52 protein-coding genes (2 of these 52 cut by a window edge) are annotated in these 56,859 nt (G+C 60.7%); 18 read left to right on the forward strand and 34 right to left on the reverse strand.

Annotation, left to right across the window (positions count from 1 at the left end):
* The 6 genes from RB216_RS01055 to RB216_RS01080 form a co-directional block, all read right to left on the reverse strand.
* Positions 1-118, reverse strand: the beginning of a protein-coding gene (locus tag RB216_RS01055; RefSeq protein WP_028615289.1) for an SfnB family sulfur acquisition oxidoreductase. It extends 1,124 nt beyond the left edge of the window; 118 of the gene's 1,242 nt are visible here — the first part of the coding sequence; it begins with the start codon at positions 116-118; its stop codon lies beyond the left edge, outside the window.
* Between the two features lie 187 nt (positions 119-305).
* Complete coding sequence (locus tag RB216_RS01060; protein ID WP_236317807.1) at positions 306-1,070, reverse strand: hypothetical protein; 765 nt, start codon at positions 1,068-1,070, stop codon at positions 306-308.
* A 372-nt stretch (positions 1,071-1,442) separates the two neighbouring features.
* On the reverse strand, positions 1,443-2,189 hold the full coding sequence (gene tcyN / locus RB216_RS01065; RefSeq protein WP_016974987.1) for an L-cystine ABC transporter ATP-binding protein TcyN: 747 nt from the start codon (positions 2,187-2,189) through the stop codon (positions 1,443-1,445).
* Between the two features lie 2 nt (positions 2,190-2,191).
* Positions 2,192-2,857, reverse strand: coding sequence for a cystine ABC transporter permease (gene tcyL, locus RB216_RS01070; RefSeq protein WP_010214112.1), 666 nt, complete (start codon positions 2,855-2,857; stop codon positions 2,192-2,194).
* Positions 2,857-3,651: a cystine ABC transporter substrate-binding protein gene (tcyJ, locus tag RB216_RS01075; RefSeq protein WP_308908211.1), complete on the reverse strand. Its 795-nt coding sequence runs from the start codon at positions 3,649-3,651 to the stop codon at positions 2,857-2,859. Before tcyJ ends, tcyL begins: the two co-directional genes overlap by 1 nt.
* Before the next feature lie 281 nt (positions 3,652-3,932).
* Positions 3,933-4,928 carry a D-cysteine desulfhydrase gene (locus tag RB216_RS01080; RefSeq protein ID WP_308908212.1) on the reverse strand — a complete coding sequence of 332 codons (996 nt, stop codon included), beginning with the start codon at positions 4,926-4,928 and terminating at the stop codon, positions 3,933-3,935.
* A gap of 164 nt (positions 4,929-5,092) precedes the next feature.
* Here RB216_RS01080 and epsC point away from each other — a divergent pair, with 164 nt between their 5' ends.
* From epsC to mgrA, 4 genes are all read left to right on the forward strand, one after another.
* Positions 5,093-6,019, forward strand: a complete 927-nt coding sequence (gene epsC / locus RB216_RS01085; RefSeq protein ID WP_028615293.1) for a serine O-acetyltransferase EpsC — start codon at positions 5,093-5,095, stop codon at positions 6,017-6,019.
* Between the two features lie 307 nt (positions 6,020-6,326).
* Positions 6,327-8,288, forward strand: a complete 1,962-nt coding sequence (gene betT / locus RB216_RS01090; RefSeq protein ID WP_162834914.1) for a choline transporter BetT — start codon at positions 6,327-6,329, stop codon at positions 8,286-8,288.
* Positions 8,289-8,580: 292 nt separating this feature from the next.
* The gene (locus RB216_RS01095) at positions 8,581-9,909 is read left to right on the forward strand and encodes an OprD family outer membrane porin (protein ID WP_028615295.1); all 1,329 of its coding nucleotides are present in this window, start codon (positions 8,581-8,583) and stop codon (positions 9,907-9,909) included.
* A gap of 108 nt (positions 9,910-10,017) precedes the next feature.
* The gene (mgrA, locus tag RB216_RS01100) at positions 10,018-11,055 is read left to right on the forward strand and encodes an L-glyceraldehyde 3-phosphate reductase (protein WP_068937742.1); all 1,038 of its coding nucleotides are present in this window, start codon (positions 10,018-10,020) and stop codon (positions 11,053-11,055) included.
* A 132-nt stretch (positions 11,056-11,187) separates the two neighbouring features.
* Here the strand turns inward: mgrA and tauD are convergent, their stop codons facing one another.
* From tauD to RB216_RS01135, 7 genes are all read right to left on the reverse strand, one after another.
* A complete protein-coding gene (tauD, locus tag RB216_RS01105; protein WP_308908213.1) occupies positions 11,188-12,024 on the reverse strand; it encodes a taurine dioxygenase in 837 nt (278 codons plus the stop codon).
* Positions 12,025-12,035: 11 nt separating this feature from the next.
* Positions 12,036-12,872, reverse strand: coding sequence for a taurine ABC transporter permease TauC (gene tauC / locus RB216_RS01110; RefSeq protein ID WP_028615298.1), 837 nt, complete (start codon positions 12,870-12,872; stop codon positions 12,036-12,038).
* A complete protein-coding gene (gene tauB / locus RB216_RS01115) occupies positions 12,869-13,648 on the reverse strand; it encodes a taurine ABC transporter ATP-binding subunit (protein WP_017254560.1) in 780 nt (259 codons plus the stop codon). The genes tauC and tauB overlap by 4 nt, the downstream gene beginning before the upstream one ends.
* A gap of 16 nt (positions 13,649-13,664) precedes the next feature.
* A complete protein-coding gene (tauA, locus tag RB216_RS01120) occupies positions 13,665-14,642 on the reverse strand; it encodes a taurine ABC transporter substrate-binding protein (protein ID WP_308908214.1) in 978 nt (325 codons plus the stop codon).
* A gap of 203 nt (positions 14,643-14,845) precedes the next feature.
* Positions 14,846-16,429 carry a glutamate--cysteine ligase gene (gene gshA / locus RB216_RS01125; RefSeq protein WP_068937744.1) on the reverse strand — a complete coding sequence of 528 codons (1,584 nt, stop codon included), beginning with the start codon at positions 16,427-16,429 and terminating at the stop codon, positions 14,846-14,848.
* A gap of 214 nt (positions 16,430-16,643) precedes the next feature.
* Positions 16,644-17,027 (reverse strand): PaaI family thioesterase, encoded by a 384-nt coding sequence (locus RB216_RS01130; RefSeq protein WP_016979039.1) that lies wholly within the window; start codon positions 17,025-17,027, stop codon positions 16,644-16,646.
* The gene (locus RB216_RS01135) at positions 17,027-19,351 is read right to left on the reverse strand and encodes a Tex family protein (protein ID WP_028615303.1); all 2,325 of its coding nucleotides are present in this window, start codon (positions 19,349-19,351) and stop codon (positions 17,027-17,029) included. The genes RB216_RS01130 and RB216_RS01135 overlap by 1 nt, the downstream gene beginning before the upstream one ends.
* Before the next feature lie 356 nt (positions 19,352-19,707).
* Here RB216_RS01135 and ompR point away from each other — a divergent pair, with 356 nt between their 5' ends.
* A complete protein-coding gene (gene ompR, locus RB216_RS01140) occupies positions 19,708-20,448 on the forward strand; it encodes an osmolarity response regulator transcription factor OmpR (RefSeq protein ID WP_016979041.1) in 741 nt (246 codons plus the stop codon).
* A gap of 117 nt (positions 20,449-20,565) precedes the next feature.
* Complete coding sequence (locus RB216_RS01145) at positions 20,566-21,879, forward strand: ATP-binding protein (protein ID WP_308908215.1); 1,314 nt, start codon at positions 20,566-20,568, stop codon at positions 21,877-21,879.
* Between the two features lie 48 nt (positions 21,880-21,927).
* On the opposite strand, the gene rimK is transcribed toward RB216_RS01145, so the two are convergent.
* Genes rimK through rimA form a run of 3 tightly spaced genes read right to left on the reverse strand, consistent with a single transcriptional unit; the run spans position 21,928 to position 24,105 of the window.
* Complete coding sequence (gene rimK / locus RB216_RS01150) at positions 21,928-22,833, reverse strand: 30S ribosomal protein S6--L-glutamate ligase (protein WP_010214091.1); 906 nt, start codon at positions 22,831-22,833, stop codon at positions 21,928-21,930.
* Entirely contained in the window at positions 22,830-23,312 is a 483-nt protein-coding gene (rimB, locus tag RB216_RS01155) for a retropepsin-like aspartic endopeptidase RimB (protein ID WP_016979043.1), read from the reverse strand. The genes rimK and rimB overlap by 4 nt, the downstream gene beginning before the upstream one ends.
* Before the next feature lie 13 nt (positions 23,313-23,325).
* Positions 23,326-24,105, reverse strand: a complete 780-nt coding sequence (rimA, locus tag RB216_RS01160) for a S6 modification regulatory phosphodiesterase RimA (protein WP_028615304.1) — start codon at positions 24,103-24,105, stop codon at positions 23,326-23,328.
* 116 nt (positions 24,106-24,221) lie between these two features.
* Here rimA and RB216_RS01165 point away from each other — a divergent pair, with 116 nt between their 5' ends.
* Positions 24,222-24,629 (forward strand): RNA-binding S4 domain-containing protein, encoded by a 408-nt coding sequence (locus RB216_RS01165; RefSeq protein WP_028615305.1) that lies wholly within the window; start codon positions 24,222-24,224, stop codon positions 24,627-24,629.
* Positions 24,630-24,745: 116 nt separating this feature from the next.
* On the opposite strand, the gene RB216_RS01170 is transcribed toward RB216_RS01165, so the two are convergent.
* A complete protein-coding gene (locus RB216_RS01170; RefSeq protein ID WP_308908216.1) occupies positions 24,746-25,549 on the reverse strand; it encodes a phosphatase PAP2 family protein in 804 nt (267 codons plus the stop codon).
* Between the two features lie 104 nt (positions 25,550-25,653).
* Between RB216_RS01170 and hslO the strand changes: the two genes are divergently transcribed.
* Both hslO and RB216_RS01180 read left to right on the forward strand, forming a co-directional pair.
* Positions 25,654-26,556, forward strand: a complete 903-nt coding sequence (gene hslO / locus RB216_RS01175; protein ID WP_236317624.1) for an Hsp33 family molecular chaperone HslO — start codon at positions 25,654-25,656, stop codon at positions 26,554-26,556.
* 179 nt (positions 26,557-26,735) lie between these two features.
* Positions 26,736-28,277: a phosphoenolpyruvate carboxykinase gene (locus tag RB216_RS01180; protein WP_016979047.1), complete on the forward strand. Its 1,542-nt coding sequence runs from the start codon at positions 26,736-26,738 to the stop codon at positions 28,275-28,277.
* A gap of 57 nt (positions 28,278-28,334) precedes the next feature.
* Here RB216_RS01180 and RB216_RS01185 read toward each other — a convergent pair whose 3' ends face one another.
* The 4 genes from RB216_RS01185 to RB216_RS01200 all read right to left on the reverse strand — a co-directional run bounded on the left by RB216_RS01185 (position 28,335) and on the right by RB216_RS01200 (position 30,973).
* Positions 28,335-29,198 carry an EamA family transporter gene (locus tag RB216_RS01185; RefSeq protein ID WP_240035908.1) on the reverse strand — a complete coding sequence of 288 codons (864 nt, stop codon included), beginning with the start codon at positions 29,196-29,198 and terminating at the stop codon, positions 28,335-28,337.
* 91 nt (positions 29,199-29,289) lie between these two features.
* Positions 29,290-29,937 (reverse strand): DUF1493 family protein, encoded by a 648-nt coding sequence (locus RB216_RS01190; protein WP_308908217.1) that lies wholly within the window; start codon positions 29,935-29,937, stop codon positions 29,290-29,292.
* 266 nt (positions 29,938-30,203) lie between these two features.
* Positions 30,204-30,803: a putative adenosine monophosphate-protein transferase Fic gene (locus RB216_RS01195; RefSeq protein ID WP_028615310.1), complete on the reverse strand. Its 600-nt coding sequence runs from the start codon at positions 30,801-30,803 to the stop codon at positions 30,204-30,206.
* A complete protein-coding gene (locus RB216_RS01200) occupies positions 30,803-30,973 on the reverse strand; it encodes a YhfG family protein (RefSeq protein WP_016979054.1) in 171 nt (56 codons plus the stop codon). Before RB216_RS01200 ends, RB216_RS01195 begins: the two co-directional genes overlap by 1 nt.
* Before the next feature lie 175 nt (positions 30,974-31,148).
* Between RB216_RS01200 and RB216_RS01205 the strand changes: the two genes are divergently transcribed.
* From RB216_RS01205 to RB216_RS01215, 3 genes are all read left to right on the forward strand, one after another.
* On the forward strand, positions 31,149-32,324 hold the full coding sequence (locus RB216_RS01205) for a tetratricopeptide repeat protein (protein WP_122685692.1): 1,176 nt from the start codon (positions 31,149-31,151) through the stop codon (positions 32,322-32,324).
* Positions 32,325-32,645: 321 nt separating this feature from the next.
* On the forward strand, positions 32,646-34,583 hold the full coding sequence (locus RB216_RS01210) for a RecQ family ATP-dependent DNA helicase (RefSeq protein ID WP_236317618.1): 1,938 nt from the start codon (positions 32,646-32,648) through the stop codon (positions 34,581-34,583).
* 22 nt (positions 34,584-34,605) lie between these two features.
* Entirely contained in the window at positions 34,606-35,037 is a 432-nt protein-coding gene (locus RB216_RS01215) for an acyl-CoA thioesterase (protein WP_028615313.1), read from the forward strand.
* Between the two features lie 25 nt (positions 35,038-35,062).
* Here the strand turns inward: RB216_RS01215 and RB216_RS01220 are convergent, their stop codons facing one another.
* From RB216_RS01220 to RB216_RS01235, 4 genes are all read right to left on the reverse strand, one after another.
* Positions 35,063-35,542, reverse strand: a complete 480-nt coding sequence (locus tag RB216_RS01220) for a glycine zipper domain-containing protein (protein ID WP_028615314.1) — start codon at positions 35,540-35,542, stop codon at positions 35,063-35,065.
* Positions 35,543-35,744: 202 nt separating this feature from the next.
* Positions 35,745-38,093 carry an FdhF/YdeP family oxidoreductase gene (locus tag RB216_RS01225; RefSeq protein ID WP_068937750.1) on the reverse strand — a complete coding sequence of 783 codons (2,349 nt, stop codon included), beginning with the start codon at positions 38,091-38,093 and terminating at the stop codon, positions 35,745-35,747.
* The gene (gene fdhD / locus RB216_RS01230) at positions 38,090-38,929 is read right to left on the reverse strand and encodes a formate dehydrogenase accessory sulfurtransferase FdhD (protein WP_028615316.1); all 840 of its coding nucleotides are present in this window, start codon (positions 38,927-38,929) and stop codon (positions 38,090-38,092) included. The genes RB216_RS01225 and fdhD overlap by 4 nt, the downstream gene beginning before the upstream one ends.
* A 97-nt stretch (positions 38,930-39,026) precedes the next feature.
* Complete coding sequence (locus RB216_RS01235; RefSeq protein WP_028615317.1) at positions 39,027-39,914, reverse strand: LysR family transcriptional regulator; 888 nt, start codon at positions 39,912-39,914, stop codon at positions 39,027-39,029.
* A 132-nt stretch (positions 39,915-40,046) separates the two neighbouring features.
* On the opposite strand from RB216_RS01235, the gene lysM reads away from it, so the two are divergent.
* Positions 40,047-40,487 (forward strand): peptidoglycan-binding protein LysM, encoded by a 441-nt coding sequence (gene lysM / locus RB216_RS01240; RefSeq protein WP_308908218.1) that lies wholly within the window; start codon positions 40,047-40,049, stop codon positions 40,485-40,487.
* Between the two features lie 108 nt (positions 40,488-40,595).
* On the opposite strand, the gene yrfG is transcribed toward lysM, so the two are convergent.
* On the reverse strand, positions 40,596-41,258 hold the full coding sequence (yrfG, locus tag RB216_RS01245) for a GMP/IMP nucleotidase (RefSeq protein ID WP_028615319.1): 663 nt from the start codon (positions 41,256-41,258) through the stop codon (positions 40,596-40,598).
* A gap of 87 nt (positions 41,259-41,345) precedes the next feature.
* Here yrfG and nudE point away from each other — a divergent pair, with 87 nt between their 5' ends.
* Complete coding sequence (gene nudE, locus RB216_RS01250; protein WP_028615320.1) at positions 41,346-41,912, forward strand: ADP compounds hydrolase NudE; 567 nt, start codon at positions 41,346-41,348, stop codon at positions 41,910-41,912.
* Positions 41,909-42,745, forward strand: a complete 837-nt coding sequence (gene cysQ, locus RB216_RS01255) for a 3'(2'),5'-bisphosphate nucleotidase CysQ (RefSeq protein ID WP_028615321.1) — start codon at positions 41,909-41,911, stop codon at positions 42,743-42,745. The genes nudE and cysQ overlap by 4 nt, the downstream gene beginning before the upstream one ends.
* 124 nt (positions 42,746-42,869) lie before the next feature.
* On the opposite strand, the gene RB216_RS01265 is transcribed toward cysQ, so the two are convergent.
* From RB216_RS01265 to rfbB, 7 genes are read right to left on the reverse strand one after another with little or no spacing between them, the layout of a single operon-like run.
* On the reverse strand, positions 42,870-43,325 hold the full coding sequence (locus RB216_RS01265; protein WP_068933750.1) for a YiiD C-terminal domain-containing protein: 456 nt from the start codon (positions 43,323-43,325) through the stop codon (positions 42,870-42,872).
* A gap of 26 nt (positions 43,326-43,351) precedes the next feature.
* Entirely contained in the window at positions 43,352-44,728 is a 1,377-nt protein-coding gene (locus RB216_RS01270; RefSeq protein ID WP_028615323.1) for a sigma-54-dependent transcriptional regulator, read from the reverse strand.
* Positions 44,725-46,533, reverse strand: a complete 1,809-nt coding sequence (locus RB216_RS01275; protein ID WP_028615324.1) for a sensor histidine kinase — start codon at positions 46,531-46,533, stop codon at positions 44,725-44,727. Before RB216_RS01275 ends, RB216_RS01270 begins: the two co-directional genes overlap by 4 nt.
* 45 nt (positions 46,534-46,578) lie before the next feature.
* Complete coding sequence (gene rfbD, locus RB216_RS01280) at positions 46,579-47,439, reverse strand: dTDP-4-dehydrorhamnose reductase (protein WP_308908219.1); 861 nt, start codon at positions 47,437-47,439, stop codon at positions 46,579-46,581.
* Complete coding sequence (gene rfbC / locus RB216_RS01285; RefSeq protein ID WP_236317609.1) at positions 47,436-47,981, reverse strand: dTDP-4-dehydrorhamnose 3,5-epimerase; 546 nt, start codon at positions 47,979-47,981, stop codon at positions 47,436-47,438. Before rfbC ends, rfbD begins: the two co-directional genes overlap by 4 nt.
* Positions 47,978-48,853 (reverse strand): glucose-1-phosphate thymidylyltransferase RfbA, encoded by an 876-nt coding sequence (gene rfbA, locus RB216_RS01290; protein ID WP_016979071.1) that lies wholly within the window; start codon positions 48,851-48,853, stop codon positions 47,978-47,980. Before rfbA ends, rfbC begins: the two co-directional genes overlap by 4 nt.
* Positions 48,850-49,932 carry a dTDP-glucose 4,6-dehydratase gene (gene rfbB, locus RB216_RS01295; RefSeq protein ID WP_308908220.1) on the reverse strand — a complete coding sequence of 361 codons (1,083 nt, stop codon included), beginning with the start codon at positions 49,930-49,932 and terminating at the stop codon, positions 48,850-48,852. The genes rfbA and rfbB overlap by 4 nt, the downstream gene beginning before the upstream one ends.
* Positions 49,933-50,083: 151 nt before the next feature.
* On the opposite strand from rfbB, the gene RB216_RS01300 reads away from it, so the two are divergent.
* The 3 genes from RB216_RS01300 (at position 50,084) to RB216_RS01310 (ending at position 54,660) form a co-directional block, all read left to right on the forward strand.
* On the forward strand, positions 50,084-52,984 hold the full coding sequence (locus tag RB216_RS01300) for an aminotransferase (RefSeq protein ID WP_308908221.1): 2,901 nt from the start codon (positions 50,084-50,086) through the stop codon (positions 52,982-52,984).
* Positions 52,985-53,106: 122 nt separating this feature from the next.
* Positions 53,107-54,213: an agmatine deiminase gene (aguA, locus tag RB216_RS01305; RefSeq protein ID WP_308908222.1), complete on the forward strand. Its 1,107-nt coding sequence runs from the start codon at positions 53,107-53,109 to the stop codon at positions 54,211-54,213.
* A gap of 234 nt (positions 54,214-54,447) precedes the next feature.
* Entirely contained in the window at positions 54,448-54,660 is a 213-nt protein-coding gene (locus RB216_RS01310) for a hypothetical protein (protein WP_028615330.1), read from the forward strand.
* 115 nt (positions 54,661-54,775) lie between these two features.
* Here RB216_RS01310 and RB216_RS01315 read toward each other — a convergent pair whose 3' ends face one another.
* Positions 54,776-56,859, reverse strand: the 3' portion of a protein-coding gene (locus tag RB216_RS01315) for a TonB-dependent receptor (RefSeq protein ID WP_308908223.1). The gene runs 4 nt beyond the window's last position; the window shows 2,084 of its 2,088 coding nt (coding positions 5-2,088); its start codon lies beyond the right edge, outside the window; its stop codon occupies positions 54,776-54,778.

Consider the following 56,859-nt stretch of genomic DNA (forward strand, 5'->3'; position numbering starts at 1 on the left):
GGGCGAGTTCATGGGCAGCCTTCAGCGCCTCTGCATCGTTGCGCAGCACGGCGGCTGGCAACAGCAGGGGGGCAATGTCCAGATCGCTCTGGGGGGGTGTTTGAGCCAAGTTAGACATCAGCGCCGCTCCTTGGCTGCACGTAATGCCCTGGCGTTGTGCACCGGGGTAATCCTGACCATACCGACCTCGCATTCAATGAAATAAAAACAGAAAAATCAGCGATGTCCGGTGGTCCGGTGCATATACCCTAAGCGTGTTAAATATTTAAATAAACTAACTTTTGGGAATATGCATAGAAGGTCTGTCACCCAGGTTCGCAGGGCGATCCCAGTGGACGCGGTTGATAGATCAGCGCCGCCCCGGCCTGGCGGGGCGGCGCCTCGGCGGCAATGCGTAATGTCCGGGCGGGCGCCCAGCGTGAGTTGTTGCCGACGCGATCCAGAATGCAGTACGTCACCTCCAACCGACAGTCGTCGCCGGCTTCGGTGATCATCGAGGAGGGCACCCATACCTGCACCGCCAGGCCGACCTCAAGGGCCTGGATCTTCGGCAGGTCCAGGCGCACATCGCCCCAGCGCAGGGTGATCGCATCGCCAGTGTCCATGTTCAGGTAGGGCGCGATGGTCAGCGGGATACCGCGCCGCACCTGGCTGGCGTTGACGCCGAAGCGGCGGATGGTGTCGGGCAACCCCACGGGGGCGAGGTTCTGGTTTTCGTCGCGGTACAGGGGCGAAGGCTGGCCGCCCGGGCAACAGGTCTTCACACGTACCCGCCTGACGGCAGAGCGGGCCGCGCAGTGGCCGACTTGCATCACCTGGTAATGCACCCGGGCCGGGCCATCCAGCACGAAACTCTCCGGCACCCGCAGGTGAGTGAACGCGCCGACCTTACAGGCGGTTATCCGACGCGAAGCGGCAAAACAGTTATTCCAGAACAGCTCAATCAAGTCGCCTTCGTCCATGCCGGGATAGGGGGCGATGTCGACCTGCAGGTGGGTGGCGGCCAGGGCATTGATGCCATCGCCGATGGCCTGGGGCAGTGTCGGGGCGGTGAGCAGGGGGTGTGTCATAAATAATCTCCTTGATGCAGCCAGCAGCAATCGCTCCGGACCCTTGGCGCAGGCAAGCGCGGTGGGCCGAACAGAACGATTCAGTGAGTAGCCGGGATAGGATCCAATCCTCTGGGCGCTAGATAAGAGGGTTGGGCACGGAGCGTCAATGGCGGCAAAGGGCTAAACAGCGGGTTTGGAGATATTCAGAAGGGTCTGACTGGTATGGGGATATTCGGGCGGATGCGGTGGGTGTGTTTTACCTGTTGGAGCAGCGATTCCCGTGTAGGAGCTGGCTTGCCAGCGAAGAACGTCAACGATTACGCGGTCATCAGATTTACCGCGTTGTCTTGTCGTTTTTCGCTGGCAAGCCAGCGCCTGCAGGAGGGGATGTCAGTGGGCGAGAAACTTGCTCAGGAACTGTTTGGTACGCTCTTCCTTGGGGTTGGCGAACAGTGCCTTGGCTTCGCCTTGCTCCACGATCACGCCCTTGTCGAAGAAGATCACCCGATTGGCTACGTCGCGGGCAAAGCTCATCTCGTGGGTGACGATCACCATGGTGCGGTTTTCTTCGGCGAGGCTGCGGATGGTTGCCAGCACTTCACCCACCAGTTCCGGGTCGAGGGCGGAGGTGGGTTCGTCGAACAGAATCACCTCCGGCTCCATGGCCAACGCACGGGCAATCGCCACGCGCTGTTGCTGGCCGCCCGACAGACGCCGGGGATATGCGTCCTCCTTGCCCGCCAGGCCGACCCTGGCCAGCAGCTTGCGGCCGAGGGCGTCAGCCGCTTCCCGTGGCATCTTCTTGACCACGGTGGGCCCTTCGATGACATTTTCCAGCGCAGTGCGGTGGGGGAACAGGTTGAAGCTCTGGAACACAAAGCCCACGTGCTGGCGCAGGCGCCGCACCAGGCTTGCCTGCTGGTTGATCGGCTTGCTGCTGTCGATCTCGATATCACCCACCTTGATACGACCGCTGGTGGGTTGTTCGAGGAAATTCAGGCAGCGCAGGAAGGTGGTCTTGCCGGAACCGCTGGGGCCGATGATGGCGATGACTTCGCCTTCCTTGACCTCCAGGTCGATGCCGTTGAGCACCACCTGGCCCTTGAATTGTTTGGTCAGTTTTTCAACCACGATCATGCTTAGGACTCCAGGTCATGCCGGTTGACCCGGTCTTCCAGGCGATTCTGCAAATGCGCCAGGATGCTCGCCAAAATCCAGTAGATCAGGGCAGCGGAGAGATACATGGTGAAGATTTCGAAGGTCCGCGCCGACACCAGTTGCGCCTGGCGAAACAGCTCGGGCACCTGAATAGTGGCGGCAAGCGCCGTGTCCTTGACCAGCGAAATGAAGCTGTTGCCCAGCGGCGGCAAGGCCGTGCGCATGGCCTGCGGCAGGATGGCCCGGCGCAGGGTCTGCGCACGGGTCATGCCGATACTGGCCGCAGCTTCCCATTGGCCGCGTTCGATGGAACCGATGGCGGCGCGCAGGATTTCACAGGCGTAGGCCGCCATGTTCAGCGAAAAACCGATCATGGCCGCCGGGATCGGATCCAGCTCGATGCCCACTTGCGGCAAGCCGTAGTAGATCAAAAACAGCTGTACCAGCAAGGGCGTGCCGCGAAAGAACGACACGTAGACTCGGGCGAGCCAGCTCACCAGCTTGAAGCGCGACAACCGCATCAAGGCCAGGCCGAAGCCCAGCAGCAAGCCAAAAAACATCCCGCCGAGGCTGAGGATTACCGTGTAATACGCGCCCTTGAGCAGAAAGGGCGCGGAGTCCAGCGCGAGTTGGAAACCTGCTTCCATTATTGAGTGACGTCAGCGTTGAAGTACTTCTGGGACAGCTTCTTCAAGGTGCCATCGGCGCGCAGTTTGTCGAGAGCCTTGTTCACCGCATCGAGCAGTTCTGGCTCGCCTTTGCGCAGGGCAATACCGGCTTCCTGACGGGAGAAAGCGTCGCCGGCGGCGGCGGTATCTGGCGCTTTCTTGGCGTATTCCAGGGCGGCCAGGCGGTCGATCAGGATGGCGTCGATGCGGCCGATGCGCAGGTCCTGGAACTTGGTCGGGTCGTCGTTGTAAGTCTTGATGATGGCTTTAGGTTGGTTGTCCTTGAGCCATTGTTCGTAGTTGGTGCCCAGGCCCACACCGACTTTCTTGCCGGCCAGGTCGTCGGCGGTCTTGATCACGTCAACGTTCTTCTTCAGGACCAGTGCCTGGATACCGGACACGGTGTAAGGCTTGGAGAAGTCATACTTTTTCTTGCGCTCTTCAGAGATGGTCACTTGGTTGACCACGGCGTCCAGACGCTTGGATTCCAGGGCGGCGAGGATGCCGTCCCATGGCGTCGCTTGCAGCTTGACCTTCACGCCCAGCTCCTTGGCCAGCGCTTCGGACAGCTCCACTTCGAAACCACTGAGCTTGCCGCTTTCATCGACGAAGCTGAACGGCGGGTAGGTGCCTTCCAGGCCGATCTTGATCTCGCCTGCTTTCTTGATGTTGTCCAGCTGTTCACCCGCGACCGCTTGGCCGATCAGGCCAGCCCCGAGTGCCAGGCCCAAAGTGCCCACCAGCAATGTGCGACGGAATACAGAAATAGTCATGAAGAGCCCCTGTGTTTTTTATGTTGAGCGAAGCAGGTGACGCAGTAGTCGTATCCTGCCCTAAAGCGCGTAGCGCGTCTTCGCCTACGGCGCGACTATAAAGCGGGTTTTTAAGACTTGAAAATAATATAAATTTGAATTGATATTCATATTTGGAATATGTGGCGGTTTCAATGTGGGAGCGGGCTTGCTCGCGAATGAGCAGTGTCATTCAGCATATGCGTTGACTGATACACCGCATTCGCGAGCAAGCCCGCCCCCACATTTTAATCCCTGTTCCTTCAGCTGAATGCGGCGCCATAAGCAAACAACGCTGGCGCCCCACCCGTATGCAGGAAAATGATCGGCCCGTCCTCAAAGCGCTGACGCCCGATGCCATCCAGCAAGCCGGCCATGGCCTTGCCAGTGTAGACCGGGTCCAGCAGCAGGCCTTCCTGGCTCGCCAACAGCTTGACCGCCGCCAGGGTGCCGGCGTTCGGTTCGCCATAGCGCGGGCCGAAGTATTCGTCCCACAGGATCACCTTGAAGCCTTCGGGAATATCCACACCCAGCAACTCGGCGGTACGCTCGGCCAGGCCCTCTACTTTCGGACGCTGGGCTTCTTCAGTGCGTGAGACGGTGACGCCAATCACGGGCAGGTCTGGCAATACCTCGCTCAAGGCCAACGCCAAGCCACTGTGCGTTCCCGCACTGCCGGAGGCCAAGACCACGGCGGCGAACTCGATGCCACTGTCTTCGATCTGCCCGGCCAGCTCCAGCCCGGCGCGGACATAGCCGAGGGCGCCGAGGGCATTGGAACCGCCAATAGGCACCAGGTACGGCTTCTTGCCGTTGCTGCGCAAGCGGTCGGCGAGGGCGTTGAGCTGGCCGTCGACGTTATCAAGGTTCTCCACCAACTCCACCTTGGCGTCGAACAGTTCCAGCAGCAGGCGGTTGCCGTTGCCCAGGTAATTGGGGTCTTCGGTGCCGGTGGGGTTTTCCAGCAGGGCGACGCAGCCCAGGCCGAGCTTGGCGGCCAGCGCGGCAGTCTGGCGTACGTGGTTGGACTGGATCGCGCCGGCGGTCACCAGCGTGTCGGCGCCTTGGGCGATGGCATCGGCGGCGAGGTATTCGAGTTTGCGCAGCTTGTTGCCGCCCATGGCGAGCGGCGTGGTGTCGTCGCGTTTGACGTAGATATCCCTGCCCAACCAGGCCGACAGCCGCTCGAGTTTTTCCAGGGCAGTGACGCCGCCCAGCAGTTCCAGGCGGTTAAAACGGTCGAGCTGTTGTTTGATCATGGCTACGCACGGTTGATGAGTATGAGGCGACTATAGGCAGGCACTTTTCATCGGGCAACCGCAATCGCTTATTCCGGATGGTTCTTAGTATCACACCATTGGTTCTTAAGGGCGACCAAGGTGCATACCGTAAAGTGATGGGCATTTCGTCAGGAGTGAATACCGTGAGTGAGCGTTCCAGTCATTGGCAATTACAGACCATCGTCGGCCAACTGCGCAGTGCCCGGGACCAGTGGCGAACGCGCAATGGCCGCTTGAGTGGCGAGCATGGCGGGCGCGAGCTGCCGTCCCGCGAGGCTGTGGCGCAGATTCTAGAGTCGTTGTGCGGCGCACTGTTCCCCATGCGCCTGGGGCCGGTGGACCTGCGTGAAGAGAGTGAAGACTTCTACGTCGGCCACACCCTCGACGTCGCCTTGAATGCCTTGCTCGGCCAGGCCCGCCTGGAGCTACGCTACGCCGCACGCCAAGGCGCTAAAGATGACAGCGAAGTCGACGCGCTCGCCATCCGCCTGATCCAGGATTTCGCCCTGGCCCTGCCGTCCCTGCGCAGCCTGTTGGACACCGACGTATTGGCGGCCTATCACGGCGACCCGGCCGCGCGCAGCGTGGATGAAGTGCTGTTGTGCTACCCCGGCATCCTGGCGGTGATTCATCATCGGCTGGCCCACCATCTGTACCGCGCCGGCCTGCCGCTGTTGGCGCGGATCAGCGCAGAGATCGCCCACTCGGCCACCGGTATCGATATCCACCCCGGCGCACAAATCGGCCCAAGTTTCTTTATCGACCATGGGACCGGTGTGGTGATCGGCGAAACCGCGATCATCGGTGAGCGCGTGCGCATCTACCAAGCCGTAACGTTGGGCGCCAAACGCTTCCCGGCGGACGAAGACGGGCAGTTGCAGAAAGGCCACCCTCGTCACCCGATCGTCGAGGATGACGTGGTGATCTACGCCGGGGCGACGATCCTGGGGCGCATCACCATCGGCCAGGGTTCGACCATCGGCGGTAATGTGTGGCTGACCCGAAGCGTGCCGGCGGGGGCGAATATCACCCAGGCCAATCTGCAGCATGATGATGGCACGCAAAAATAAGTCGAACACGGACCCACATGTTTGTGCGCGTTTCACGCCGAAATCGCTGAACGATTTGCCATCTCCATCCGTCATACCTTTCCTTGAGCTAGTGTAGGAATGACCTACCACTCAGCCCTGCGATTAGTCCCAAACCGCCTATCCATGTTTAACTTGAATGCTCGTTCAAGTTAAACCCGGTGGTTCGCTGCCCGCTCACAACAGGAGGCTTACCTTTGCTGAGTCCGTTATTGACAGCCACATCTCATACCCTCGGGGTGCATCGCTCATGAGTGCATCGTCCACCCCATCCAGCGGCCTGGTGCGCATGAATGCGCCGGTCTTCTACTTCGCCGCGACGTTTATCCTGCTGTTCGGCATCACTGTCATCGCTATCCCGCAACAGGCTGGTGCCTGGCTGCTGGCCGCGCAAAACTGGGCGGCCAATACGGTCGGCTGGTACTACATGCTGGCGATGACCCTGTATCTGGTCTTCGTGGTGGTCACCGCGTTATCGGGCTACGGCAAGATAAAACTCGGTGCCGACCACGACGAGCCCGAATTCAGTTACCTGTCCTGGGCCGGCATGCTGTTCGCCGCCGGGATTAGCATCACGCTGTTTTTCTTCTGCGTCTCCGAGCCGCTGACGCACCTGGTGCAGCCGCCTCAGGGCGCGCCGATGAACGCCGACGCCGCGCGCCAGGCCATGCAGATCCTGTTTCTGCACTGGGGCTTGCACGGTTGGGGTGTGTTCGCGTTTGTCGGCATGGCCCTGGCGTACTTCGCCTACCGGCATAACCTGCCGCTGGCACTGCGTTCGGCGCTGTACCCACTGATCGGCAAGCGCATCAACGGCCCTATCGGTTACGCGGTGGATGGCTTCGGCATCATTGCCACGGTGTTCGGCCTGGGCGCCGACATGGGCTTCGGCGTGTTGCACCTCAACTCCGGTCTCGACTATCTGTTCGGCATTGCCCATACCCAGTGGATCCAGGTGGGTTTGATCACGCTGATGATGGGCGCCGCGATCATCGTCGCCGTGGCCGGTGTCGATAAAGGCGTGCGCGTGATGTCCGACATCAACATGCTGCTGGCCTGTGCGCTGCTGCTGTTCGTGTTGTTCGCCGGGCCCACCCAGCACTTGCTCAATACCCTGATCCAGAACATTGGTGACTACCTGGGCGCCTTGCCGACCAAGAGTTTTGACGTATACGCCTACGACAAACCCAGCGACTGGCTCGGCGGTTGGACGGTGTTCTACTGGGCCTGGTGGATCGCATGGTCGCCGTTCGTGGGCCTGTTTATCGCGCGTATTTCCCGTGGCCGCACCATCCGTGAGTTCGTGTTCGGCGTGCTGCTGATCCCGCTGGGTTTCACCCTGGCGTGGATGTCGATCTTCGGCAACAGTGCCATCGACCAGGTGCTCAACCACGGTATGGCCGCGCTCGGTCAGTCGGCCATCGATAACCCGTCGATGAGCCTCTACCTGCTGCTGGAAACCTACCCATGGAGCAAAACCGTCATTGCGGTCACGGTGTTCATCAGCTTCGTGTTCTTCGTAACCTCCGCTGACTCGGGCACCGTGGTGCTGTCCACTCTCTCGTCCAAAGGCGGCAACGCTGATGAAGACGGGCCGAAATGGCTGCGGGTGTTCTGGGGTGCGATGACCGCGCTGGTCACCAGTGCCTTGCTGTTTGCCGGCAGCATCGACTCGCTCAAATCGGCGGTGGTGCTGACCTCGTTGCCGTTCTCGATGATCCTGCTGCTGATGATGTGGGGGCTGCACAAGGCGTTCTATCTGGAGTCGCAAAAGCAGATCGCCCAGCTGCACTCATTGGCGCCGATTTCGACGGCTCGCAAAGGACGTGGCGGCTGGCGCCAGCGTTTGAGCCAGGCCGTGCACTTCCCGTCGCGAGACGAGGTGTACCGTTTCCTCGACTCGACGGTGCGCCCGGCGATCGAAGAAGTGACGGCGGTGTTTGTCGAAAAGGGTTTGAATGTCGTGACGCAACCTGACCCCGCCAACGACAGCGTCAGCCTGGAAATCGGCCATGGCGAGGAGCGTCCCTTCATCTACCAGGTGCAGATGCGCGGCTACTTCACGCCGTCATTTGCCCGTGGCGGGATGGGCTCCAAGGAGCTCAACAACCGTCGCTACTACCGGGCTGAAGTGCACTTGGCCGAGGGCAGCCAGGACTACGACCTGGTGGGCTACACCAAGGAACAGATCATCAACGACATCCTCGACCAGTACGAGCGCCACCTGCAGTTCCTGCATCTGGTGCGTTGAGGTTCAGGCCCTGATCACCAGCTCCGACATCAGGAGCTGGTGTCGGTGCTTTATCCGCACAACCGACACCTGTCCCCAGGGTGCGAGTGTTCGTCGACTGGCTCGCCGAAATCTTAGAAAATGCCCGCTAATCCGCGTAGTAGAAGGGTTTCTTAAATTTAATTTCATCCGTCCGCGCCGCTGTTTGACGCGCAACTGTCATCTGGCCACTGCGTAATTGTGTGAAGCGTTTGACGCTTTCATTTCAGAACAGTGACGGAGACCGGTAACAATGAAGACGTTGATAAGCCCCATGGTGGGTGCCGCCATGGCGAGCTTTATGCTGTCCGCCCACGCCGATTTTATCGATGACAGCCACGCCGATGTGACCCTGCTCAACCGCTACCTCAACCAGCAGGGGCGGGATGTGGTGAACAGCAATGCCAAGGCCCACAGCATTCGTGATTGGGGCCAGGGGTTCGAGTTCAACTTCAAGTCCGGCTACACCGAAGGCCCAGTGGGTTTTGGCCTGGACCTGCAGGCGTTCTACGGGTTGAAACTGGACTCCGGTGGCGACCTCAACGACAAGGATCACCAGGGCCGCTACCCCGGCAGCATGTTCCCGCTGGACAACGGCAAATCCGCCGACCAGTTCGGTGTGTTGAGCCCGACGTTCAAGGTGCGTTTTGCCAAGGATGAGCTGCGCGTCGGCACGCTCTACGGCAACAACCCGATACTCGCCAACACCGACGGGCGTCTGTACCAGCAGACCAATACCGGTGTGCAACTGGTGTCCAAGGACCTCAGCGACTTCACCTTCACCGGCGGCGACATCTTCAAGACCAAGATCCGCAACGAAACCGGCGATCAGGGCATGATCACCGCCGGCGGCACCAAAGAGAGTGATCGCTTCGTGTTTGGCGGTGCGGATTACACCGGCATCCAGAACACCACGGTCAGCCTGTGGTATTCCAACCTTGAGGATTACTATCAGCAGTTCTTCCTCGGCGCCAAACGCCACGACGCGTTGTCCGTGGGCGCCATCGACACCGACGTGCGCGTGTTCCGCAGCCTCGGTGTGGGCGGCAACGCCGACGGTGACAAAGACTTCGCAGCGGCTGGCCTCTACGGTGATGGCACGGGCAAGGGCCGTATCAACCAGACCACCGCCAGCTTGCTTGAGAGCTACAGCCTCGACGGTCATACCGTCGGCCTGGGTATCCAGAAGAACAGCGGCGACAGCGACTTCCCCTACCTTGATTCCGGCCTGAACAGCGGCGACAACCGCCAGGGCCCAGGCTCAGGCGCCGACACTCCGGCGCTGACCAACATGCAGTTGAATAAATTTCAACACGCCGGTGAGCGCACGTGGCTTGCGCAGTACAAGTATGACTTCGGTAAGCTTGGCCTCACGGGCCTGACGTTCTCAGCCGCCTATGCCCACGGCGATGACATCCGCACGCCGCAAGGCACCACCAGCGAATGGGAACGTAACGTCGCCGTGGCTTATCAAGTGCCCACCGGTACCCTCAAAGGCCTGGGTGTGACCTGGAAAAACGCCCACGCCAGCCCCGACATCAGCGGTGCCACCGTGCAAGATGAAAACCGCTTCTATGTGAGTTATGTCGTTCCACTCTGGTAGGCAATTGCTGTAGAACGGAACGGCAGACTTAAGCGATTCAGCTGGTTAAAAGGCCTGGGAATAACCTTATTCCCAGGCCTTATTTGCCGACGTCCAAGAGAGGATTCGATGACTTACATTGCTGCCGAAAACCGCTATGAATCTATTCCGTACCGCCGTGTAGGCCGCAGTGGATTAGTGCTGCCTGCACTGTCCCTGGGCCTGTGGCACAACTTTGGCGACAGCACCCCGATCGACACCCAGCGCGCCCTGCTGCGCACCGCGTTCGACCTGGGCATCAACCACTTCGACCTGGCCAACAACTACGGCCCGCCCTACGGCAGCGCCGAGATCAACTTCGGCCGTTTACTGCGCGAAGACTTCAAGCACTATCGCGACGAACTGATCATCTCCAGCAAGGCGGGTTGGGACATGTGGCCCGGTCCTTATGGCCAGGGCGGCGGCTCGCGCAAGTACGTGCTGGCCAGCCTGGACCAGAGCCTGCAACGCCTGGGCGTCGACTACGTGGACATCTTCTACTCCCACCGTTTTGACGCCGACACCCCGCTGGAAGAAACCGCCAGCGCCCTCGCCACTGCCGTGCAACAAGGCAAGGCGTTGTACATAGGCATCTCGTCCTACTCGGGGGTAAAAACCCGCGAAATCGCCGCGCTGCTCAAAGAGTGGAAAGTGCCGCTGTTGATTCACCAGCCGGCCTACAACCTGCTCAACCGCTGGGTGGAAAAAGACCTGCTGGACACCACCGAGGAACTCGGTGCCGGGGTGATTGCCTTCACACCGCTGGCTCAAGGGCTGCTGACCGACAAGTACCTCAACGGCGTGCCGGCGGATGCGCGGGTGAATCGTCCGGGGGGTGGTTCGTTGCAGGCCAAGCACCTGTCCGAAGCCAACATCGCCCACGTGCGCGCGCTCAATGAAATCGCCCAGCGTCGTGGCCAGAGCCTGGCGCAATTGGCGTTGGCCTGGACCCTGCGTGATCCACGGGTGACCAGCGCGCTGATCGGTGCGAGCCGGCCGGAGCAGATCATCGAAAACGTCGGTGCGTTGAAGAACTTGAACTTCAGCGCTGAGGAATTGGCAGAGATTGATCGGTTTGCCCAGGAAGGCGGAATCAACCTGTGGGAAAAGCCATCCACGGCTGAATAACCTGGCGTAACCCGGTCACTGTGGGAGCCGGGCTTGCCCGCGATAGCGGTGTGTCAGTCAATGAATCTGTCGCTGACTCACCGCCATCGCAGGCAAGCCAGCTCCCACAGTGATTTTCAGTGTGTTTGAGAGCTAGAACGGCACATCCCCCAGAATCGTTGCGCGATGCATCACCCGCCGCTGCGGCCGGTAGTCGTCCACCGCGTAGTGCTGGGTCACGCGGTTATCCCAGAACGCCACATCGTTTTCCTGCCAACGCCAGCGAATGGTAAATTCCGGGCGTGTCGCGTGGGCGAACAAGAGCTTCAGAATCGCTTCACTCTCCGCCGGCTCAAGTTCATTGATCTTGGTGGTGAACCCATCACTGACAAACAGCGACTTGCGCCCACTCACCGGGTGCGTGCGCACCACCGGATGCGACAGCGGCGGGTTCTTCCTGCGAGTCTCTTCCCAACGCGCCAGGTCTTCAGCGGTGTTGCCAAAGCGCTCCAGCGGGAAGGACTTAGTGAAGTCATGGGTCGCTGTCAGCCCATCGAGCAAGCGCTTCAACGGCTCGGACAACGCTTCATACGCCGCAATCCCACTGGCCCACAGCGTATCGCCGCCAAACGGTGGCAGCAGCTTGGCGCTGAGTACGGCGCCCAACGCCGGCGTCGGCAGGAAGGTCACGTCGGTGTGCCACACGGCGTTGTCGCGCACGTCGGTGACGGCGGTGTCGAGGATCAGCACTTCGGGCTGCTCCGGCACGTTGGGGTAGATCGGGTGGATATGCAGGTCACCAAAATTCGCCGCGAACCGTGCCTGCTGTTGCGGGTTGATCGGTTGATCACGGAAGAACAGCACCGAGTGTTTGAGCAACGCCTGTTCAATGGCATCGCGTTCTTCAATGTTCAACGGCTGGGTGATATCGACGCCACTGATCAGGGCGCCCAATGCGGTGCTGATGGGGGTAACGGTCAGGCTGCTCATACGGTTCTCACTCAATGTGCCTGGCCATGCCAGGGCACCCATTTACGCTGCAGGGCACGCAGGCCCATTTCCATGGCAAAGGCGATCAGGGCGATGACGAGGATGCCCAGCACCACCACGTCAGTGACCAGGAACTGCGCCGCCGACTGCACCATGAACCCCAGGCCGCTGGTGGCCGCGATCAGCTCGGCGGCGACCAATGTCGACCAGCCCACGCCCAGGCCGATGCGCACGCCGGTGAGGATGTCGGGCAGGGCACTCGGCAGGATCACATGGCGAATCAGCTGTGCGCGGGTAGCGCCCAACGACTGCGCCGCGCGCAGCTTGGCCGGGTCGACTGTGCGCACGCCGGTCGCGGTGGCGATGGCAATCGGCGCGAAGATCGCCAGGTAAATCAGCAGCACCTTGGACAGCTCGCCAATGCCGCACCAGATCACGATCAGCGGCAAGTAAGCCAGGGGAGGAATCGGGCGGTAGAACTCGATCAGCGGGTCGAGAATGCCCCGCGCAATCCGGTTGGAGCCGATGGCAATCCCCACCGGCACGGCGGTCAGCACCGCAAAACCCAGGCCCAGGCCGATACGGCTGAGGCTCGCGCCCAGGTGCTGCCACAGGGTCGAGTCCATGTACCCCGTGGTCGCCAGCAGCCAGCCTTTTTGCAGCACGGCGGACGGCGGTGGCAGGAACAGCGGCTCGATCAAGCCGGTGGCGGTCACGGCCCACCAAATGACCAGCAAGGCGACCAGGGTCAGCAGGCTGATCCAGCGGGTGCTCAAGCTGCGTCGCACCGGGACAACTGCGTGCGCCACCGGCTTGGTGGCGGTGGCGGGAAGTTCGTAGCTGCTCATGCGGACACCTGCCGTTGGGAGAACACTTTGCCCAGCACGTGTTCGCGGGTTTCGATAAATCGCGGGTCGGACTTGATCGCCCGCGCCGACTCACCGGCGGCGTAGCGTTGGCCAAAGTCCAGGCTCAGGCGTTCGACGATCTGGCCAGGGTTGGGCGCGAGCAGGATCAGGTCAGTGGCGAGGAAGACCGCTTCTTCGATGTCGTGGGTAATCAGGAACACCGGCTTGGCCGTGCGCCGCCAGACTTGTAGCAGCAGCTCCTGCATCTGTTCGCGGGTGAAGGCATCGAGGGCGCCGAAGGGTTCATCCATCAGCAACACGCGAGGGTCGGCCGCCAACGCGCGGGCCAGGCCTACGCGTTGCTTCTGCCCACCGGAAAGTTGCCAGATACGGCGGCTGTCGAAACCGGCCAGGTCCACCAGCGCGAGCATCTCCCGAGCGCGCACTTCGCGTTGCGCCTTGGGCACACCGGCCAGCTCCAGGCCGAAGCCCACGTTGGCCAGCACATCCTGCCAGGGCAGCAGGGCGTCGTCCTGGAACACCACGCCGCGCTCGGCGCTCGGGCCTTTGACCGGCACGCCGTCGAGGGTAATGCGCCCGGCAGAGGGTTCGACAAAGCCGGCAATCAGGTTCAACAGCGAAGTCTTGCCACTGCCGGACGGGCCGAGGGCCACCAGCAATTGCTGGGGCCCCAGGTCGATTGAAATGTCTGACAGTACCGGTTCTGTGGCGCCTGGGTACTGTGCGCTGATGCGCTCCAGTTGTAGCAAGGCCATCGCAATGAACTCCTGATCAGTTAGTAATGAACTTGGCGCTGACGTAAGGGGCGTAGTCCGGCAGCACGGCGTCGACCTTGCCTTGCTCCTTGAGGAACGCGGCGGTATCGGTCACGGCCTTGGTGGTTGGCGCGCCCAGCAGGGTCACTTGGTCAGCGGCCAGCGGGTAGACGTTGCCTTGCAGCAGCAGGGGGATGTCGCTGGCCTTGGCGCCGGAGAGTTTCACCAGCTTGTCGACGTTGCCTTTGTCAGCGAGCCAGGCTTGTGGGTCTTTGCGGTAGGCGGCGTAGGCATCCAGCGTCACTTTGGCGAACGCCGTGACGATTTCCGGGTGCTTCTCGGCAAAATCCTTACGCACGATCCAGGCATCGAAGGTTGGCGCGCCGAACTTGGCCAGTTCGCCGGAGGTGATTAGCACCTTGCCGTTTTCCTTGGCCACACCCAGGGCGGGGTCCCATACGTAGGTGGCGTCGATATCACCGCGCTTCCAGGCGGCGATGATGGCGGGTGGTGCGAGGTTGAGGATGGTCACTTTGGACGGGTCGATGTTCCAGTGTTTCAACGCGGCCAACAGGCTGTAGTGGCCGGTGGACACGAATGGCACGGCGATTTTTTTGCCGATCAGGTCCTGCGGGCCATTAATCCCCGCGCCGTTGCGCGCCACCAGCGCTTCGGCACCGCCGATCTGGGTGGCGACGAGGAAGGTTTCCACCGGCACTTTGCGAGTGATCGCAGCGGTCAGCGGGCTCGAACCGAGGTAGCCGATCTGCACATCGCCGGACGCGATGGCGGCGATGATGTCCGCGCCATTGTCGAATTTGCGCCAGGTGATCTTGGCGTTGGTGGCTTTTTCATAGGCGCCGTCGGCCTGGGCGACTTTGGCCGGGTCCACGGTGGTCTGGTAAGCGATGGTCACATCCGCCGCCTGGGCAAACAGGCTGGCACCGGCCAGGGACAATGCGGCCAAGAGGCGCAGAGGGGTAAGCAGTTTCAAGGGGAAGCTCCTCAATCAGGCGGCCGAGGGTCGGCGTGTGAGGAGACTAAATGATCTAAGAATCCGAAAATAAATAACATTTTCGAATTAGCTTATGAGAGGAAATGTGGTCGCGGCTAATACGACAAAACCCTTGTAGGAGCCCGGTGTGTCAGCTCGTTGATCGTTCCCATTCAAAGCGTGGGAACGATCAAGGGGGTGAGTCAGTTACTGATGGCGAGGATGCTGGCCTGGTACGATCCGACAAACACATCGAAATCGCCCACTTCGTTCTGCTCCAACTCAGCTTGCTGCGCCAGCGAGGTCCGTGCCAGCTCCTCAAAGCGCGCCTGCTCTTCAGCCGGCAACGGCTCCTTACGGAAATGCTCGGCGTGCAACTGGCTCTGGTGCAGGGAGAACTGCGCAAAACTTTCCTTACGCTCGGCCATCGTCGCCAACACCTGGGCTGACGGGGTCAGGGACGAATCCTTGACCTTCGCCAGCTGAGCATCCAGCGCCTGGCTGTGCTCGGTGATGCCGTGGCTCTCATCCAGCAAGGCGGCCAGTGGCGCAATCTGCTCCAGCAGTTCGGCAGCCCATTCCTTCATGTCCACAGGCTGGCCCTGACGCTGCAATTGCAGGCCGGGACGACGACCTTCCTTGACCACGCTGAGGAAGTTGGAGGTGGCGTTACCGCACTCGTTGTCGGCGAACAGCGGGCTGTCGTTCAACGCGCAGTACAGCAGGAAGGCGTCGAGGAAACGCGACTCCGGCAGGTCGATACCCATCGGCAGGAACGGGTTGATGTCCAGGCAGCGCACTTCGATGTACTGGATGCCGCGGGCCATCAGCGCCTGGATCGGCCGTTCGCCGGTGTAAGTCACACGCTTGGGGCGGATGTTGGAGTAGTACTCGTTTTCGATCTGCAGGATGTTGGTGTTGAGTTGCACCCACTCACCGTCCTGATGCGTGCCGATTTCGACGTACGGCGCGTAGGGCGTTGCCACCGCTTCGCGCAGGCTGTCGGTGTAGCTGGCCAGGTCGTTGTAGCACGGTGTGAGGCCGGCCTGGGCATTGCTCTGATAACCCAGGTCGCTCATGCGCAGGCTGGTGGCGTAAGGCAGGTACAGCGTGTCGGCGTCGAGCACTTCCAGTTGGTGCGAACGACCGCGCAGGAAACCGGCGTCCAGGGCAGGGGATGCGCCGAACAGGTACATCAGCAGCCAGCTGTAGCGACGGAAGTTACGGATCAGCGCGATATAGGCGGTGGACTGGTAATCGCGGTCGGTGCCGACAAACCCTTCCGTCTCTTTGAGCAACGGCCACAGCGCTTCCGGTAACGAGAAGTTGTAGTGGATACCAGCGATGCACTGCATGGTCTTGCCGTAACGCAGGGCCAGACCCTTGCGATACACGTACTTGAGCTGTCCGATATTGGAGGTGCCGTAGTAGGCAATCGGAATATCTTCCTCGGCCGGCAACGGGCACGGCATCGAGGGGCTCCACAGGTATTCGCTGCCCAGCTTGGTGTAGGCAAAGCGATGGATCTTGTCCAGGCTGCTCAGGGTATCGGCCGGGTCGGGCAGGGCGGGAGTGATGAACTCCAGCAGCGATTCCGAGTAGTCGGTGGTGATCTGTTCGTGGGTCAACGCGGCGCCCAGGGCTTCAGGGTGCGGCGTTTGCGCCAGTCGACCCTCACCGGTGACACGCAGGCATTCGCGCTCGATGCCGTGCAAGCACTGCTCTAGCAGGGAGAGGTGTTCGCGCTTGCCGAGCAGGGCCAGGCGGCGGTTGAGAAGTTCGCTCAAGTTGGATTCCTTCACGCGTCAGTCGCCCCAATATGGGGGTGGGCAGGACGGTCTACAAGGGTGAAGTTAAAACTGGCGTGATCGCCTGGTTTAGAGTCGATTTAACCCGCTCTGAAAATGCCGACTTCACTCCATGAATTTGGCTACAGCGCAGCGAGAAAATTCCGACGCCGTGATTGCAGCGCCGAAATTAACTCAAATCGGGGGTGGGGAGCTATAGGACAGCGAAGGTGCCCTGCGCTTTTGCGACAAGTCTTTCGTCTTGATACACGTCTGCCTCGACCACCAACGTGCGGCGACCGGCATGAATCACCCGGCTGGTGCACAGCACGTCACCATCAGACACGGCGCGGATATAGTTGATCTTGCACTCGATGGTCGCGCTCTGCTGGTCGAAACCATGGGAGCTGGAACACGCCAGCCCCATCGTAATGTCCACCAGGCTGAAAATCGCCCCGCCATGGAGCTTGCCCGCGCGGTTGCGCAGTTGCGGCTCCAGGGTCAGGGCCACCTCGGCAACGCCCTCTTCAAGGCGTTGCAGACGGCAGCCGATCAGTTCGCTGAACGCGCTCTGGGTCAATCCGGCCGGGATTTCCATCAGCGTTTCTTCAACTGTTTGGCGTTGGCGAACAGCGAGGCCATGGCGTTGTTGCTTGGCGCTGCGGTGGCGGTTTCCTTGCGCGGTGCGTTGTTCTGCGACTGGCGCGGCGCCGAGCCCGGACGCGCGCCACGGGCACCGTCGATTTTCTCGCCGGGGGTGTCGCTCATGCGCATCGACAGGCCAACGCGTTTGCGCGGGATGTCGACTTCCATGACCTTGACCTTGACCACGTCACCGGCTTTCACCGCTTCGCGCGGGTCCTTGATGAATTTCTCCGAAAGCGCGGAGATATGCACCAAACCGTCCTGATGCACGCCGATGTCCACAAAGGCGCCGAAGTTGGTCACGTTGGTGACCACGCCTTCGAGGATCATGCCCAGCTCCAGATCCTTGAGGTCTTCGACGCCGTCCTGGAACTCGGCAGTCTTGAACTCGGGACGCGGGTCGCGGCCCGGTTTTTCCAACTCTTGCAGAATGTCGGTGATGGTCGGCACGCCGAAGGTTTCGTCGGTGTACTTCTTTGGATCCAGGCGCTTGAGGAACGCGGCGTCGCCGATCAGCGAGCGGATGTCGCGGTCGGTCTCGGCGGCGATGCGTTGCACCAGCGGGTAGGCTTCCGGGTGGACTGCGGAGGAATCCAGCGGGTTGTCGCCGTTCATTACGCGTAGGAAACCGGCGGCTTGTTCGAAGGTTTTCTCGCCCAGGCGTGCGACCTTTTTCAGCGCTGCACGGGTTTTGAACGCGCCGTTTTCGTCACGGTGGGTCACGATATTCTGCGCCAGGGTGGCGTTGAGGCCGGAAATACGTGCCAGCAATGCAACAGAGGCGGTATTCACGTCCACGCCCACGGCGTTTACGCAGTCTTCAACCACCGCGTCCAGGCCGCGCGCCAGTTTCAGCTGCGACACATCGTGCTGGTACTGGCCGACGCCGATGGATTTAGGGTCGATCTTCACCAGTTCGGCCAGTGGATCCTGCAGGCGACGGGCGATGGACACCGCACCACGGATCGACACGTCGAGGTCCGGGAATTCCTTGGAAGCCAGTTCCGACGCCGAGTACACCGAAGCGCCGGCCTCGGAGACCATGACCTTGGTCATCTTCATGGCGGGATACTTTTTGATCAGCTCGGCGGCCAGCTTGTCGGTTTCACGGCTGGCGGTGCCGTTGCCGATGGCGATCAGGTCCACCGCGTGCTTGGCGCACAGGGCGGCCAGGATCGCGAGGGTCTGGTCCCATTTGTTGTGCGGCACATGCGGATACACCGTGGCGTGGTCCAACAGCTTGCCGGTGGAGTCGACCACGGCGACCTTGCAGCCAGTGCGCAGGCCCGGGTCAAGGCCCAGGGTGGCGCGCGGGCCGGCCGGGGCGGCCAGCAGCAGGTCGTGCAGGTTGTGGGCGAACACGTTGATCGCCTCGGTCTCGGCGCCGTCGCGCAACTCGCCGAGCAGGTCGGTTTCCAGGTGGGTGTAGAGCTTGACCTTCCAGGTCCAGCGCACCACCTCACCCAGCCACTTGTCCGCAGGACGGTTCTGATTCTGGATGCCGAATTGTTGACCGATCATGCCTTCACAGGGGTGCATGGTGCCCGGCAACTCGTCGCCGACCTTCAGCGCAGAGCTGAGAATGCCTTCGTTGCGACCACGGAAAATGGCGAGCGCACGGTGGGACGGCATGCTTTTCAGCGGTTCGTCGTGTTCGAAGTAATCGCGGAACTTGGCGCCTTCCTCCTCTTTGCCGGCGATGACGCGGGCACTGAGAATGGCTTCCTGCTTCAGGTAAGTACGCAGTTTTTCCAGCAGGCTGGCGTCTTCGGCGAAGCGCTCCATGAGGATGTACTTGGCGCCTTCGAGGGCGGCCTTGACGTCGGCAACGCCTTTTTCGGCATTGATGAACCGGGCGGCTTCGGTGTCCGGAGTCAGCGACGGGTCGTTGAAGAGGCCGTCGGCCAGCTCGCCCAGGCCGGCTTCCAGGGCGATCTGGCCCTTGGTGCGGCGCTTCTGCTTGTACGGCAGGTAGAGGTCTTCGAGGCGGGTCTTGGTGTCGGCGAGCTTGATGTCGCGCTCAAGCTGTGGGGTCAGCTTGCCCTGTTCCTCGATGCTGGCGAGGATGCTGATGCGCCGTTCGTCGAGTTCTCGCAGGTAGCGCAGACGCTCTTCCAGGTGACGCAACTGGGTGTCGTCGAGGCTGCCGGTCACTTCTTTACGGTAACGGGCGATGAAAGGCACTGTGGAGCCTTCATCCAGTAGAGCGACGGCCGCTTCGACCTGTTGTGGGCGTACACCGAGTTCCTCGGCGATGCGGCTGTTGATGCTGTCCATAAAACCACCTGAAATTCTGAAAAGCAGCTCGCAGGCCCGGAAAACAAGGCCCTGGGAGGCTGGTTGAGCGGCCCGACTGGCGCCGCTGCCTGGGTCAAGAGGCAGCCTATTGACCCTCGAAATCGAAAAAATCACACAAGCGGGTAAAAAAAGCCTCGGCATCAAACGGTAACGATCGGACGTTGCCCTGCACGACGGCGCCGCATTATAACCAGCGTTCTGCCCTAGGGGGGGATTGCGCCAACGGTTGTACGGCGCGGGTTCGCTGGCAGTAGAGGAAAAATCTGCTAACAATGCACACGGTGCGTATAACGGCAGCTAGGCCATAATGCGCGCCGAGATAAGAGGAGCATCTAATGAGCAGCACTGCACAAACTGCTGAAGGCGAAAAAATTCTCATCGTTGATGACGATCCGGGGCTGAGTAGCCTGCTGGAGCGTTTTTTCAACTCCAAGGGCTACCGGGCCCGCGCGGTGCCGAACACCGAACAGATGGACCGCCTGTTGGGGCGTGAGGTGTTCAACCTGGTCGTACTCGACCTGATGCTGCCCGGCGAAGACGGCCTGACCGCCTGCAAACGCCTGCGCGGCGCAAACAACCAGATTCCAATCATCATGCTCACCGCCAAGGGCGATGAGCTGAGCCGCATCAAGGGCCTTGAACTGGGCGCCGATGACTACCTGGCCAAGCCGTTCAACCCTGACGAACTGATGGCTCGGGTCAAAGCCGTACTGCGTCGCCAGGCACCGCCGGTTCCAGGTGCCCCAGGTAGCGAAGACGAGAGTGTCACCTTTGGCGACTACGAACTGTCGCTGGCGACCCGTGAGCTCAAGCGTGGCGATGAAGTGCACATGCTCACTACCGGTGAATTCGCCGTGCTCAAGGCTCTGGTGATGAACGCTCGCCAGCCGCTGACCCGCGACAAGCTGATGAACCTGGCCCGTGGCCGGGAATGGGATGCGCTGGAGCGCTCCATCGACGTGCAGATCTCCCGTCTGCGCCGGATGATCGAGCCGGACCCGTCCAAGCCGCGGTATATCCAGACGGTGTGGGGCGTGGGTTATGTGTTTGTGCCGGACGGCAATAAAACCAGTTGATCGGTGATTTGCAGGGGCGGGCATCCTGGCGTTTGACTCCATAAGAGTCGGCGGGGTGTCCGGCGTCTGCAATTCTGCGAGCGCCGCTCGTTTCTGCAAGGTATCTAGCAGTCTTCTATGAAAACCCCGCTGTGGTTCCCCCAAAGTTTCTTCTCCCGCACCCTTTGGCTGGTGCTGATCGTCGTTCTGTTTTCCAAGGCACTCACGCTGGTTTATCTGTTGATGAACGAGGACGTGCTGGTGGATCGACAGTACAGCCACGGTGTCGCCCTGACGCTGCGCGCCTATTGGGCGGCGGACCCTGAGAACCGCGAGAAAATCGCCAAGGCCGCGACCCTGGTGCGTGTCGCCGGCGCGGGAGTGCCGGAGGGCGAGCAGCATTGGCCCTACAGTGAGATCTACCAGCGCCAGATGCAGGCCGAACTCGGTGAAGACACTGAGGTGCGGCTGCGCATGCACGTGTCGCCTGCGTTGTGGGTGCGTGCGCCAAGCCTGGGCGAGGATTGGCTGAAAGTGCCGCTGTACCCGCATCCGCTGCGGGGGCAGAAGATCTGGAACGTGTTGGGCTGGTTCCTGGCGATCGGTTTGCTTTCAACGGCGTCGGCGTGGATTTTCGTGCGCCAGCTTAATCAGCCTTTAAAACGCCTTGTGTTTGCCGCCCGTCAATTGGGCCAGGGGCGCAGCGTTCGCCTGCCGGTCAGCGACACGCCCAGTGAGATGACCGAGGTGTACGGCGCGTTCAACCAGATGGCGGAGGACGTCGAACAGGCCGGCCGCGAGCGCGAGCTGATGCTGGCGGGGGTGTCCCACGACTTGCGTACCCCGTTGACGCGACTGCGTTTGTCGCTGGAGTTGATGGGCAACCATACCGACCTCACCGACGACATGGTCCGCGACATTGAGGACATGGACGCGATTCTCGACCAGTTCCTGGCGTTTATCCGCGATGGCCGCGATGAAGTGGTGGAAGAAGTCGACCTGACCGACCTGGTGCGAGAGGTGGTGGCGCCCTATAACCAGAACGGTGAACAGGTGCGCATGCGCCTGGAGCCGATCCAGCCGTTTGCGTTGCGTCGGGTATCGATGAAACGCCTGTTGAACAACCTGATCGGCAACGCCCTGCACCACGCCGGTTCCGATGTGGAAGTGGCGGCGTATGTGTCTGGCGACAGCGCTGCGCCGTATGTGGTGCTGAGCGTGATGGACCGTGGCGTGGGCATCGACCCGGATGAGTTGGAAGGCATCTTCAACCCCTTTACCCGTGGCGACCGTGCCCGAGGTGGCAAGGGGACAGGCCTGGGGTTGGCGATTGTGCGGCGTATAGCCTCGATGCATGGCGGCAATGTTGAGCTACGCAACCGCGAAGAAGGTGGCCTGGAGGCGCGCGTGCGTTTGCCGCTTGGGCTGATGTTGCCCCGCGACGCGGTCTGACCTTGTGTAGGAGCCGGCAAGCCGGCTCCTACAGGTATTACGCTGGGGTCAGCCCTTGCCTTTGGTCCTGGTCATATTCGGCCCACCATTCTTCTCCAGATGCTGAATGATGATCCCCGCCACGTCCTTGCCCGTGGTGGTTTCAATGCCTTCCAGGCCCGGTGACGAATTCACCTCCATCACCAGCGGCCCGTGATTGGAGCGCAGGATATCCACACCCGCCACACTCAACCCCATCACCTTGGCGGCCCGCAGCGCGGTCATGCGTTCTTCCGGGGTGATCTTGATCAGGCTGGCGCTGCCGCCACGGTGCAGGTTGGAGCGGAACTCCCCCGGCTTCGCCTGGCGCTTCATCGCTGCAATCACCTTGTCGCCCACCACGAAGCAGCGGATGTCCGCACCGCCGGCTTCCTTGATGTATTCCTGCACCATGATGTTCTGCTTGAGGCCCATGAATGCCTCGATCACGGACTCCGCCGCTGTCGCGGTTTCACACAGCACCACGCCGATACCTTGGGTGCCTTCCAGCACCTTGATCACCAGCGGTGCGCCGTTGACCATGTCGATCAGGTCGGGGATGTCGTCGGGAGAGTGGGCAAAGCCCGTCACTGGCAGGCCGATACCCCGGCGCGACAGCAACTGCAGCGAGCGCAACTTGTCCCGTGAACGGGCAATGGCGACCGACTCATTGAGGGGGAACACCCCCATCATTTCAAACTGGCGCAACACTGCGCAGCCATAGAACGTCACCGAAGCGCCGATGCGTGGGATCACCGCATCAAACCCCTCCAGCGGCTTGCCCCGGTAGTGGATCTGCGGCTTGTGGCTGGCAATGTTCATATAGGCCCGCAACGTGTCGATCACCACCATTTCGTGGCCACGTTCGGTGCCGGCCTCAACCAGGCGGCGGGTGGAATACAGACGCGGGTTTCGCGACAGCACAGCAATCTTCATGCAGCACCTGGGACAGAAAGAGTAGAGACCGGGAACACCGGCTTGTCTTGAACGTACTTGATGCCGGGGTTGACCACCAGTTGGCCGTCAATCAAGGCTTTGGAGCCCAGCAACAGCCGGTAACGCATGGCTTTGCGGCAGGCCAGGGTGAACTCCACCCGCCATACCCGATCACCCAGCGCCAGGGTAGTGCTGATGACATAGCGCACCTGCGCATGCCCGTTGGAGCTCTTGATGGTTTTCATCGTCACCAGGGGCGCTTCGCAGCGGCGGTGACGCAGTTGCACAACGCTGCCCAGGTGCGCGGTAAAACGCACCCACTTCTCACCGTCGCGCTCAAATGGCTCTATATCGGTAGCGTGCAGGCTTGAGGTGCTGGCACCGGTGTCGATCTTTGCGCGCAGGCCTGCCACTCCCAAGTCGGGAAGTGCCACCCACTCACGCAGACCCACAACGGTCAAATGGTCAAATGTCTTCAATATGGGTAACCGATCAATTCGCCCAGGCCTGAGGGGAAACCTCGGCCAGGGCCTTGAATGCAGGCTTGGCGAACCAATAGCCCTGCATCAGAAAAATTCCGCAGTCGGACAGGAAGTCACGCTCGCCGGCACTTTCGATGCCTTCGGCGATGACAGTAACCCCCAACTGCTCACAGATTGTGACAATCCCCTGAACGATGACCTGACGAACACGATCCTGATCGACATCGCGAATCAGCGCCATGTCGAGTTTGATCAAGTCAGGTTGGAAATCGGCCAGCAGGTTCAGCCCCGAATAGCCCGCGCCGAAATCGTCGATGGCGGTCTTGAAGCCGAATTCGCGGTATTCACGCAGAATATTCGTCAAATGGCGATAGTTATCTACGTGCTCGCTTTCGAGGGTCTCGAAAATCAGCTGGTTCAACGGAAAATTATGCGCGCGAGCCGCCTCCAGGGTGCTACGGATGCACAATTCCGGACGGTACACGGCGTTGGGCATGAAGTTGATCGAAAGGTGGGTTTGCATGCCAAGGGCCGCTGCCCCGGCAATTGCCTGGGTTCGACAGCGTTGGTCGAAGCGGTAGCGGTTGCTTTCGTTGACCTGGTCGAGCACCGACAGAGCCCCTTCGCCGTGGGGGCCACGCACCAGGGCCTCGTGGGCAAAGATCGAATGATCCCGCAGGTCTACGATAGGCTGGTAAGCGAATGCAAAATCGAACCCGAGGGGCTCGCTTTGCTGGCAACCCACGCAGCGCTGGTTGGGCGAGGTGAGTGAAAGGGGGAATTCGGTCACAGCATATCCTCGCGAAAACAGGGTGCTACCTGGCGTATCTTAGGTGAGCCTTGGGGTTTATGCGTCGAAGGGTTTCAACGGTAAAGTTGCGACATTTTTCAGAGCGAGGAATTCAAGTGGCTCAAAAGCAGGAAGAGGAAGAAAAGGTCCGTCTGGACAAGTGGCTATGGGCGGCGCGTTTCTATAAAACCCGTGCCCTGGCGAAGGCCGCTATCGAGAGCGGCAAGGTGCATCATCGTGGCGAGCGCTGCAAGCCAGGCAAAGAGCCACGTGTCGGCGATGAGTTGCAGATTCGTGTTGGATTTGATGAAAAGACGGTCGTGGTTCAGGCGCTTTCCATCGTGCGCCGTGGTGCGCCTGAAGCACAGGCGTTGTACACCGAGACCGAAGCCAGCATCGCCAAGCGTGAAAACGCGGCCGCCATGCGCAAGGCGGGCGCCACCGGTATGACCACCGATGGCAAGCCGAGCAAGAAACAGCGCCGCGATCTGTTCAAGTTTCGCGGCAGCGGCAATGACGACTAGCCTGAGTCGAATGGGCCTTTGTGGTGAGCGGGCTTGCCCCGCGCTGGAGTGCGTAGCGCTCCCGTTTTTTTGAGGCCGCTCCGCAGCCCAGCGCGAGCAAGCTCGCTCACCACAAATTATTGCGCAGTTCTAACGACGCTCATTCGCCCGACGATTGGTAGGCGTGCAGCCAGCCCGAACACCGGCGCCGTCACCCGCAACAATCCACTCGAAACCTTCGCCGCAAACGGCGTGTAATACCCCCACCCCAGCGCCAACAGCGCCAGCAATACCCCGCCGATGTAATCGTCCTGGCCCCAATGGGCACCGGCCACCAGGCGCGGCATCATGAACAGCAGCGCCAGGCCCCAGATCACGAGCAACTGGCCGATGCGCTTGGCGAACACCGTCATGAACATCCCCCAGATCAACAGCACCGATGCGTGATCCCCTGGAAAACTCTGGCTCGAGCGATCCTTCAATTCCCAGGTCTTTTCCAGCCCCGGGAAGTAGTCGCTCATCTGGATCGCTCCGCTGATCACCATCGATGGGCTGCTGTGTTGCCAGCCCATGTGCGCCGCGAATTTGGAAAACAGCATGCGGATAAACAGCAACAGCAGCAGAACGCCGACAAAACCGAACAGTGCCTGGCGCACCTGCACGGCCTTGAACACCCAGTCGCCGCGAATCAACAGTGCCAGCAGGATGACCCCGACCACCGCATCGAACGGCCGCAGACTGGCTACCGCCCACACGTGCAGCCAGGTCGAGTTGCTGGCCAGCGGGTCATTGAGCAGATGAAACAGCCACTCGTCGAAAAGCACACACAGCATCTGGCCCGTGGGCCACAGCCAGAAACACAGCAGCCCGATAGCCAGTAGATTGCAGAAGGCCCATCGCCCGAGGTTCCACTTGGCTTGGAACAAACCCGGATTGTTCATAAACTGTCCCTCACGGCTCTAGAAAACCGCACCAAAACGGTGCTAAAGCGTTTAATTCTATAAACTTTGTAATCAATTTGTCATCAATTCAGATACCCAGACCTATGACTGATCTACCGGATACCGACTTCACCCAACGCTTCATCTTTGACGAGAGCGACGCCCGCGGCGAGCTGGTCTCGTTGGAGCGCAGCTATGCCGAAGTCCTTGCCAAGCACCCCTATCCGGAGCCGGTCGCGCAACTGCTCGGGGAGCTGATGGCGGCGGCGGCGCTCCTGGTGGGCACCATGAAATTCGACGGGTTGTTGATCCTGCAGGCACGCTCCGAAGGGCCGGTGCCGATGCTGATGATCGAATGCTCCAGCGAGCGCGAAATCCGTGGTTTGGCCCGTTACGAAGCCGACCAGATTGCCCCGGACGCCACGTTGTCCAACCTGATGGCCAACGGCGTGCTGGCGATCACCGTCGATCCGACTGAGGGCCAGCGCTACCAAGGTATCGTCGATCTGGAAGGCGAAACCCTGTCGGACTGCTTCACCAACTATTTCGTGATGTCCCAGCAGGTCGGCACCAAGTTCTGGCTCAACGCCGACGGCAAACGCGCCCGCGGGATGCTGTTGCAGCAATTGCCACCAGATCGCATCAAGGACGAAGACGAGCGCACTGACAGCTGGCGCAAGCTGACGGCGCTGGCCGGCACCCTCACCGCTGAAGAGCAACTGGGCCTGGACAACGAAACCATCCTGCATCGCCTGTACCACGAAGAAGCCGTGCGACTGTTTGACGCACAAGGCCTGCACTTCAATTGCAGCTGCTCGCGCGAGCGTTCGGCCAATGCCTTGGTCAGCCTAGGCCTGGAAGATGCGCAAAACCTGGTGGTGGAGCACGGCGGCCATATCGAGATCGACTGCCAGTTCTGCAACGAACGCTACCTGTTCGACGCGGCTGATGTCGCCCAATTGTTCGCCGGCGCAGGCATCGACACCCCTTCCGACACCCGCCACTAAAACGTTTAAGCACAGGTAAATCACCTGACAAACGCCGGATTAGCGCAGTTCTGACGGGAGGGCCCTACTCTTTTTGGGCTTTTCTGGCATAATCCGGCCCACTTTTTTCGCGGTAGTAGTGCGCAACTTTCTACTACAAAACGTTTGGAGCACTCGGCCATAGGCCGACGGGGAACCTCATGACGCAAGCCAACAACGCCGTATACACCGATCTGAGTGTTGACGATCTGGTTAAAGAAGCCCTGCAGCGTGGTGAAGGCGTGCTCGCCGATACTGGCGCGCTGGTCGTCGAAACCGGTCACCGTACTGGCCGTTCGCCGGTCGACCGTTTCATCGTTGAAGAGCCTTCCACCCAGGCTTCCATCGCCTGGGGCCCGATCAACCGCAAGTTCCCTGCCGACAAGTTCGATGCCCTGTGGGCTCGCGTCGAGGCATTCAACAACGCGCAAGAGCATTTCGTTTCCCACGTTCACGTAGGGGCGGCTGAAGACCACTACCTGGCCGTGAAAATGACCACCCAGACTGCCTGGCAGAACCTGTTCGGTCGTTGCCTGTTCATCAACCCGGCCCAGTACAACCCGGCCGGTCGTGAAGAATGGCAAGTGCTCAACGTGGCCAACTTCGAGTGCGTGCCAGAACGTGATGGCACCAACTCCGACGGTTGCGTGATCCTCAACTTCGCCCAGAAGAAAGTGCTGATCGCCGGCATGCGTTACGCCGGTGAGATGAAGAAAGCCATGTTCTCGGTGCAGAACTTCCTGCTGCCGGCTTCCGACGTGCTGCCGATGCACTGCGCTGCCAACATCGGCGAAGCAGGCGACGTGACCCTGTTCTTTGGTCTGTCGGGCACCGGTAAAACCACCCTGTCCGCCGACGAAAGCCGTTACCTGATCGGTGACGACGAACACGGCTGGGGCGAAGGCGTGGTGTTCAACATCGAAGGCGGTTGCTATGCCAAGTGCATCGACCTGTCCGAGAAGAACGAGCCGGTCATCTGGAAAGCCATCAAGCACGGCGCCGTGCTGGAAAACGTGGTGATCGACGAGGCCAAGCACGCCGACTACACCAACGTCAGCCTGACCCAGAACAGCCGCGCCGCCTACCCGCTGGAGCACGTTGCCAAGCGTTCCGAGAAGAACCTGGGCGGCGAGCCAAACGCGGTGATCTTCCTGACCTGCGACCTGACCGGCGTACTGCCGCCTGTGTCGATCCTCAGCGAAGAACAAGCGGCCTACCACTTCCTGTCCGGTTACACCGCACTGGTGGGCTCGACCGAAATGGGTTCCGGCGGCGGCATCAAGTCGACCTTCTCCACCTGCTTCGGCGCACCGTTCTTCCCGCGCCCGGCTGGCGAATACGCTGAGCTGCTGATCAAGCGCATCCGCGGCTTCGGCTCCAAGGTCTACCTGGTCAACACCGGCTGGACCGGCGGCGGCTACGGCGTTGGCAACCGTTTCAACATCCCGACCACTCGCGGCGTGATCGCAGCGATCCAGAGCGGCGCGTTGATCGGTGCAGAAACCGAACACCTCGACACGATCAACCTCGACGTGCCACTGGCCGTACCGGGCGTTGAAACCGGCCTGTTGAACCCACGTAACACCTGGGCTGACAAGGCTGCCTACGACGAAGCGGCGAAGGCGCTGGCGGGTCTGTTCATCGAGAACTTCAAGAAGTTTGAAGTGAGCGATGCGATCAAGGCTGCGGGTCCTAAGTTGTAAGATTCGAGCGTTGTGAAAAAGCCGCCTCTTGCAGGCGGCTTTTTTGTGCGCGAACGCTTAGTCGGCGATGTGCAGAACCACTGCGCCGACCAGTACCAGCACGACGCCCAATACCTGCACCACCGACAACCGCTCCTTGAAAAACACAAACCCCAAAATCGCCGCAATACCACCTGACAACGTACTGATCACCGTCACCACCGACACCGACCCCGCCATCGCCCCCCAGGAAAACGCCGAGAACCCACCCAGGTTCATCAAGCTCGCACCGGTCAGCGTCGCGCAGTTTTTCAGCGGTGGGATTTTCAGGCCGTCCTTGATCTTCAGCACCATCACCACCAATACGCATAGCCCCACCAGGTAACCGAGCCAGAGCATGGTGATCGGTCCCAGCGCCGGCAGTGTGTAGCGGCCTTGCAGCCAGAAACTGATGCCATACAGCAAGGCGGCGAGCATGGCGTAGGCGATGGACAGGCGTGGATTGTTGTGGGGGACGCCATTGTCCTTATGAATGCTGGAGAGGATCACGCCGATCACGCACACGGCGATGCAGCCCAGTTGCGTCAGGCTGATGTGCTCGCCGCTGGCCCAGGACAGCAGTGTGGTCACCACGCCGTAGGACGTCACCAGCGGCGCGACGATGGCGGCTTTGCCAAGGGCGAAGGCCTTGGACAGCGCAAGGGCGCCGGAGACGGTGAGCAGGGCGGCGGCGACGCCCAGGAGCCAGACGCTCAGCGGGGCGTCGAGGGATTTGAACAGCAAGCTTGGGAGAATGACCAACAGCAGGGTCATGATCAGAAAGCCCAAGGCCTGACCGAAATACACCGCGCGTTTAACGCCCACGGCTCGGGCGTTGAGGCCCACGAGAAAATCCGTACCACCCCAGAGCAGGGCGGCCAGCAGGCCCATCATTACGTCCATGTAAGGTCCTTTTCGAAGGCTCAATTTCCTGTAGGAGCCCGGCTTGCCGGCGAGGAGGCCCTCAGGACCGCCATCGCCGGCAAGCCGGCTCCTACAGTGAGCTCAGGTTTTCCAGCGTCTGCGTGTCCCAGCTGTGGGTCTTGACGGCCAGGTAGAGCATGCCCAGCGTCAGCGGCACTTTTTCGCCGCGGCCCTTGGCGCGGCGTTTGAGAAACACATCGAACGTCGGCGGATTGAAGTAACGATAAGTGTCGAAGTCGCCCAGGTCGAGCGCAAATTCCTGCTCCAGTGCTTCCATCAGTTGCTTGGCCTCACTGCCGTCGCAGCCGAGGTCGAAGTTGATTGAGGTTTGCAAGCGGATCGTCTTGTGTCTTGGCAGGCCGATTTCCTCGTGCAGCAGTTGCAGGAGTTGCTGCATGACGGGGTCTTCGGGCAAGTTGGGGGCGAGGTTCATGGTGGGGGCACGCAGGAGTGGGTGATTGGCTTTTACTTTGCTTACTTTGAAATAGATATTTTGGGTGCTCAACAACCCGATGCCTGTCACAAAGGCAATTATCGGCAAACTTTCAAGCTGTGCCCCTCTGATCCATGAGGTGGCATAGAACAGAAGTACTGGGCCGGTTACCAAGAGGCAGCGTCCAGCCCATCTCCTGAGTACGGGCAACGTTATTATCCTGTCGATTATGGCGGCCAGTGCGAGGAGGACGAGCAGATAGATCCACTGGGTGTATTCGCTCATCGTCTTGGCCACTCCGGAGCTGTAGATCCATGGCCGATATGTTGAGTCCTTTCGATGTTCAAAGGTGTTTGCCAGGGTCTGTTGAAAGGGCGCTAGTTTCGGTCAGAGAAAGGTGGGTTTTGTAGAGTGGCGGGCAGGAGTTTCAAGTAGTTTCGGAAGGGGATGTCGAGGCGTATGGAGGTTTCTTACAGGGCTTTCCGGGATTTGCGGCTTGCAGTGACTTAACAGCAAAACAGGTGAGTGGTGTGGGTCGAGCTGGCGTGTGATCAGTTGCCGACAGGCCGAGTCACACACCGCTCAAAAATCGCCTCCAACCCCCGGTAATCACACGCCACCGCATCAATATTCGCCGGTATCCACGCCGCGTGTTTCACCAGCCACCAATTCACCGAAAACCCCGCGTTGACGATGATCTGCTCGAACAAGATCCGTTGCGCCCGGCCGTTGCCTTCGCGGAAGGGGTGGATGACGTTGAGGTCGCCGTAGGCCTCGGCAATCTGCGTGATCAGCTCAGCCTGACTCACACCGACATACCAGTTGGACGCTTGCATACGCCGGATGATCTTTGCCGCTTCCGGCGGGATGCGTTCCGGGGTGCAGAACAGGGTATCGCCTTTCTGGATATTGACGCTGCGCAATTCGCCGGCCCAGTCGTAGAGGTCGCCGAACAGGGTGCGGTGGATATGTTGCAGGCGGTCGAGGTCGTAGGGCGGTGGGAAGAGGGGAAGGTTGCCTACGGCGATTTCGGATAACTCCCGCTCGGCCTGGTGCAAGCGGGTCTCGTCGTGCAAATCGAGGCGGTTGCGCAGGACGCTGCTACCGGGATAGCAGTACGGATCCTGGCCCACCCCGTATTTGTCGAGCATCAGCGTGGGGTGTTGCGGTACTTGGCGAGGACGGCTTCGCGGGTCGGCAGGGGTTTGTCGACGTCGGCGGGCTGGGTGTCGAACCCTTCGAGGCGCAGGCTGGCCAGGTAATTGGAACGGCGGATCTTGTGGTAGTGATCCTGTTTTTGCTCAAACGTCGGTTCGCTCATGGCAGCGTACTCCTGGGTAGCAAGGCTTGATTGTAGCGCAATGCTTCAGTAGGTAGGCGTGATAAAAACCACGTCACATTTTGTACAAAAATTCCGCCAGCGGCCGGATTTCAGCGTATGTTTCACCGCAAAATCTTGTAGGGCGATTCCGTCCACTACTTAAAGGGAGTTAAGCATGGGTTTGCTGCGTGTCGCCTCGGCGATGTCTTTGTGTGCGGTGGCGTTTTCTGTCCAGGCCGAGCAATTGCCGATTGAAGTGCTCAGTGCGGTGGTCAAGGACCAGAAAATCGCCGACGCCGAAGTGCTGCTGCAGCGCAACGGCGCGCAAAACGTGGTGGGCCGCACCAACGCCCAGGGCCAGGTCACGCTGACCAGCGAAGCTGCTGACGACGCCACCAGCCTGCTGATCATCAAGAAACCCGGCTACTCCAACCTGGTGGTGAAGTGCCCGTGCAAAGGCATGACCTACGCCATCAGCCCGGTCATGGAAAACCTCGACGGGCTGCGCGTGGTACTGACCTGGGGCAAAACCCCGGAAGACCTCGACTCCCACATGATCTTCCCCGGCAACAATATCTACTTCGAGAACAAGACCGGCACCGACGCCGAACTGGATGTGGACGACGTCGACAGTTACGGCCCGGAAACCATCACTCTGCAGAAAAAGCACTACGGCGAAAGCTACGTGTATGCCGTGCATGACTTCACCAACGGCGGCAATCCAAGCTCGCGCCAACTGTCCAACAGCGAAGCCAAGGTGTTTGTGTACATGGGCCAATCCCTGGTACGCACCTACTACGTGCCGAAAAACCGCAGCGGTAACCTGTGGACCGTGTTCCGCATGACTGGCAGCGGCGACTTCCAGGACATCAACACCTTCAGCGGCGTGACCGTGAATGCCGCGAATGTGCTGAACGAAGTCAAACCGCTGCTGGATGACAGCGTGGCCCTGACCGCTGTTGCGGTCAGCTCTTCCGCACAAACCGATGCGAAACGTCTGAACGTCCAAGGTGAAGCGGCCTACCAGGCGGGTAACCTCGACCAGGCCATCGACCTGTTCCGTCAGGCGATCGAGTTGGACAATGGTTTCGGCAAGGCCTACGGCAACCTGGGCTTGGCGTATCAGAAGGCTGGCAACACGGCCGAGTCGATCTGGGCCAATCGCAAGGCCATCGCCCTGGCAACCGGTGCGAATGCTGCGACGGTGCGTGCTGGCGCCTATTACAACATTGCGCGGATCTATGAAGCGGCGGGGCAGTTTGCCGATGCGCTGCGTCACTACCAGTTGGCCAAGGAGCAAAAGGCCAACCCGGTGTACGACACGGCGATTGAGCGGGTACAGAACCGCTGATCGATAGCCAACACGTTTACCGACAACGCGCCCCAGTGGCGCGTTGTTTGTTTGGGGGATGGCTAGAGTCGCGAGGCTGCGTCGAGGTCCATCAATCCCCGTCCATAGGCGCCACTGACCAACGCTGCGGCCGGCGATGTGCCGGTGGTGGGTCCGTAGCTGCCATCCTTGTCGGGGTAGGTGATCTGGCGTGTTACTGTCTGCGTTTTTGCGCGGGCTTGCTGGTTTTCTCTGTATCAGTTTGTAGCGTTTATCCCCGACCTTTTCTTGATCGCTGATCTATGTTTTTGATTCCTTCAGCGGTCAACGGAGTGACAGCCTATGCACGACACCCTCCAGCAGGTTTTTGGTTATCCACAGTTTCGTCTGGGCCAGGAAGAGACAGTCAGTGCGGTACTGGCCGGCCGTTCGGCAGCGGCTATTTTCCCAACGGGTTCGGGCAAGTCCCTGTGCTACCAGTTGTCGGCGGTGTTGCTACCGCACCTCACGCTGGTGGTGTCGCCGCTGTTGGCGTTGATGCAGGACCAGTTGGGTTTCCTGCAGCGCCACGGCATTTCGGCAGGCAGTATCGATTCGGCCCAGAGCCGCGAGGACGCCAATGAGGTGATGACCCGCGCGCGTTCGGGCGAGTTGAAGATCCTGATGATTTCCGTTGAGCGCCTGAAGAACGAGCGCTTTCGTAACTTCCTGCAAAGCGTGCGGATCTCGCTGTTGGTGGTGGACGAGGCGCACTGTATTTCCGAGTGGGGCCACAACTTCCGTCCGGACTATTTGAAGCTGCCGGACTACCAGCGTCAGTTCAATATCCCACAAGCGCTGCTGTTGACGGCTACAGCAACGCCCAAGGTGATTGCCGACATGCAGGCCAAGTTCGCTATTGCGCCGGACGATGTGGTCACCACGGGCTTCTACCGGCCCAATCTCAACCTGTTGGTGGAGCCGGTCAGCGGCGCGGACAAGCGTCGCCGGTTGGTGCAGTGGATGAGTGAGCGTGCCGATCAGCCGAGTATCGTCTACGTCACCCTGCAGAAAACCGCCGAACAGATTGCCGATCATTTGAACCGCAACGGCATCCAGGCCGAGGCGTATCACGCCGGTTTGCCTCACGATAAACGCGAGGGTATCCAGCAGCGTTTCATGGGCGGGCGCTCCAATTGCATCGTCGCGACCATCGCGTTTGGCATGGGCATCGACAAAAGTGATATCCGCAATGTGGTGCACTTCGACCTGCCCAAGTCCATCGAGAACTACAGCCAGGAAATCGGCCGCGCGGGGCGTGATGGGCAACCATCCGATTGCCTGGTGTTGGCCAACCGCGACAGCCTCAATGTGCTGGAAAACTTCGTGTACGGCGATACGCCGGAGCAGGAGGGCATTCGGCGGGTGCTCGAAGAATTGCAGGCCGCGCGAGGCGATGGGCAGTGGGAGTTTTTGCTCAGGTCCTTGTCGGACCACAGCAACATCCGCGAGCTGCCGCTGAAGACGCTACTGGTGCAGTTGGAGCTCAAGGGCGTGATTGCGCCGCGCTATGCGTTTTATGCAGAGTACCGTTTCAAGTATCTGATCGAACCTGAGGCTTTGCTCGCGCGCTTCTCTGGTGAGCGGCAGCAGTTCGTCGCGGCGATCATCCAGGTGTGCAAGCGGGCCAAGACCTGGGCGACGGTGGATTTTGACGCGCTTTATCAACAGCACAACGCCGAACGCAGCAGGGTGGTGAAGGCGCTGGATTACTTCCAGGAGCAAGGCCTGATCGAGCTTGAGAGCAAGCAGATGACGGAGGTCTATAGCTTGCTTGATACCGCGTTTGACCCTGATGTATTGAGCAAAGAGTTATACACAGGCTTCAAGCAGCATGAGGTGGGCGAAGTCGCACGGATTCACGCCATGCTCGATCTGTTCGCCACCGAACACTGCCTGGGTCAACGCCTGGCGCAGTATTTCGGCGATGAGAACGCGCCCCAGCGCTGTGGGCACTGCTCGGTGTGCCACGGCAACGTGGCGCACCTTCCACCGCCGCCAGGTTTGCCGCCGCTTGTGGATAAAAACTTCATGGGGCTTTGCGGTGATTTTATCCACAGGCATCATGAACACACCGGCCACTTGCCGGGAGCGGAACGCCTGACGCGTTTCCTCGGCGGCATCAGTGTGCCGTTATTCACCAAGTTGAAGGCGCGGGGCATTCCGGGCTTTGCTGCGTTGGAGGATTATCCGTACGCCGAGGTACGCGAGTGGGCCCAGGCCCATTTGAATGACCTGTAACTCACTTTAACGAGATGACCCGATGCCTGACTCAGTGCCTCAACGCAGCGATTACCCGCACTTCCAACCGATCATCACGCGCTGGCACGACAATGATGTGTATGGCCATGTGAACAACGTGACCTACTACAGCTTTTTCGACACGGCGGTGAATACCTACCTGATCGAGCAAGGTGGGCTGGATATTCATGACGGTGAAGTGGTGGGGTTTGTGGTGAGTTCGGCGTGTGATTATTTTGCGTCGATCGCCTTTCCCGAGCGCATCGAAATCGGCCTGCGGGTGGGCAAGCTGGGCAACAGTTCAGTGCAGTACGAATTGGCGGTGTTCAAGGCAGGCGAAGAAGAAGCGTGTGCGGCGGGGCGCTTTGTGCATGTGTTTGTGGATCGGGGTTCGAACCAGCCGATGACGATTCCGGGGATGTTGCGCGAGGCGTTGCAGCGGTTGGTGGTGTAGGCGCGAACGCCTACACCCTCAGGCCTTAGCGGTGACGGTAGTGATGCTTGTTCTTGCGATGGCCATAGGCATGCCCGCGGCCAGGGTGATCATCGCGGTCATAACGACGGTTATCACGCCCACGGGAGCGACGATCATCGTCATCGCTCTTGTTGCCCATGTAGTTGCCCAGCGCGCCACCTGCACCGCCGCCGGCCGCTGAGCCGATCAGAGCACCGGTGCTGCCGCCGACACTGCGGCCCACTACGTTGCCGCCGGCCGCGCCCAAGGCGCCACCAATGGCCGCTTCGCCACGGCTGCGTTTGTCCGCACCCACCGCACTGCCGCCTGCGCCGCCCAGGGCTGCGCCGATGGTCGAGCCGGTGTTGCCGCCGATCGACTGGCCGACTACCGAACCTAAAACCCCGCCCAATGCGCCGCCCACACCGGCTTCGGTGGTGCCACCGGCCATGGCTGCGCCACTGACCAGGCCAAGGGACAACAAGAGAATCGAGGAGAACTTCATTAGGGGAAACCTCAAGGGGATGACGGCGCGATCCTGAGGCTGTATCGGGAGGGTGACAACAGAAATCCGACCAGTAACACGAGTTGTACACAATTCTCTAAGTTACTGTTTTTGCTGGGGAACTTAAGTCGTTTTTGTGAGTCTTTAACTACTTCGGATAGGCCGCTTTTATGCAAAAGCGGCCTTTTTTGTGCCCGAAGATTTATGCAGAACGCGCCATGATCAGGCCATTATCACTCGCCGCTTCCAACCGAATTGCCACGAACTTCGACGTCGGCGTATGGCTGCCATCACCGGTGCTTTCCAGCGGCACCAGCGGGTTCACTTCCGGGTAATAGGCCGCAGCCTGCCCGGCCGGAATATCAAACGCCAGTAGGGTAAAGCCCTTCACCCGGCGCTCGCGGCCGTCTTCCCACAGCGACACGATGTCGGCCTTCTGCCCCGGCTTGAAGCCCAGGCGGATGATGTCGGCCTCGTTGACGAACAGCACGTCACGCTGGCCCTTGACCCCACGGTAGCGGTCATCCAGGCCATAGATGGTGGTGTTGTACTGATCGTGGGAGCGCATCGATTGCATGATCAGGTCTGGCACCTTGCCTGTCGCGTGGGTGCGCTCGTGGATCAGGTCCTTGGGCAGGATGTTCGGACGGAAGTTGGCGCGCCCCGACGGGGTGTTCCAGCGGCGTGCGCCGGCGGAGTTGCCCAGATAGAAACCACCCGGATTCTTGATCTTCTCATTGAAGTCCTTGAAGCCCGGGATGGTATCGGCAATCAGGTCGCGGATGCGGCCGTAATCGGCCACCAGCCAGTTCCAATCCACAGGCTTACTGCCCAGGGTGGCGGCAGCGATGCCGGCCAGAATCGCAGGCTCTGACTTCATCAGCTTCGACAGCGGCTGCAACTGGCCGTTGGAGCCGTGGACCATGCTGAACGAGTCTTCTACCGTCACCGCTTGCGGGCCGTCGGCCTGGATGTCGATGTCGGTACGGCCCAGGCACGGCAGGATCAGCGCGTCTTTGCCGTGCATCAGATGGCTGCGGTTGAGCTTGGTGCTGATCTGCACGGTCAGGTCGCAACTGCGCAGGGCTTCGAAGGTGCGCGGGCTGTCCGGCGTGGCTTGGGCGAAGTTGCCACCCAGGCCGATAAACACTTTGGAACGACCTTCGAGCATGGCGTGAATCGCTTCGACCACGTTGTGGCCGTTGACGCGCGGCACTTGGAACTGGAAGCGACGTTCCAGGGCGTCGAGGAACGCCACGGGCGGACGTTCGTTGATGCCCATGGTGCGGTCGCCCTGCACGTTGCTGTGGCCACGCACTGGGCACAAGCCGGCGCCTGGGCGTCCGATGTTGCCGCGCAGCAGCATCAAGTTGGCGATTTCCTGGATGGTCGGCACCGAATGGCGATGCTGGGTGATGCCCATCGCCCAGCACATGATCACGTTCTTGCCTTTGGCGTACATGCGCGCCGCTTGCTCGATCTCGACCAGGGTCAGGCCGGACTGCTCGACGATTTCATCCCAGGAGGTGTCGTCGATCTTGCCCAGGTACTCCAGCACGTTGGCCGTGTGTTCGTTGAGGAAGTCGTGGTCGAACACGGCTTCTTTGCCTTCGGCCTGGGCCTGGCGCTCCCACAGCAGCAGGAACTTGGCCATGCCGCGCAGGATGGCCATGTCGCCACCCAATGCAGGTCGGAAGTAGGCAGTGTTGGTCGGTTTGTCACCGTTGGTGAGCATTTCCAGTGGATGTTGCGGATGCTGGAAGCGTTCCAGGCCGCGCTCTTTCAGCGGATTGATGCACACCACTTGGGCGCCGCGTTTGACCGCTTCGCGCAGCGGTTCGAGCATGCGCGGGTGGTTGGTGCCGGGGTTCTGGCCCCAGACGAAGATCGCATCGGCATGCTCAAAGTCATCAAAGGTCACGGTGCCTTTGCCGACGCCCACGCTTTGCGCCAGGGCAACGCCGCTGGCTTCGTGACACATGTTCGAACAGTCGGGAAAGTTGTTGGTGCCGTAGGCACGCACGAACAGCTGATACAGGTACGCTGCTTCGTTGCTGGCGCGGCCCGAGGTGTAGAACTCGGCCATGTCCGGGCTCGGCAGGGCGTTGAGATGCTTGCCGACCAGGTCGAAGGCCGCTTCCCAACTGATGGGCTGGTAGCGGTCGGTTTCGGCGTCATAGCGCATCGGCTCGGTCAGGCGGCCCTGGTATTCCAGCCAGTAGTCACTTTGCTCCAGCAGGGCAGTCACGCTGTGTTTGGCGAAGAACGCCGCGTCGACGCGGCGCTTGGTGGCTTCCCAGTTCACCGCCTTGGCGCCGTTTTCACAGAACTTGACCATGCCGCTTTCCGGCGAATCACCCCAGGCGCAGCCAGGGCAATCGAAGCCGCCGTTCTGGTTGGTCTTGAGCATCATGCGCAGGTTTTTCAGCGCGTTGTCGCTGGTCAGCCAGGCCTGCGCCACGCTGATCAGTGCGCCCCAGCCGCCGGCCGGGCCCTTGTAGGGCTTGTAGCGCGGGGTTGGGGTTTGGTCGGCTTGGTGGTGCTGGCTCATGGCTGATTCTCCATCGCAGGACTGTAGACCCGCGGCGCACTTTTCTGCGGCAGGTGGATGAGATTGAGGTTATGCCGGCGGGCCCATTGCAGGGCCAGGCCGGTGGGTGACGACAGGCTGACCAGGGTCTGGATGCCCGCGCGCAGGACTTTCTGGATCAACTCCAGGCTGCAACGGCTGGTGACAATCGCCAGGCCGCCTTCGGTCGGAATCTTTTGGCGGATCAAGGCGCCGATCAATTTATCCAGGGCGTTGTGCCGGCCGATGTCTTCCCGGCCGAGCAACAACTCGCCCTGGCCGTTCATGAACACCGCTGCATGCACGGCGCCGCTGTATTGGCCCAGGGGTTGAAAGGCGCTGATGCGTTGGCGCAGGCCATCCAGCCATTCGGCGGGCGGCAAGGGTGCGCCGGGCAATACCTGGAGGTCTGGCAGGGCCTGTTCAACGGCTTCCACGCCACACAAGCCACAGCCGCTGGTGCCGGCCAACTGGCGGCGCTGCTGCTTGAGGTTCCAGAAGGCGCGGCTGGAGATTTGCACCTGAGCGTATTGGGTCGAGCCCGAACCGCTGAGTTTCAAGTCATAAATATCGCTAATGTCGGCGATAATGCCGCTACCGATACTGAAACCGACTATAAAGTCTTCCAGGTCCGTCGGCGTTACGAGCATCACCGCTTGGCTGATGTCGTTGTAGGCAATCGCCAACGCCACTTCTTCTGCCAAGGCGGTGGTGGCGGATTCCGTGTGTTCGAGATTGCAATACTGGTAGCTCTGGCTGGCGGCGGGCGCTGGCGTTTCGAGAGCGGGCGCCGCGCAGACTGGGCGCTTGGCGTTCATGGGGCAGTACCACCGGCGGATTGATCAGTGTTTAGACTAGGCGCGACAAAGCGTCGCGTCTAATTGCCAGTACTGATCTACCGATAGATGACGTCGATCAAGGTTCGTTTTGCGATTTCTGATACAGCGCGAAACACGCCTCGGCCAGTGCGGAGCGCGGGGCGCTGCGCCGCATGATCAGCCCTAGGCGCGCTAGGGTGTGGGCGTCTTCGATCGGCTGCAGCCGCAGGTGCTCGGTGAGTGCGTCCAGGCCGCCATCTAGCGGCATGACCGCGCAACACAATCCACCGTGCACGGCTTGTAACAATTGATGGACGGCGTCGGTCTGCAGCAGCGGTTGCGGGTTGAGCCCACGGCTGTGGAAGTTGTGGTCGATGGACTGGCGAAAGTGCATGCCGCTGGTGAGCATGCCCAGCGGCAACTCGATCAGCGCCTCCCAGCTCAACGGCGTATCACCGAAGCTGAAGAAGCGCTGGTCGTAGAGCAGGCCCATACGGGTTTCGCCCAAGGCCAGCGAGTCGAAGCGCTCGTTATCCAGACGCTCCAGGTAAGACACGCCCAAGTCCAGCCGGTTACTCGCCAGCTGTTCAAGAATCTGCTCCGAGCTGAGGGCCGACAGCTCGAAGCGCAGGCTGGGGTGTTCTTTATGCAGTTGCTGCATCAATGCCAAAGGATCAAAGCTCGACAGCGGCACCACGCCCAGGCGCAACGTACCCACCAGGTTGCCGCGACAGGCTGCCGCCTCGGCCTGCAAGCCGTCATAGGCGGCCAGCACGGTGCGTGCCCATGCCAACACGCGCTCGCCCGGTGCGGTAAAGCTTTCAAAGCGCTGGCCGCGATTGACCAACGGCAGGTCAAGCTCTTCTTCAAGGTTACGCAAGCGCATCGACAGGGTCGGTTGGGTGATGTGACAACGCGCCGCCGCCTGGCCGAAGTGACGGGTTTCGTCGAGGGCGATGAGGAATTTCAGCTGTTTGATGTCCATCTTCGCTCCAGGGCTTATTCCAATGGCGGGGGGATTCTAGCGCGTTTGGGTCTTTGGTCGGGCTGGAACCCAAATCTGTAGGACTGGTCTAGTCTTGGGCATCTGGAAATCAAAACCCAAGGAGAGCGCACTATGAGTATTTTTAGCTTTGTAAAGGAAGCGGGCGAGAAGTTGATTGACCTGCTGACTCCGGGTAACGCCAACGCGAGTGAGGACCTGAAAAAACATATTGAGAAAGTCGGCCTGGGCAATCCAGACGTTCACGCCACCGTCGAGGGCGACAAGGTCACGCTTACCGGGACAGTTGCCACTCAGGAAGAGAAAGAAAAAGTCCTTCTTGCGGCAGGTAATATCGCCGGTGTGGCCAGTGTTGATGACCAGATCACCGTATCCGGCCCGGCCGTGGCTGCCGCCCGTTTCGTCGTGGTGAAAAAGGGCGACACCCTGAGCGCGATCTCCCTGGCGGTGTATGGCAATGCCAACCAGTACAACAAAATCTTCGAGGCCAACAAGCCGCTGTTGTCGCACCCGGACAAAATTTACCCAGGGCAGACACTGCGTATTCCTGGGTAAAACGCAGAGCAAAATGTGGGAGCGGGCTTGCCCGCGAAAGCGGAGTGTCAGTCACTGGATGTGTTGCTGATACACCGCATTCGCGAGCAAGCCCGCTCCCACATTGGTTTAGAGCCCGGCAATGAGGTCGCGATAGTCATCCACCGCTGCGAACTCCGCCGTGTCCTTTGGCCCCTTCTGGCTGTCCGGTTCCTTCACCGCCAGCAAATGCCCCACGCCAAAGTCCCGGGCGCTACGAAGGATCGGCAGTGTGTCGTCAATAAACAGGCTGCGGGCCGGGTCGAAGTGGATGTCGGCTTGCAGGGCATCCCAGAACTGCGGGTTTTCCTTGGCGAAACCGTAATCATGGGAGCTGATCAATCGTTCGAAATACGGCGCCAGTTCAATGCGTTCCAACTTCAATGACAACGAATCACGATGAGCGTTGGTAATCAGGATCACACGTTTGCCGGCCTGTTTGATTGCCGCGAGGAAGGTGTCCGCATCCGGGCGCAGGGCGATCAGGTGGGCGGTTTCCAGCTTGAGTTCGCGTACCGGGATCTTCAGTTCCGCACTCCAGAAATCCAGGCAGTACCATTGCAACTGTCCGGCGTTACGCTCGAACAGGGGCTGCAACTCCATCTCCGCCATGGCCCGGCTCACCCCGTGCAGTTCGGCGTAGCGTTGAGGCAGGTGCTCCATCCAGAAGTGGTTGTCGAAATGCAGGTCGAGCAAGGTGCCGTCCATGTCCAGCAGGACAGTGTCGATGGCGTGCCAGGGCAAAGAGGGCATGGGGCGTTCTCATGTAAGTAAAGATATCCGACACAGACAATCGGAAAAGCCACGGTATAGTAACCCGATCACGCCAAGGAGCCGCTCATGCGCCAGAAACCCACCGTCCTCGCCCGCGAAATAGTCGCCAGTAGCCGTTTGTTCCGCGTGGAGGAAGTGCAACTGCGCTTTTCCAATGGCGTTGAACGGACCTACGAGCGTCTGGTGGGCCGCGGTGCCGGTTACGGCGCGGTGATGATCGTGGCGATGATCGACGCGGACCATGCGTTGCTGGTGGAAGAATACTGCGGTGGCACCGACGAATATGAATTGTCCTTGCCCAAGGGCTTGATCGAACCCGGCGAAGACGTACTGGCCGCCGCCAACCGCGAGCTCAAGGAAGAGGCTGGCTATGGCGCGCGGCAGTTGGAACACATCACCGAACTGTCGCTGTCGCCTGGCTACATGAGCCAGAAAATCCAGGTGGTATTGGCCACCGATCTCTATGAAGAACGCCTGGAAGGCGATGAACCTGAGCCGATGCGTGTGGACCGGGTCAACCTGCGTGAGCTGTCGATGCTCGCGCAAAACGAGCAATTCAGCGAAGGCCGCGCCCTGGCCGCGCTGTACCTGGTACGAGACCTGTTGACCCAGCGTGGAGCGTTTACCGCATGAGCGAACTGTTTTTAGGCCATCCGTTTATTGCCCCTGTGATCGAACTGGCTCGTCAGGCCGGTGAAGTGATTTTGCCGTACTGGCGCGCCGACGTGGCCGTGACCTCCAAAGCCGACGATTCGCCCGTGACGGCAGCGGATCTGGCCGCTCATCACCTGATCCTGGCGGGTCTGACCGCGCTGGACCCAAGCATTCCGGTGCTGTCCGAGGAAGACGCCGACATCGACCAGAGCGTGCGCGCTGGCTGGCAGCGCTGGTGGTTGGTGGACCCATTGGACGGCACCAAGGAATTTATCGCCGGCAGCGAAGAATTCACCGTGAACATCGCCCTGATCGAACAGGGCCGCGTGGTGTTCGGCGTAGTGTCGATGCCCACCAGCGGTCGTTGCTATTTCGGTGGCGCCGGCCTGGGCGCCTGGCGTTCGGATGTGAATGAGGCACCCAAGCAGATCCAGGTGCGCCAGGCACCGGCAGCGGGCGAGTCGTTTACGGTAGTGGCCAGCCGTCGGCATTCCAGCCCCGAGCAGGAGCGTCTGTTGGACGGTTTGAGCGAAGGCCTGGGCGCATTGAAGCTGGCGAATATCGGCAGCTCGTTGAAGTTCTGCCTCCTGGCCGAAGGCAGTGCGGATTGCTACCCGCGACTGGCGCCGACGTCACAGTGGGATACCGCCGCCGCCCAGGGCGTGCTGGAAGGGGCGGGGGGCGAGGTGTTGGAGTTGAGCGGTGAACCGTTCAGCTATCCGGCGCGGGCATCGTTGTTGAACCCGTTCTTCCTGGCGTTGCCGGCCAAGGCTGCATGGCGTGAGCGGTTGCTGACCCTGGCCCAGTCCTGACTTCTTCTGTAGGAGCGAGCTTGCTCGCGAAAAACCTGAGAGCGCCGCGATCAACCAGGATCGCTGCGTTATCGTTGACGATTTTCGCGAGCAAGCTCGCTCCTACAGGGCGGTCCCGCGGCTTTTAGCGGTGCAGGACGTATTGGCCGGTGAAAGCGACTGCGTGCTCCTCACTGCCCTCATTCACAATCCATGTCTCCAACGTCAGCCGTGCGCGACCATAGCGCTTGTAGGTCGCCAGAAACCGCTGCCACACCTTTTCCTCCGGCGCCGCGCAAATTGCCGTCGCATCCCGCGTGACCGGTAGCGGATAACTGATCTGCCCTTCCTGAATCACGATATGCCCGTCTTCAATCCCTTCTTCACGCAATTGCAAGTGCAGCCAGCCCCAACCCGCCAGCACTGCGCCGCAGTACAGGCTGCCGCCGAACATGGTGCTCTTGTGGTTGATGTTGGCCTGCAAGGGCAGATGCAGTTCCAGCCGCCCCTGTTGCCAGTCGAGCACCTTGAGGCCCATTTCCCGGGTGAGGGGGATGTCGTGGTGCAGGATGGATTCCAGGTAACGGCTGTCGCGGCTCATGGGGGCCTCTTGGCGGGTGGGGGCTGTCATTCATCGTCGCTGCTTTGGTTGGCAAAGTTCAGGCCATGCTTGCGCAGCTTGTCGTGCAGAGTCTTGCGCGGAACACCCAGGGCTTCGGCGAGGCTGCGCATGGAGCTGTGGGGACGGGTCAGTTCGGCGGCGATCAGGCTTTTTTCGAACTGCTCGACCTGTTCACTCAGACCGCCGGGCGTAGAGGTCAGGACACCGGCCGATGGATTGTCCGGCGTGTTATCCAGCGCCAGCTCCAGACCCAGCGCGAAACGTTCTGCAGCATTCTGTAGCTCACGCACATTGCCCGGCCAGCTATGGCGCAACAGCAGTGCGCGCTGGCCCGGTTGCAGTTCGTGCAGCGGCAAACCGTGACGGCTGCTGGCTTCATCGGCGAAGTGCTGGAACAGCATCAACGCATCTTCCCCACGCTCGCGCAGCGGTGGAATACGCAGCGGCGCGACGTTGAGGCGGTAATACAGGTCGGCACGGAAACGGCCCTGATCGGCGGACTGGCGCAGGTCTTCCTTGGTGGCGGCGATGATGCGGATATCCAGCGGGATCAGCTGATTGCCGCCCAGGCGTTCCACCACCCGCTCCTGCAACAGGCGCAACAGCTTGACCTGCACATCCAGGCTCATGCTTTCGATTTCATCCAGGAACAAGGTGCCGCCGTTGGCGAATTCGAACTTGCCGATACGGCGTTTCTGCGCGCCGGTGAAGGCGCCTGGCTCGTGGCCGAACAGTTCGCTCTCCACTACCGACTCGGCCAATGCCCCGGCGTTGATCGCTACAAACGGGCCACTGCGACGGCTCGACAAATCATGCAGCGCGCGCGCCACCACCTCTTTGCCGGCACCGGTTTCGCCGAGGATCAGCACATCGGCCTTGGTCGCGGCCAGTGCGCCGATCTGCTCGCGCAGGCGCAGCATTTGCGGCGAGTGGCCGACCAGGCGCGTGCTCAGTTGCTGACGGTCGCTGAGGGCCAGGCGCAGGCTGCGGTTGTCCAGCACCAGGCGGCGCAGGGCCAGGGCGCGGCGCACACTGTCGAGCAGGGCGTCACTGGCGAACGGTTTTTCCAGGAAGTCATAGGCCCCGGCGCGCATGGCCTGCACCGCCAGTGGTACGTCGCCGTGGCCTGTGATCAGCAGCACAGGCAGCTCCGGGTCCTGGCCGTGCAGTTCGGCGAGGAGCTCCAGGCCGTCCATACCGGGCATGCGGATGTCGCTGACCACAACGCCCGGCCAGTCCCGCGACAGGCGCGCAGTGAGGCCAGTGGCTTCACCCAGGGTCAGGACTTTCAGCCCGGCCAGGTCCAGGGTCTGGCACAGGGCCTGACGCAGGTGTGGATCGTCGTCGATCAACACCACCTGAATCTGGTTATCGATACTCATACACTGCGGTCCTCGGACGGTTGCAGACTGACGCCCGGCGCACCGGCACGCAATTTCAAGGTTAACAGCGCGCCGCCTTCTTTGTGGTTGGCGAACAGCAGTTCGCCGCCAAAGGCACGCATCAGGGTGTCACAGATCGCCAGGCCCAACCCCAGGCCCTGAGTGCGGGTCTTGGTGGTGTAGAACGGCTCGCTGGCGCGGCCGAGGGCTTCCATGCAAAAACCCGGGCCGTTGTCGCGAATGTACAGGTTGACGCCCTGTTCGGTGGTTTCGGCACTCAGCCAGAGTTTACGCGGCGGGCCTTTTTCAGTGAGGGCGTCGAGGGCGTTGGCCAGCAGGTTGCCCAGCACTTGGCGCAGGCGGGTTTCACCGGCCTGTACCCACAAGGTCGCTTCGGGCAAATCGCGAATCAGCTCCACCTCCATCGACCGCCGCCGCTTGGCGAGCAACGCCAGTGCATCGTCCAGCGCCGGTTGCAGGGCCACGCTCTCGGGCGCATGGCGGTCGCGGCGGGCAAAGGCGCGCAGGTGGGCGATGATCGAGGCCATGCGACCGGTCAGTTCGCTGATCAGCTTGAGGTTGCCCCGAGCATCTGCGGTGCGTTCATGGTCGAGCAGGATTTCAGCATTCTCTGCATAGCTGCGAATGGCTGCGAGGGGCTGATTGAGTTCGTGGCTGATGCTTGCGGACATGGTGCCCAGTGCCGACAACTTGCCTGCCTGCACCAGGTCATCCTGGGCGCGTACCAACTCCTGCTGGGCGTGTTCACGTTCCAGCACTTCCTGCTTCAGGCGCCGGTTGAGGCCTTCCAGATCACTGGTCCGCTCGACCACACGCGCTTCCAGCTCGCGACGGGCCTTGGCTTCGAACGCAATGCGTTCCAGGTAATGGCGGCGACGTTGCATCATCAGGCCGAGCAGCAACATCAACACCAACAGCGTGGCGCCGCCGACTGCAACCACCGTGCGCACGGGGCGGTTGATCAGTGAGCGCGGCGCGAGGATCTCCACGTTCCAACCGGTCTCGGCGATGGCCGTGGATTGGCGCAGCCAGGCGGTGTTGCTCAGGCTCAGCGGCTGCGGGTCGCGAGTCGGGTAGGGCTGGATGGCGATGATGGCCTGGCGCTCTTCAGCGGTCAGTGGCCGGGTGGCGCGGAATCGCCATTGCGGGCGCGAGGTCAGGATCACCACGCCATTGTGGTCGGTGACCAGCAGTTGTTCCGGCGTGTTACCCCAAAGGCTTTCGGTGTGGTCCAGGTCGACCTTGACCACCAGTACGCCGATGATCGTATCGCCATCGCGCACGGCGGCGGCGAAGAAGTAACCGCGCTTGGCCGAGGTGGTGCCCAACCCGAAAAACCGCCCCAGGCGCCCGTCCATGGCTTCGCTGAAATAAGGCCGAAACGAGAAGTTGCGCCCGACGAAGCTGTCTTGCTTGTCCCAGTTGGACGCGGCCAGGGTCTTGCCGGTGGTGTCCATCAGGTACATCACCTCCACCCCGGCCTGGGCGGCGACGTCCTTGAGCAGCAGGTTGGCGTTGACAAGGTTGGTGCTCACCCCAGGCGCATCCAGCGCGGTGCGCAAGGCCGGCAAGTCGCCGAGGATCTGCGGCAGCACTTCATAACGGTGCAGGGTCCCGAGCAGGTTGGCCACGTACAGGTCGAGGGTCTGGCGGTTCTGGCCGGCCAGTTCGCTGCGGTAATAACGCTCGGCCAGGTGCTCCAGCGGCCACAGCAGCGGTGCCAGGCACAACGCCAACAAGGCGAGGCTGCGCCAGCGGGGTCTACGCGGGAGGGGTGGAGTCATGGGAGTCGTGCGCCTGTGGGTACAGGCGCATTATGCCTAGTGCTGCTATGCAAGACACTCGCGCAATGCATCTTGCCAGTGTGGCTGGCTGACGTGCCATTGCTGTAGCAGTCTGCTGCAGTCCAGGCGCGAGTTCAGCGGACGCTGGGCGGGTGTCGGATAAGCGCTGGAAGGGATGGGCTCCAGTTCGGCGCAGGCTTTGCCCTGTTCGCGCAGGTGCTCGCCAATGGCCTGGGCAAAACCGAACCATGAGGTCTCCCCTCCGGCGGTCAGGTGATAAATGCCCCATTCTCCCTGTTCGCCTGCTTGCCAGCGCTCGATCAACGCACGCGTGCTGTTGGCAATGCTGCCGGCCCAGGTTGGCGCGCCGATCTGGTCGGCGACGATGCGCATCTGCGGTTTCTCTTGCAGCAGGCGCTGCATGGTCAGCAGGAAGTTCTTGCCGTGGTTGGAGTAGACCCAACTGGTGCGCAGAATGAGATGTTTGCCACCGACGGCCGTAATCGCCTGCTCGCCCGCCAATTTGCTTTGGCCGTAGACGCCCAGCGGGTTGGGCGTGTCGGTTTCGGTATAAGGCGCAGGTTTGCTGCCGTCGAACACGTAGTCGGTGGAATAGTGGATCAGCGGGATGCCCAGCGCCTTGGCTTCCTCAGCGAGAATGCGCGGGGCGATGGCGTTGATGGCAAACGCAGCGTCCGGTTCGCTTTCGGCCAGATCGACGGCAGTGTGGGCTGCTGCGTTGATGATCAAGCCTGGGCGATGGGCTCGCACTTGCTGGCGGATCTGGTCTGCGTCAGCCAGGTCAAGCTGGTCGCGTCCCAGGACGATAAGCTCGCCCAGGCCTTGGAGACGCAGTTGCAGTTCGCGGGAGACTTGGCCATGTTGGCCGGTGATCAAGATCTTCATGGGAACAGGTCGGCTTCCAGCAAGGGTTTACCCGCCTGGTCCTTGGCGGACAACTGTGGCGCCTCGCCCAGCTCCCAGTCGATGGCCAGTGTCGGGTCATTCCACAGGATGCAGCGTTCGGCACTGGGCTGGTAGTAGTCCGTGGTTTTGTACAGGAATTCGGCGTGTTCACTCAGTACCACGAATCCATGGGCGAAACCTTCCGGCACCCAGAGTTGGCGGTGGTTCTGGGCCGATAAGCGCACACCTACCCACTGGCGGAAATTCGGCGAGCTTCGGCGGATATCGACGGCTACGTCCAACACTTCACCGGCGGTGACACGCACCAGTTTGCCCTGGGTGTGTTCGAGTTGGTAATGCAGGCCGCGCAACACGCCTTTTTGCGAGCGCGAGTGATTGTCCTGCACAAAGTGACGCTTGAGACCCGTTGCCTCTTCGAAAGCCCGGGCGTTGAAGCTTTCGTAGAAGAAGCCACGCTCATCACCGAACACTTTGGGTTCGATGATCAGCACGCCGGGCAGTGAGGTTTCAATGACGTTCACTGGTTTTCTCCGGCCAGCGAGTACAGGTATTGACCATAACCGGTCTTGCCGAAGTACTTGGCACGTTCCAGCAGGTGGTCGCGGTCGATCCAGCCGTTTTCATAGGCGATTTCTTCGAGGCAGGCGACTTTCAGGCCTTGGCGGTGCTCGATGGTCTGCACGTACTGCGAGGCTTCCAGCAAGCTGTCATGGGTGCCTGTGTCGAGCCAGGCAAACCCACGGCCAAAACGCTCTACATGCAGGTCACCGCGCTTGAGGTAGGCGTTGTTGACGTCGGTAATCTCAAGTTCCCCACGAGGCGAAGGCTTGACCGCCTTGGCGATCTTGATCACGTCGTTGTCGTAGAAATACAGGCCGGTCACCGCGTAGCTGGATTTTGGCTTCGCCGGCTTTTCTTCGATGGAGAGGGCACGGCCCGCGCTGTCGAAATCGATCACGCCAAAGCGCTCAGGGTCCTTGACCCAGTAACCGAAAACGGTAGCGCCAGAAGGCCGTTTGGCCGCTCCAAGCAGTTGTTCACCGAAATGCTGACCATGGAAGATATTGTCGCCAAGAATCAGGCACACAGGGTCATTGCCAATGAATTCCTCGCCGATGATGAACGCCTGGGCCAGGCCATCCGGGGTGGGCTGCTCGGCGTAGCTGAAACGCACGCCAAACTGGCTGCCATCGCCCAGCAGGTTGCGGTATTGCGGCAGGTCCACGGGTGTGGAAATCACCAGGATTTCCTTGATACCCGCTAGCATCAACACCGAGATCGGGTAGTAGATCATCGGCTTGTCATACACCGGCAACAGTTGTTTGGACACACCCAGGGTAATGGGGTGCAAACGGGTGCCGGAACCGCCGGCCAATACGATTCCCTTCATCATGCGATCAAATCCTTAAAGTCGGTGTTGCCTAAACGTTCGCCCTGATAGCTGCCATCCTGGACCCTACGGCACCATTCCAGGTTATCGAGGTACCACTGCACGGTTTTGCGCAAACCGGTTTCGAAGGTTTCTTCAGGAACCCAGCCTAGCTCACGTTCAATCTTGCTGGCGTCGATCGCATAACGCTGATCGTGGCCTGGGCGGTCTTTGACGAACGTGATCAGGTCGGCGAATTTTTCGACGCCGCTGGGGCGTTGGGGTGCCAACTCTTCCAGCAATTGGCAGATGCCACGCACAACATCGATGTTTTTTTGCTCATTGTGGCCGCCGATATTATAGGTTTCGCCGACGACACCCTCGGTTACCACTTTCAGCAGCGCGCGGGCATGGTCCTCGACGAACAGCCAGTCACGTACTTGTAAGCCATCACCGTAGACCGGCAATGGCTTGCCCGCGAGTGCGTTGAGGATCACCAGGGGGATCAGCTTCTCGGGAAAATGGAACGGCCCATAATTGTTCGAACAGTTCGTAAGCAGCACCGGCAAGCCATAGGTGCGTTGCCATGCGCGTACCAGGTGGTCGGACGCGGCCTTGCTCGCAGAGTACGGCGAGCTGGGCGCATAGGGCGTGGTTTCGGTGAACAGGTCATCCACACCGTGCAGGTCACCGTACACTTCGTCAGTGGAAATGTGATGAAAACGGAAGTTGCCTTTGGCGGGCTCGGCCAATTTCTGCCAGTAGGCGCGAGCGGCTTCCAGCAGGCTGTAGGTGCCGACGATATTGGTTTGAATGAAGTCCGAGGGGCCATCAATCGAGCGGTCCACATGGGACTCTGCCGCCAGGTGCATGATCGCCTGGGGCTCGAAGCGCTCCAGTACAGCGCTGACAGTGGCCTGATCGATGATATCGGCCTGGACAAACTCATAACGGCTGTTGGACGCGATGCTGGTCAGCGACTCCAGATTGCCCGCATAGGTGAGTTTGTCCAGGTTGAGGACTTCGTGCTCAGTGTGTTGAATCAGGTGTCGGATCAGGGCAGAGCCAATAAAACCGGCACCACCGGTGATGAGAATGCGCATGTCGGAGGGCCTTTTCCTTATACGGACATTAAGCGAATGGAGCATAGCTTGAGTTGTGTGGCGAGGTGGTGCAAGCGCGGTATGCGTAGGGGTTGCGTTATCCACCAGAACAATGGCGATATAGACGCCTAAAAAAATCGAGGTCGTCACAATGCCGCTCGCCACTCTGGTCCATCGCGCCAGCCTACCCTGCCCGCAAGTGGGCTCCGATCAGGCGGCTCACCTGCTCAAGCAACATTACGACCTCACAGGCACCTTGCAATCATTGGGCAGCCAGCAAGACCTCAACTACAAAGTCGACAGCCCCCGCGGCCGGTTTGTTCTGAAAATCTGCCGGGGCGACTACGACGCTGTTGAGCTGCACGCCCAGCACGCAGCGCTCAACAGCCTGCAGGCTGTGCGCGTACCCAAGGTCATCAAGTCTTTGACGGGGGAAGAGTTGTTGACCCTGACCCTCGACGGCCAAGCCCTGCACGTGCGGGTACTGGATTACATCGATGGCCAGCCGTTGACCCATCAGCCTCACTTGGGGCGTGGGGTGATCGCAGGGTTTGGTGACCTGTGTGGGCGGATGAGCCAGGCGCTGGCGCGGTTTGAGCATCCGGGCCTTGCGCGCACGCTGCAGTGGGACCCGCGCCATGCCCAGGCATTGATCAAGCATCTACTGGCGACGCTGTTAAACCTCCCGCATCGCGCGGCACTGGAGCAAGTGGCTGAGCAGGTCGAGGAGCGTATCCGCCCCCTGGCCGATCACCTGCCGTGGCAGGCGGTGCATATGGACATCACCGACGACAACGTGGTGTGGCAGCGCGATGCGCAACGGCACTGGCAGGTTCAGGGCGTGATCGACTTCGGTGACCTGGTGCATACCTGGCGCATTGCCGACCTGTCGGTGACCTGCGCCGCGCTGCTGCACCATGCCGAGGGCGATCCCTTTGCGATCTTGCCGGCGATTCAAGCGTGTCACGCGGTGACGCCGTTGCAGCACGAAGAATTGCGGGCGCTGTGGCCGTTGATCGTCGCCCGTGCGGCGGTGCTGGTGTTGAGCAGCGAGCAGCAGCAACGCCTGGATCCGGATAACAGTTACCTGCTGAAAAACGCTGAACATGAGTGGGAAATCTTCCATGTAGCGACGTCAGTGCCGTTTGAATTAATGGAGGCGGCCATTCTGGGGTGCGTCGGGCAGGCGCCCGCACCCATCGCCAGCCAGGGCTTTGCGCCGTTGCTGCCAGGGTTGGTTGGGCGTGAGTTTGCGTTGATCGACCTGGGCGTGCTCAGCCCACATTTCGAGGCCGGTAACTGGGAACAACCCGGCGTTGATCAACGCTTGTTGCAGGAGGCGGCGGCGGTGCATGGCCTGGCGGCGAGTCGTTATGGGCAATACCGTTTGTCGCGTACCCAGCCCGACAGCGCGAATGAGCCAGAGACGTTCCCGTTGCATGTCGAACTGCACGTGCCGTCGGGTACATCGGTTGAAGCGCCGTTTGCGGGTGTTGTGCGACGGGGCGCCAACGGTGAGCTTCAGGTGCACAGCAGCGAGGCAAGCGTTTGGCTATGGGGCGTTAAGGTACAGTTGCAGCCAGGTGCCGCAGTGCTCAAGGGCCAGGTGATCGGTGAGGTCGAAGGCCCGCTCACCGTGCAGCTATGCCGTGCTGACATACCCGCACCGTTGTTTTGCACGCCGTCACGGGCACAGGCATGGCAGTCGCTGTGTCCGTCGCCGGCCGCGCTGTTGGGCCTGGCCTGCGACGCCGAACCCGAGTTGGACCCCGAGGCCCTGCTGGCCCGCCGCGACGCCAGTTTCGCCCGTTCGCAAAAGCACTATTACGTTGACCCGCCGCGTATCGAGCGTGGCTGGCGCAACCACTTGATAGACATGCAGGGCCGTTCCTACCTGGACATGCTCAATAACGTCGCTGTGCTGGGCCATGGCCATCCGCGCATGTCGGCGGTGGCCGCGCGGCAGTGGTCGCTGCTCAATACCAACTCGCGCTTCCACTACGCGGCGATCGCCGAATTTTCCGAACGTTTGCTGTCGCTGGCGCCAGAAGGCATGGACCGGGTATTCCTGGTCAACAGCGGCACCGAGGCTAATGACTTGGCGATCCGCCTGGCCTGGGCCTTCAGCGGCGGGCGCGACATGCTCAGCGTGCTGGAGGCCTATCACGGCTGGTCGGTGGCGGCGGATGCGGTGTCCACGTCGATTGCCGACAACCCTCAGGCATTAAGCAGTCGCCCGGACTGGGTACACCCGGTGACCGCGCCCAATACCTATCGCGGCGAGTTCCGTGGGCAGGACAGTGCGCCGGACTACGTACGAAGCGTGGAACACAACCTGGCGAAAATCGCCGCGAGCCAACGCCAACTGGCGGGTTTCATCTGCGAGCCGGTGTATGGGAATGCCGGGGGGATCTCGTTGCCGCCGGGCTATTTGCAGCAGGTGTATGGGCTCGTTCGTGCCCAGGGCGGCGTGTGTATCGCCGATGAAGTGCAGGTGGGTTACGGCCGCATGGGGCATTTCTTCTGGGGCTTTGAAGAGCAGGGCGTGGTACCCGACATCATCACCATGGCCAAGGGCATGGGCAATGGCCAGCCGCTGGGCGCGGTGATTACCCGCCGGGAAATCGCCGAAGCGCTGGAGGCCGAGGGTTACTTTTTCTCGTCGTCGGGAGGCAGTCCGGTCAGTTGCCGCATTGGCATGGCCGTGCTGGACGTAATGGAGGAGGAAAAACTGTGGGAAAACGCCCAGGTGGTTGGCGGGCATTTCAAGGCAAGATTGGAGGAACTGATTGACCGTCATCCGTTAGTGGGGGCTGTTCATGGCTCGGGTTTTTATCTCGGGCTGGAGTTGGTGCGCGACCGCCAGACTCTGGAGCCTGCCACCGAAGAAACTACCTTGCTGTGTGATCGCCTGCGCGAGCTGGGTATTTTCATGCAGCCCACCGGTGACTATCTGAACATCCTCAAGATCAAGCCGCCGATGGTCACGTCCCGGCATAGCGTGGATTTTTTCGTCGACATGCTGTCGAAGGTGCTCGATGAGCATTTGTAATTTGCCGATTGTTATCGGTTAATTGTTGTAATATTTTCCCGTTATTATCTTGTGTCGCTATTAAAGCCGATTTTTATCCATTATAAAGTCGGCCTTCACCCCCATTCGGAGTCCTGATCGCCATGACCACCCTGCACAGCACCCCCCGCGCCGATGGCTTTCATATGCCTGCCGAATGGGCGCCACAGACCCAGACCTGGATGATCTGGCCGGAGCGCCCGGATAACTGGCGCCTGGGTGGCAAACCCGCGCAAGCCGCTCATGTGGCGGTGGCCAAGGCCATTGCGCGTTTTGAGCCAGTCACCGTGGCGGTTTCCGCTGGCCAGTACGAAAACGCGCGCGCGCGCCTGGATATGCCGAATATCCGCGTGGTGGAGATGTCCAGCGATGACGCCTGGGTACGCGATACCGGCCCGACCTTCGTGATCAACAACAGCGGCGAAGTGCGCGGCGTGAACTGGGACTTCAACGCCTGGGGTGGTTTTGACGGCGGTCTGTATTCGCCATGGAATCGCGACTCCCAGGTCGGCGGCAAGATTCTCGAAATCGAACGCGCCTCGCGCTATCGCACCGAAGGTTTTGTGCTGGAAGGCGGCTCGATCCATGTCGACGGCGAAGGCACCCTGATCACCACCGAGGAATGCCTGCTCAACCGCAATCGCAACCCGCACCTCGTCCGTGCCGAGATCGAAGCGGTGCTGAGCGCCAACCTGGCTGTGGATAAGATCATCTGGTTGCCGGACGGCCTGTTCAACGACGAAACCGACGGTCATGTGGATAACTTCTGCTGCTACGTGCGCCCAGGCGAAGTGCTGCTGGCCTGGACCGACGACCCACAAGACCCGAACTATGCGCGCTGCCACGCTGCCATGGACGTGCTGCAAAGCAGCACCGACGCCCAGGGTCGCTCGTTCACAGTGCATAAAATGCCGATCCCAGGCCCGCTGTATGCGACCGAAGAAGAATGCGCCGGCGTTGACCCGGTTGACGGTACCCAGGAACGTAATCCGACCGTGCGGTTGGCGGGTTCCTACGTCAACTTCCTGATCGTCAACGGTGGCATCATCGCGCCAAGCTTCGACGACCCGCTGGACAGCCAGGCCAAATCCATCCTGCAGGAGCTGTTCCCGCAGCATGAAGTGGTGATGGTGCCGGGCCGCGAACTGTTACTGGGCGGCGGCAACATACACTGCCTGACCCAACAACAGCCGGCCCCGCACAAAAATTGAGTGCAGTTGTAACAGCGCTATGAGGATGAACCGGCGTTGATCGGTTCAGTCCTCCACAACAAGCCCGCGACCCAGACAGGTCGCGGGCTTTTTTATGTCCAAACGCCTATGGGCACGAGACATTGGCATAGCTCTTGTATCGCCGTTGTCACAGTGGCCCAAGGCGATGACTGCGCAGTTCTGTCATAAACCTTGAGTAAGTTAGCCGCTCACGCAGTAGGAGAGAGCGCTGAAATGAATGCCGATATCAACCTGATGTACACGCGCACGTTTCACCCTTTGCGGGTCAACGGCGACGCGATCCATGCGCTGGCGCTCTGGTTGAAGGAAAACGGCTCGCGACAGATCAGGCAACAGCCTGACTTGCGCTGCGTGATAAATGAACGTTACCCGGCGGGGTTGTTCAGTGAGGATGAAGTGCACGCGTTGTGCGAGTTGATGAACTGATGCACTTGTAGGAGCGAGCTTGCTCGCGAAGGTCGCCAACGATAACGCAGCGATCCTGGTTAATCGCGGCGCTCTCGGGTTTTTCGCGAGCAAGCTCGCTACTACAGGAAGACTTTTAGAAGCTGTAGGTACCTGTCACCACCACACTACGCGGTTCCCCTGGCTGAATCTGCGCCACACTGGTCGCCGACGCGTAGTAGGTTTTATCCGCGATGTTGTTCAGCGCCGCCCTCACGTCCCATTCCTTCTGACGAAACCCGGCCAACGCATCCCAACGACCATAACCCGGCAATACGACGGTGTTGAGGCTGTCGGCGTAACGGTCGCCCACCAGCGTCAGGCCGGTTTCTGCGTACCAGCCCATCTCTGGCTTCCAGGTGATGAACACACTGGCATTGCGCTTGGCCACATCGCTGACGCGTTTGCCTTCGAAGCCGTTGTTGTCCTTCTCGACCTTGGCATCCTGCAGGCCGACACCGCCGCGCACATACCAATTGCCGACGATCTTGCCGGTAGCGGTCAGCTCCACGCCACGTGAGCGCTGCAAGCCGCTGAGCAGGGTGATGGTACGGTCCAGCGGGTCGCTGGTGCGGCGGTTGTAGAGTTCCAGCTCGTACACCGCCAGGGTGGTGCTCAGGCGGTCGTCGAGCCAGTCGCTCTTGACGCCGATTTCCTTCTGTTTGGTCAGCTCCGGGCTCAGGTCGTTGACGCTGCCGGCAGCGTTGGGAGTGATACCGATCAAGCCACCGCCCGCAGGCGAAAATGTCTTGCTCCACGATGCGTAGAACGAGTGATGTTCCAGCGGCGTCCAGACCAGGCCAAAGCGCGGGCTGGTGCTGTGGCTTTTGACGTCCTGTTGGGTGTTGAGCAACTTGTTGTTGGTGTCGACTTCAAAGCGGTCGTAACGCAGGCCGGCCAGGACTTGCCATTGATCATTCAGGCGCAGTTGATCCTGCACATAAAGGGCACGGCTTTCGACTTCGGTGTGGTTGTTACTCGACACGCTCATACGGCCGGTGTGGCTGAGGTTACGGTTGGGTTGGTTGAGGTCCAGGCTCGGCACGGCCTGACCGCCTCTACTGACGGCAGTGGCGGTGTACAGCTTCGGATCGCGGCGCTGGCTGCCCAGTTCGAGGCCGGTAAGCAGGCGGTGCTCCAGGCCGTAGGTGCTGAAGCCACCTTCCAGCTCGACGTTGTTGAAGATGTTGAGGGTGGTGAGGTCTTGCTGCCAGCGTTGGCGTGTGACGCTGTTGTTCGCCGGCACGTAGGCGGTTTGGTAGGTATTGTCGAAATCACTGTCGAGCTTGAACACACCGAGTGTCTGGCGCAGTTGCCAGTTGTCGTTGAGCTCATAGGCCAGTTTGGAGCGCAGCGACTGGGATTTGTCGTCGATGTAGTCGCGGTTATCAAAATAGGTGGTGCTGCGGCTCACATCGGCTGGTCGGCCGTTAACCCCCGGAATGCCACGGTCCGGCGTGCGGTTGTAGCGACTGTATTCGTATTGCACCAGCCAGTTAAGGTCCGGCGTGAGCTGCCAACTCATGGACGGTGCGAACAGCTGGCGATTGCCGCTGACGCCGTCGCGAAAGCTGTTGTTGTCCTGGTTGCCCATGTTCAGGCGCAGGCTGATGTTATCGGTGGGGTCGGTGCTGAGGTCGGCATACAAGCTACGCAGATCGTTGCTGCCGCCCTGCGCCTCGATACTCGATTTATGCCCGGCCACAGGCAGTTTGCTCACGCGGTTGACGATCCCTCCCTGACCGCCTCGCCCGTAGAGTACGGCTGCCGGCCCCTTGAGCACTTCGATGCGCTCGATGTTGTGCAAGTCGCGCACATATTGGCTGTCGTCGCGAATGCCATCCAGATAGAAGTCATTGCTCGCGTCGAAACCGCGGATGCGCAAGCTGTCGAAGCGCGTGTCGGCGCCGCTGCTGACGTTAGGGATGCCGCTCAATGCCTGGCCCAGGTCATTGGTGCCGTAGGAGCGCAGGCTTTCGGTTTTCACGGAGTCGATCGCCTGGGGCACATACCGCACAGGTGTGGCGGTACGGGTGGCGGTGCTGGTTTCCTTGATGCGCGGGTCGTCTTCGTCAGCTTCGGCGCTGATCGACGTTTCGGGCAAGGTCGTGGCCGCACAGGCAAAACCGGCAGACAGCAGAACAGAAAGCCCAAGGGTGATGGGCGTTAGGCGAGGGGCAG

This window comes from Pseudomonas canadensis, from assembly GCF_030980095.1.
In the GTDB taxonomy this organism is placed as follows: Bacteria; Pseudomonadota; Gammaproteobacteria; order Pseudomonadales; family Pseudomonadaceae; genus Aquipseudomonas; species Aquipseudomonas canadensis.

Excerpts from the sequence above, each read along its gene's own strand:
- RB216_RS01060 (WP_236317807.1), bottom strand. The coding sequence starts at position 1,070 with ATGACACACCCCCTGCTCACCGCCCCGACACTGCCCCAGGCCATCGGC.
- tcyN (WP_016974987.1), bottom strand. The coding sequence starts at position 2,189 with ATGATCGTGGTTGAAAAACTGACCAAACAATTCAAGGGCCAGGTGGTG.
- tcyL (WP_010214112.1), bottom strand. The coding sequence starts at position 2,857 with ATGGAAGCAGGTTTCCAACTCGCGCTGGACTCCGCGCCCTTTCTGCTC.
- tcyJ (WP_308908211.1), bottom strand. The coding sequence starts at position 3,651 with ATGACTATTTCTGTATTCCGTCGCACATTGCTGGTGGGCACTTTGGGC.
- RB216_RS01080 (WP_308908212.1), bottom strand. The coding sequence starts at position 4,928 with ATGATCAAACAACAGCTCGACCGTTTTAACCGCCTGGAACTGCTGGGC.
- betT (WP_162834914.1), top strand. The coding sequence starts at position 6,327 with ATGAATGCGCCGGTCTTCTACTTCGCCGCGACGTTTATCCTGCTGTTC.
- RB216_RS01095 (WP_028615295.1), top strand. The coding sequence starts at position 8,581 with ATGGTGGGTGCCGCCATGGCGAGCTTTATGCTGTCCGCCCACGCCGAT.
- mgrA (WP_068937742.1), top strand. The coding sequence starts at position 10,018 with ATGACTTACATTGCTGCCGAAAACCGCTATGAATCTATTCCGTACCGC.
- tauD (WP_308908213.1), bottom strand. The coding sequence starts at position 12,024 with ATGAGCAGCCTGACCGTTACCCCCATCAGCACCGCATTGGGCGCCCTG.
- tauC (WP_028615298.1), bottom strand. The coding sequence starts at position 12,872 with ATGAGCAGCTACGAACTTCCCGCCACCGCCACCAAGCCGGTGGCGCAC.
- tauB (WP_017254560.1), bottom strand. The coding sequence starts at position 13,648 with ATGGCCTTGCTACAACTGGAGCGCATCAGCGCACAGTACCCAGGCGCC.
- RB216_RS01130 (WP_016979039.1), bottom strand. The coding sequence starts at position 17,027 with ATGGAAATCCCGGCCGGATTGACCCAGAGCGCGTTCAGCGAACTGATC.
- RB216_RS01135 (WP_028615303.1), bottom strand. The coding sequence starts at position 19,351 with ATGGACAGCATCAACAGCCGCATCGCCGAGGAACTCGGTGTACGCCCA.
- ompR (WP_016979041.1), top strand. The coding sequence starts at position 19,708 with ATGAGCAGCACTGCACAAACTGCTGAAGGCGAAAAAATTCTCATCGTT.
- RB216_RS01145 (WP_308908215.1), top strand. The coding sequence starts at position 20,566 with ATGAAAACCCCGCTGTGGTTCCCCCAAAGTTTCTTCTCCCGCACCCTT.
- rimK (WP_010214091.1), bottom strand. The coding sequence starts at position 22,833 with ATGAAGATTGCTGTGCTGTCGCGAAACCCGCGTCTGTATTCCACCCGC.
- RB216_RS01170 (WP_308908216.1), bottom strand. The coding sequence starts at position 25,549 with ATGAACAATCCGGGTTTGTTCCAAGCCAAGTGGAACCTCGGGCGATGG.
- hslO (WP_236317624.1), top strand. The coding sequence starts at position 25,654 with ATGACTGATCTACCGGATACCGACTTCACCCAACGCTTCATCTTTGAC.
- RB216_RS01180 (WP_016979047.1), top strand. The coding sequence starts at position 26,736 with ATGACGCAAGCCAACAACGCCGTATACACCGATCTGAGTGTTGACGAT.
- RB216_RS01185 (WP_240035908.1), bottom strand. The coding sequence starts at position 29,198 with ATGGACGTAATGATGGGCCTGCTGGCCGCCCTGCTCTGGGGTGGTACG.
- RB216_RS01190 (WP_308908217.1), bottom strand. The coding sequence starts at position 29,937 with ATGAGCGAATACACCCAGTGGATCTATCTGCTCGTCCTCCTCGCACTG.
- RB216_RS01195 (WP_028615310.1), bottom strand. The coding sequence starts at position 30,803 with ATGCTCGACAAATACGGGGTGGGCCAGGATCCGTACTGCTATCCCGGT.
- RB216_RS01200 (WP_016979054.1), bottom strand. The coding sequence starts at position 30,973 with ATGAGCGAACCGACGTTTGAGCAAAAACAGGATCACTACCACAAGATC.
- RB216_RS01205 (WP_122685692.1), top strand. The coding sequence starts at position 31,149 with ATGGGTTTGCTGCGTGTCGCCTCGGCGATGTCTTTGTGTGCGGTGGCG.
- RB216_RS01210 (WP_236317618.1), top strand. The coding sequence starts at position 32,646 with ATGCACGACACCCTCCAGCAGGTTTTTGGTTATCCACAGTTTCGTCTG.
- RB216_RS01215 (WP_028615313.1), top strand. The coding sequence starts at position 34,606 with ATGCCTGACTCAGTGCCTCAACGCAGCGATTACCCGCACTTCCAACCG.
- RB216_RS01220 (WP_028615314.1), bottom strand. The coding sequence starts at position 35,542 with ATGAAGTTCTCCTCGATTCTCTTGTTGTCCCTTGGCCTGGTCAGTGGC.
- RB216_RS01225 (WP_068937750.1), bottom strand. The coding sequence starts at position 38,093 with ATGAGCCAGCACCACCAAGCCGACCAAACCCCAACCCCGCGCTACAAG.
- fdhD (WP_028615316.1), bottom strand. The coding sequence starts at position 38,929 with ATGAACGCCAAGCGCCCAGTCTGCGCGGCGCCCGCTCTCGAAACGCCA.
- RB216_RS01235 (WP_028615317.1), bottom strand. The coding sequence starts at position 39,914 with ATGGACATCAAACAGCTGAAATTCCTCATCGCCCTCGACGAAACCCGT.
- lysM (WP_308908218.1), top strand. The coding sequence starts at position 40,047 with ATGAGTATTTTTAGCTTTGTAAAGGAAGCGGGCGAGAAGTTGATTGAC.
- yrfG (WP_028615319.1), bottom strand. The coding sequence starts at position 41,258 with ATGCCCTCTTTGCCCTGGCACGCCATCGACACTGTCCTGCTGGACATG.
- nudE (WP_028615320.1), top strand. The coding sequence starts at position 41,346 with ATGCGCCAGAAACCCACCGTCCTCGCCCGCGAAATAGTCGCCAGTAGC.
- cysQ (WP_028615321.1), top strand. The coding sequence starts at position 41,909 with ATGAGCGAACTGTTTTTAGGCCATCCGTTTATTGCCCCTGTGATCGAA.
- RB216_RS01265 (WP_068933750.1), bottom strand. The coding sequence starts at position 43,325 with ATGAGCCGCGACAGCCGTTACCTGGAATCCATCCTGCACCACGACATC.
- RB216_RS01270 (WP_028615323.1), bottom strand. The coding sequence starts at position 44,728 with ATGAGTATCGATAACCAGATTCAGGTGGTGTTGATCGACGACGATCCA.
- RB216_RS01275 (WP_028615324.1), bottom strand. The coding sequence starts at position 46,533 with ATGACTCCACCCCTCCCGCGTAGACCCCGCTGGCGCAGCCTCGCCTTG.
- rfbD (WP_308908219.1), bottom strand. The coding sequence starts at position 47,439 with ATGAAGATCTTGATCACCGGCCAACATGGCCAAGTCTCCCGCGAACTG.
- rfbA (WP_016979071.1), bottom strand. The coding sequence starts at position 48,853 with ATGATGAAGGGAATCGTATTGGCCGGCGGTTCCGGCACCCGTTTGCAC.
- rfbB (WP_308908220.1), bottom strand. The coding sequence starts at position 49,932 with ATGCGCATTCTCATCACCGGTGGTGCCGGTTTTATTGGCTCTGCCCTG.
- RB216_RS01300 (WP_308908221.1), top strand. The coding sequence starts at position 50,084 with ATGCCGCTCGCCACTCTGGTCCATCGCGCCAGCCTACCCTGCCCGCAA.
- aguA (WP_308908222.1), top strand. The coding sequence starts at position 53,107 with ATGACCACCCTGCACAGCACCCCCCGCGCCGATGGCTTTCATATGCCT.
- RB216_RS01310 (WP_028615330.1), top strand. The coding sequence starts at position 54,448 with ATGAATGCCGATATCAACCTGATGTACACGCGCACGTTTCACCCTTTG.